The organism is Streptomyces sp. NPDC006335, assembly GCF_040612795.1.
In the GTDB taxonomy this organism is placed as follows: domain Bacteria; phylum Actinomycetota; class Actinomycetes; order Streptomycetales; family Streptomycetaceae; genus Streptomyces.
Genome location: NZ_JBEXQX010000019.1, coordinates 1 through 55,465 on the forward strand (window position 1 = coordinate 1; position 55,465 = coordinate 55,465).

The 55,465-nt window shown below is 68.7% G+C and carries 56 protein-coding genes, 1 tRNA gene and 1 pseudogene; 36 read left to right on the plus strand and 22 right to left on the minus strand.

Going from position 1 to position 55,465, the window contains the following annotated elements; all coding sequences use genetic code 11:
- The coding region (locus ABZ098_RS36380) for a hypothetical protein (protein ID WP_356598030.1) at positions 1-646 on the minus strand (646 nt) is incomplete at its 3' end.
- A 345-nt stretch (positions 647-991) separates the two neighbouring features.
- On the opposite strand from ABZ098_RS36380, the gene ABZ098_RS36385 reads away from it, so the two are divergent.
- From ABZ098_RS36385 to ABZ098_RS36395, 3 genes are all read left to right on the plus strand, one after another.
- The gene (locus ABZ098_RS36385) at positions 992-1,825 is read left to right on the plus strand and encodes a hypothetical protein (RefSeq protein WP_356598031.1); all 834 of its coding nucleotides are present in this window, start codon (positions 992-994) and stop codon (positions 1,823-1,825) included.
- Between the two features lie 124 nt (positions 1,826-1,949).
- Positions 1,950-2,723: a hypothetical protein gene (locus ABZ098_RS36390; protein ID WP_356598032.1), complete on the plus strand. Its 774-nt coding sequence runs from the start codon at positions 1,950-1,952 to the stop codon at positions 2,721-2,723.
- The gene (locus tag ABZ098_RS36395) at positions 2,720-3,517 is read left to right on the plus strand and encodes a hypothetical protein (protein ID WP_356598033.1); all 798 of its coding nucleotides are present in this window, start codon (positions 2,720-2,722) and stop codon (positions 3,515-3,517) included. The genes ABZ098_RS36390 and ABZ098_RS36395 overlap by 4 nt, the downstream gene beginning before the upstream one ends.
- 399 nt (positions 3,518-3,916) lie before the next feature.
- On the opposite strand, the gene ABZ098_RS36400 is transcribed toward ABZ098_RS36395, so the two are convergent.
- The 3 genes from ABZ098_RS36400 to ABZ098_RS36410 form a co-directional block, all read right to left on the minus strand.
- A complete protein-coding gene (locus tag ABZ098_RS36400; protein WP_356598034.1) occupies positions 3,917-4,045 on the minus strand; it encodes a hypothetical protein in 129 nt (42 codons plus the stop codon).
- Between the two features lie 620 nt (positions 4,046-4,665).
- Entirely contained in the window at positions 4,666-6,762 is a 2,097-nt protein-coding gene (locus tag ABZ098_RS36405; RefSeq protein ID WP_356598035.1) for a CHAT domain-containing protein, read from the minus strand.
- Positions 6,759-7,766, minus strand: coding sequence for a tetratricopeptide repeat protein (locus ABZ098_RS36410; protein WP_356598036.1), 1,008 nt, complete (start codon positions 7,764-7,766; stop codon positions 6,759-6,761). Before ABZ098_RS36410 ends, ABZ098_RS36405 begins: the two co-directional genes overlap by 4 nt.
- Positions 7,767-7,864: 98 nt before the next feature.
- Here ABZ098_RS36410 and ABZ098_RS36415 point away from each other — a divergent pair, with 98 nt between their 5' ends.
- On the plus strand, positions 7,865-8,149 hold the full coding sequence (locus tag ABZ098_RS36415; RefSeq protein ID WP_356598037.1) for a hypothetical protein: 285 nt from the start codon (positions 7,865-7,867) through the stop codon (positions 8,147-8,149).
- A 3-nt stretch (positions 8,150-8,152) separates the two neighbouring features.
- Complete coding sequence (locus tag ABZ098_RS36420) at positions 8,153-9,034, plus strand: hypothetical protein (RefSeq protein ID WP_356598038.1); 882 nt, start codon at positions 8,153-8,155, stop codon at positions 9,032-9,034.
- A gap of 379 nt (positions 9,035-9,413) precedes the next feature.
- On the opposite strand, the gene ABZ098_RS36425 is transcribed toward ABZ098_RS36420, so the two are convergent.
- Both ABZ098_RS36425 and ABZ098_RS36430 read right to left on the minus strand, forming a co-directional pair.
- The gene (locus ABZ098_RS36425; RefSeq protein ID WP_356598039.1) at positions 9,414-9,848 is read right to left on the minus strand and encodes a hypothetical protein; all 435 of its coding nucleotides are present in this window, start codon (positions 9,846-9,848) and stop codon (positions 9,414-9,416) included.
- A gap of 101 nt (positions 9,849-9,949) precedes the next feature.
- Complete coding sequence (locus tag ABZ098_RS36430; RefSeq protein WP_356598040.1) at positions 9,950-11,587, minus strand: integrase; 1,638 nt, start codon at positions 11,585-11,587, stop codon at positions 9,950-9,952.
- A 164-nt stretch (positions 11,588-11,751) separates the two neighbouring features.
- On the opposite strand from ABZ098_RS36430, the gene ABZ098_RS36435 reads away from it, so the two are divergent.
- Positions 11,752-12,051, plus strand: coding sequence for a hypothetical protein (locus ABZ098_RS36435; RefSeq protein WP_356598041.1), 300 nt, complete (start codon positions 11,752-11,754; stop codon positions 12,049-12,051).
- A complete protein-coding gene (locus tag ABZ098_RS36440; RefSeq protein WP_356598042.1) occupies positions 12,048-12,419 on the plus strand; it encodes a fic family toxin-antitoxin system, toxin component in 372 nt (123 codons plus the stop codon). The genes ABZ098_RS36435 and ABZ098_RS36440 overlap by 4 nt, the downstream gene beginning before the upstream one ends.
- A gap of 17 nt (positions 12,420-12,436) precedes the next feature.
- On the opposite strand, the gene ABZ098_RS36445 is transcribed toward ABZ098_RS36440, so the two are convergent.
- Positions 12,437-13,363: a PIN domain-containing protein gene (locus ABZ098_RS36445; protein WP_356598043.1), complete on the minus strand. Its 927-nt coding sequence runs from the start codon at positions 13,361-13,363 to the stop codon at positions 12,437-12,439.
- 64 nt (positions 13,364-13,427) lie between these two features.
- On the opposite strand from ABZ098_RS36445, the gene ABZ098_RS36450 reads away from it, so the two are divergent.
- The 5 genes from ABZ098_RS36450 to ABZ098_RS36470 all read left to right on the plus strand — a co-directional run bounded on the left by ABZ098_RS36450 (position 13,428) and on the right by ABZ098_RS36470 (position 16,590).
- Complete coding sequence (locus ABZ098_RS36450) at positions 13,428-14,159, plus strand: A24 family peptidase (RefSeq protein WP_356598044.1); 732 nt, start codon at positions 13,428-13,430, stop codon at positions 14,157-14,159.
- A 170-nt stretch (positions 14,160-14,329) separates the two neighbouring features.
- Positions 14,330-14,776, plus strand: coding sequence for a hypothetical protein (locus ABZ098_RS36455; protein WP_356598045.1), 447 nt, complete (start codon positions 14,330-14,332; stop codon positions 14,774-14,776).
- 82 nt (positions 14,777-14,858) lie between these two features.
- Positions 14,859-15,263 (plus strand): DUF3307 domain-containing protein, encoded by a 405-nt coding sequence (locus ABZ098_RS36460; RefSeq protein WP_356598046.1) that lies wholly within the window; start codon positions 14,859-14,861, stop codon positions 15,261-15,263.
- A 31-nt stretch (positions 15,264-15,294) separates the two neighbouring features.
- Entirely contained in the window at positions 15,295-15,849 is a 555-nt protein-coding gene (locus ABZ098_RS36465; RefSeq protein ID WP_356598047.1) for a hypothetical protein, read from the plus strand.
- A 420-nt stretch (positions 15,850-16,269) separates the two neighbouring features.
- Complete coding sequence (locus tag ABZ098_RS36470) at positions 16,270-16,590, plus strand: hypothetical protein (protein ID WP_356598048.1); 321 nt, start codon at positions 16,270-16,272, stop codon at positions 16,588-16,590.
- 140 nt (positions 16,591-16,730) lie between these two features.
- On the opposite strand, the gene ABZ098_RS36475 is transcribed toward ABZ098_RS36470, so the two are convergent.
- Complete coding sequence (locus ABZ098_RS36475; protein WP_356598049.1) at positions 16,731-17,714, minus strand: hypothetical protein; 984 nt, start codon at positions 17,712-17,714, stop codon at positions 16,731-16,733.
- A 732-nt stretch (positions 17,715-18,446) separates the two neighbouring features.
- Here ABZ098_RS36475 and ABZ098_RS36480 point away from each other — a divergent pair.
- The gene (locus ABZ098_RS36480) at positions 18,447-18,722 is read left to right on the plus strand and encodes a hypothetical protein (protein ID WP_356598050.1); all 276 of its coding nucleotides are present in this window, start codon (positions 18,447-18,449) and stop codon (positions 18,720-18,722) included.
- 74 nt (positions 18,723-18,796) lie between these two features.
- Entirely contained in the window at positions 18,797-19,207 is a 411-nt protein-coding gene (locus ABZ098_RS36485) for a DUF6221 family protein (RefSeq protein ID WP_356598051.1), read from the plus strand.
- Positions 19,208-20,496: 1,289 nt separating this feature from the next.
- Here the strand turns inward: ABZ098_RS36485 and ABZ098_RS36490 are convergent.
- Positions 20,497-21,300, minus strand: coding sequence for a hypothetical protein (locus ABZ098_RS36490; protein ID WP_356598052.1), 804 nt, complete (start codon positions 21,298-21,300; stop codon positions 20,497-20,499).
- 240 nt (positions 21,301-21,540) lie between these two features.
- Here ABZ098_RS36490 and ABZ098_RS36495 point away from each other — a divergent pair, with 240 nt between their 5' ends.
- Positions 21,541-22,650 (plus strand): pentapeptide repeat-containing protein, encoded by a 1,110-nt coding sequence (locus ABZ098_RS36495; protein ID WP_356598053.1) that lies wholly within the window; start codon positions 21,541-21,543, stop codon positions 22,648-22,650.
- A 118-nt stretch (positions 22,651-22,768) separates the two neighbouring features.
- Here the strand turns inward: ABZ098_RS36495 and ABZ098_RS36500 are convergent, their stop codons facing one another.
- Positions 22,769-24,034 carry an XRE family transcriptional regulator gene (locus ABZ098_RS36500; RefSeq protein WP_356598054.1) on the minus strand — a complete coding sequence of 422 codons (1,266 nt, stop codon included), beginning with the start codon at positions 24,032-24,034 and terminating at the stop codon, positions 22,769-22,771.
- 487 nt (positions 24,035-24,521) lie between these two features.
- Between ABZ098_RS36500 and ABZ098_RS36505 the strand changes: the two genes are divergently transcribed.
- The 11 genes from ABZ098_RS36505 to ABZ098_RS36555 all read left to right on the plus strand — a co-directional run bounded on the left by ABZ098_RS36505 (position 24,522) and on the right by ABZ098_RS36555 (position 33,911).
- Positions 24,522-25,157, plus strand: coding sequence for an rRNA adenine N-6-methyltransferase family protein (locus ABZ098_RS36505; RefSeq protein WP_356598055.1), 636 nt, complete (start codon positions 24,522-24,524; stop codon positions 25,155-25,157).
- Positions 25,154-26,341 (plus strand): metallophosphoesterase, encoded by a 1,188-nt coding sequence (locus ABZ098_RS36510; RefSeq protein WP_356598056.1) that lies wholly within the window; start codon positions 25,154-25,156, stop codon positions 26,339-26,341. The genes ABZ098_RS36505 and ABZ098_RS36510 overlap by 4 nt, the downstream gene beginning before the upstream one ends.
- Positions 26,338-27,156 carry a TauD/TfdA family dioxygenase gene (locus ABZ098_RS36515; protein WP_356598057.1) on the plus strand — a complete coding sequence of 273 codons (819 nt, stop codon included), beginning with the start codon at positions 26,338-26,340 and terminating at the stop codon, positions 27,154-27,156. The genes ABZ098_RS36510 and ABZ098_RS36515 overlap by 4 nt, the downstream gene beginning before the upstream one ends.
- Positions 27,153-27,698, plus strand: a complete 546-nt coding sequence (locus tag ABZ098_RS36520; protein WP_356598058.1) for a deoxycytidine deaminase — start codon at positions 27,153-27,155, stop codon at positions 27,696-27,698. Before ABZ098_RS36515 ends, ABZ098_RS36520 begins: the two co-directional genes overlap by 4 nt.
- A complete protein-coding gene (dcd, locus tag ABZ098_RS36525; RefSeq protein ID WP_356598059.1) occupies positions 27,695-28,222 on the plus strand; it encodes a dCTP deaminase in 528 nt (175 codons plus the stop codon). Before ABZ098_RS36520 ends, dcd begins: the two co-directional genes overlap by 4 nt.
- Positions 28,223-28,226: 4 nt before the next feature.
- On the plus strand, positions 28,227-28,943 hold the full coding sequence (locus ABZ098_RS36530) for a PIG-L family deacetylase (RefSeq protein WP_356598060.1): 717 nt from the start codon (positions 28,227-28,229) through the stop codon (positions 28,941-28,943).
- A gap of 3 nt (positions 28,944-28,946) precedes the next feature.
- Positions 28,947-29,681: a WbqC family protein gene (locus ABZ098_RS36535; RefSeq protein WP_356598061.1), complete on the plus strand. Its 735-nt coding sequence runs from the start codon at positions 28,947-28,949 to the stop codon at positions 29,679-29,681.
- Positions 29,678-30,787 (plus strand): glycosyltransferase family 4 protein, encoded by a 1,110-nt coding sequence (locus ABZ098_RS36540; protein ID WP_356598062.1) that lies wholly within the window; start codon positions 29,678-29,680, stop codon positions 30,785-30,787. Before ABZ098_RS36535 ends, ABZ098_RS36540 begins: the two co-directional genes overlap by 4 nt.
- Positions 30,780-32,432, plus strand: a complete 1,653-nt coding sequence (locus ABZ098_RS36545; protein ID WP_356598063.1) for an aminoacyl--tRNA ligase-related protein — start codon at positions 30,780-30,782, stop codon at positions 32,430-32,432. Before ABZ098_RS36540 ends, ABZ098_RS36545 begins: the two co-directional genes overlap by 8 nt.
- 193 nt (positions 32,433-32,625) lie before the next feature.
- Positions 32,626-32,700: transfer RNA gene (locus ABZ098_RS36550), tRNA-Thr, on the plus strand.
- Positions 32,701-32,813: 113 nt separating this feature from the next.
- Positions 32,814-33,911 carry a UDP-N-acetylglucosamine--N-acetylmuramyl-(pentapeptide) pyrophosphoryl-undecaprenol N-acetylglucosamine transferase gene (locus tag ABZ098_RS36555; RefSeq protein WP_356598064.1) on the plus strand — a complete coding sequence of 366 codons (1,098 nt, stop codon included), beginning with the start codon at positions 32,814-32,816 and terminating at the stop codon, positions 33,909-33,911.
- Between the two features lie 3 nt (positions 33,912-33,914).
- On the opposite strand, the gene ABZ098_RS36560 is transcribed toward ABZ098_RS36555, so the two are convergent.
- Positions 33,915-34,238, minus strand: a complete 324-nt coding sequence (locus ABZ098_RS36560; RefSeq protein ID WP_356598065.1) for an HIT domain-containing protein — start codon at positions 34,236-34,238, stop codon at positions 33,915-33,917.
- Between the two features lie 386 nt (positions 34,239-34,624).
- On the opposite strand from ABZ098_RS36560, the gene lexA reads away from it, so the two are divergent.
- Together lexA and ABZ098_RS36570 are read left to right on the plus strand one after the other, a co-directional pair.
- A complete protein-coding gene (gene lexA / locus ABZ098_RS36565; protein WP_356598066.1) occupies positions 34,625-35,296 on the plus strand; it encodes a transcriptional repressor LexA in 672 nt (223 codons plus the stop codon).
- Between the two features lie 49 nt (positions 35,297-35,345).
- A complete protein-coding gene (locus ABZ098_RS36570) occupies positions 35,346-36,089 on the plus strand; it encodes an SOS response-associated peptidase (RefSeq protein ID WP_356598067.1) in 744 nt (247 codons plus the stop codon).
- Positions 36,090-36,216: 127 nt separating this feature from the next.
- Here ABZ098_RS36570 and ABZ098_RS36575 read toward each other — a convergent pair whose 3' ends face one another.
- Positions 36,217-36,462, minus strand: a complete 246-nt coding sequence (locus ABZ098_RS36575) for a DUF6207 family protein (RefSeq protein WP_356598068.1) — start codon at positions 36,460-36,462, stop codon at positions 36,217-36,219.
- A 95-nt stretch (positions 36,463-36,557) separates the two neighbouring features.
- Here ABZ098_RS36575 and ABZ098_RS36580 point away from each other — a divergent pair, with 95 nt between their 5' ends.
- On the plus strand, positions 36,558-36,917 hold the full coding sequence (locus ABZ098_RS36580; protein WP_356598069.1) for a hypothetical protein: 360 nt from the start codon (positions 36,558-36,560) through the stop codon (positions 36,915-36,917).
- A 146-nt stretch (positions 36,918-37,063) separates the two neighbouring features.
- On the opposite strand, the gene ABZ098_RS36585 is transcribed toward ABZ098_RS36580, so the two are convergent.
- From ABZ098_RS36585 to dnaE, 3 genes are read right to left on the minus strand one after another with little or no spacing between them, the layout of a single operon-like run.
- Positions 37,064-37,933 (minus strand): hypothetical protein, encoded by an 870-nt coding sequence (locus ABZ098_RS36585; RefSeq protein WP_356598070.1) that lies wholly within the window; start codon positions 37,931-37,933, stop codon positions 37,064-37,066.
- 5 nt (positions 37,934-37,938) lie between these two features.
- Positions 37,939-38,121, minus strand: a complete 183-nt coding sequence (locus ABZ098_RS36590) for a hypothetical protein (protein WP_356598071.1) — start codon at positions 38,119-38,121, stop codon at positions 37,939-37,941.
- A 5-nt stretch (positions 38,122-38,126) separates the two neighbouring features.
- Complete coding sequence (gene dnaE, locus ABZ098_RS36595) at positions 38,127-41,579, minus strand: DNA polymerase III subunit alpha (RefSeq protein ID WP_356598072.1); 3,453 nt, start codon at positions 41,577-41,579, stop codon at positions 38,127-38,129.
- Positions 41,580-41,967: 388 nt separating this feature from the next.
- Between dnaE and ABZ098_RS36600 the strand changes: the two are divergent.
- From ABZ098_RS36600 to ABZ098_RS36615, 4 genes and pseudogenes are all read left to right on the plus strand, one after another.
- Positions 41,968-42,246, plus strand: a pseudogene (locus tag ABZ098_RS36600) (Ku protein); the annotation flags it as partial.
- 4 nt (positions 42,247-42,250) lie between these two features.
- Positions 42,251-43,453: a hypothetical protein gene (locus tag ABZ098_RS36605; RefSeq protein ID WP_356598179.1), complete on the plus strand. Its 1,203-nt coding sequence runs from the start codon at positions 42,251-42,253 to the stop codon at positions 43,451-43,453.
- Positions 43,444-45,531: a hypothetical protein gene (locus ABZ098_RS36610; RefSeq protein WP_356598073.1), complete on the plus strand. Its 2,088-nt coding sequence runs from the start codon at positions 43,444-43,446 to the stop codon at positions 45,529-45,531. Before ABZ098_RS36605 ends, ABZ098_RS36610 begins: the two co-directional genes overlap by 10 nt.
- Positions 45,528-45,938: a hypothetical protein gene (locus ABZ098_RS36615; protein ID WP_356598074.1), complete on the plus strand. Its 411-nt coding sequence runs from the start codon at positions 45,528-45,530 to the stop codon at positions 45,936-45,938. The genes ABZ098_RS36610 and ABZ098_RS36615 overlap by 4 nt, the downstream gene beginning before the upstream one ends.
- A 109-nt stretch (positions 45,939-46,047) precedes the next feature.
- Here ABZ098_RS36615 and ABZ098_RS36620 read toward each other — a convergent pair whose 3' ends face one another.
- Positions 46,048-46,857 carry a class I SAM-dependent methyltransferase gene (locus tag ABZ098_RS36620; protein ID WP_356598075.1) on the minus strand — a complete coding sequence of 270 codons (810 nt, stop codon included), beginning with the start codon at positions 46,855-46,857 and terminating at the stop codon, positions 46,048-46,050.
- Between the two features lie 193 nt (positions 46,858-47,050).
- On the opposite strand from ABZ098_RS36620, the gene ABZ098_RS36625 reads away from it, so the two are divergent.
- Positions 47,051-47,458: a hypothetical protein gene (locus tag ABZ098_RS36625; protein ID WP_356598076.1), complete on the plus strand. Its 408-nt coding sequence runs from the start codon at positions 47,051-47,053 to the stop codon at positions 47,456-47,458.
- Between the two features lie 547 nt (positions 47,459-48,005).
- Here the strand turns inward: ABZ098_RS36625 and ABZ098_RS36630 are convergent.
- Positions 48,006-48,698 (minus strand): HNH endonuclease family protein, encoded by a 693-nt coding sequence (locus ABZ098_RS36630; protein WP_356598077.1) that lies wholly within the window; start codon positions 48,696-48,698, stop codon positions 48,006-48,008.
- 428 nt (positions 48,699-49,126) lie between these two features.
- Here ABZ098_RS36630 and ABZ098_RS36635 point away from each other — a divergent pair, with 428 nt between their 5' ends.
- Positions 49,127-49,312: a hypothetical protein gene (locus ABZ098_RS36635; RefSeq protein WP_356598078.1), complete on the plus strand. Its 186-nt coding sequence runs from the start codon at positions 49,127-49,129 to the stop codon at positions 49,310-49,312.
- 405 nt (positions 49,313-49,717) lie between these two features.
- On the opposite strand, the gene ABZ098_RS36640 is transcribed toward ABZ098_RS36635, so the two are convergent.
- From ABZ098_RS36640 to ABZ098_RS36660, 5 genes are all read right to left on the minus strand, one after another.
- A complete protein-coding gene (locus ABZ098_RS36640) occupies positions 49,718-50,041 on the minus strand; it encodes a nuclear transport factor 2 family protein (RefSeq protein WP_356598079.1) in 324 nt (107 codons plus the stop codon).
- A gap of 567 nt (positions 50,042-50,608) precedes the next feature.
- Entirely contained in the window at positions 50,609-51,499 is an 891-nt protein-coding gene (locus ABZ098_RS36645) for a helix-turn-helix transcriptional regulator (RefSeq protein ID WP_356598080.1), read from the minus strand.
- A 107-nt stretch (positions 51,500-51,606) separates the two neighbouring features.
- Positions 51,607-52,665, minus strand: a complete 1,059-nt coding sequence (locus tag ABZ098_RS36650; RefSeq protein WP_356598081.1) for an alpha/beta hydrolase — start codon at positions 52,663-52,665, stop codon at positions 51,607-51,609.
- A gap of 553 nt (positions 52,666-53,218) precedes the next feature.
- Complete coding sequence (locus tag ABZ098_RS36655; RefSeq protein ID WP_356598082.1) at positions 53,219-53,452, minus strand: hypothetical protein; 234 nt, start codon at positions 53,450-53,452, stop codon at positions 53,219-53,221.
- A gap of 105 nt (positions 53,453-53,557) precedes the next feature.
- Positions 53,558-54,319, minus strand: coding sequence for an alpha/beta hydrolase (locus ABZ098_RS36660; RefSeq protein ID WP_356598083.1), 762 nt, complete (start codon positions 54,317-54,319; stop codon positions 53,558-53,560).
- A gap of 132 nt (positions 54,320-54,451) precedes the next feature.
- Here ABZ098_RS36660 and ABZ098_RS36665 point away from each other — a divergent pair, with 132 nt between their 5' ends.
- The gene (locus ABZ098_RS36665; RefSeq protein ID WP_356598084.1) at positions 54,452-54,856 is read left to right on the plus strand and encodes a helix-turn-helix domain-containing protein; all 405 of its coding nucleotides are present in this window, start codon (positions 54,452-54,454) and stop codon (positions 54,854-54,856) included.
- Positions 54,857-55,465: the final 609 nt, after the last annotated feature.

Sequence of the window (55,465 nt, forward strand, 5' to 3'; positions counted from 1 at the left end):
CGAAGAGGGAATCGAGCAGAGCCTTGCTGACGCGCTCATAGGTGCCGTTTGCGGTGGCAGCCTTGATGAGGAGGTCTGCTTCCGCGCTGCCTTCGAGACGGTCCACGTCACGGCCAGTGTCTGTTTTGAAGCTGTACGCCCAATCCTCGGTCATGGAGACCAGGGCGTCGCCGCTGCAGTCCGGGAGGTGGCTGGAACAGTGGAGGAAGGCCCAGCCGGGCTGGTCGTTCCGGCAGGCGGGTGTCTGGCACAGCTCCCTGGCCATGTCTTGCGTGAGGATGAGCTGGAAGCGGCGGTTGCCGCAGACGACGACTGCCTCTTCCAGAGGACTCATGGACTCCAGCGTGAGGCGTGCGGAGCGTCCCTCTTGTGCTAGTGAGCCGGCGAGTTCCAGAACGGTGCCGTAAGGGACGGCACCGCCGAGCAGACGGGAGTGGAACACTTCTGGCGCGAGTTCGGAGTCGTAGCCCCAGTCGATGGCCGCCGGGGCAACGGTGGCGCACTCGGTCAGCAGCTGGGAGAGCAGGAAGCCGTTTGGCTCCCGCTCGGTCGCGGCAGGCATCTCGCGGGCGGCCTGGGTGTAGCGGCGGCCGGTTTGAATCTGCGTCTCGCGGATCGCGGCCTTGCGCTTCTTGTCCCTCGTCATGACAGTCCTTCCGCAGCATGCCCACGCCCATGCCGCAGCAGGAGTCATCAGGTTCAAGGAGAGATGCCGCGCGAGTCGGAGACCCTTGTCCGCTTGCCGGGCGCGTGGGTGCGGTTCCGGCCGGGAATCTGACATGGCCTGGCATGCGCGTGATGCCGCACCATCGGCGGCAGCGTAGCGCATACGAGGCGCGAAGGAGCGGCCAACGCCCGGGTGCGTCGGTCTCGGAGGCGTCGGTCGGGAAAGGGGGCTTGCACCCTCCCCTCGAAGGTGTATTATTGATTTTAAGTATCAAGCGGCAACCTGATACCTCGCCAACCTACTCGCCTCCCTCAAGGGGATCGCATGAGCATCGGAACGGTCAGCATCCAACAGTCCAACCCGGTCGCACCCCCTGCCGTCGGAGACCTGATCTTCGTCTACGGCGGTCCTGGCCTGGTCACCCGCCTCGAAGGATGGGCCCTCAGCCGCCTGGAGATGTGGTTCGGTGACGGCCCCGAGGCCACCCGCCAGCGCATGGTCGCCGTCTACCGCAACGCTGATGGGGCGCTCGACATCGCCCGCTACGTCTCGCCGCTGACGGCGGTGGAGCAGGCCTGGCATCTCGTCAACCCTGCCGGCGACATCGTCAACGGAGGCCCCCGCCGCGGTGCGGACGGCGAGTTGCTGCCGTCCCAGAGCCGCGAGGAACTGGAAGCGGTCCGCGACTCCGGCAAGTACACGTCGCACGTCGGCTCCGTCGCCGTCTACGGCGTCCCCAGCACCGCGCAGCGCTCGCCGTCCGCCGATGCCGACTGGGTGCACGAGGTCCCCACGGAGGCAGCGTTCCGCGCGGCCCGGGGTGGAATGTACTGCTGGTACGAGCCGGACGCCGCCCCCGCCGACCAGCCCGCCACCAGCGAGCCCGCCGCGAAGAAGTCCAAGTCCGCCCGCCGCGCGGGCGACAGCGTGTACGAGCAGACCCTCGCGGCCGGCAGGAAGGCCAGCGCCCGGCACGCCGACGACCCGCAGCTGATGGCGCTCTTCTGCGCGGACACCCTGCAGCACGTCGCCGGTGCCGTCTCGCCTCAGCTGGTCTGGGAGGGCGCGCAGCGCAGCGGCCTGTCCACCCGCGACCTCGTGCGCCTGTGCGACACGGACGCCCTGGCGGTCTCGGACCTTCAGTGGACGACCGGCTGACGCGTCACGCGGCCGCCAGGTCACCCCGGGCAAAGCCCAGCTCAGCAGCGCACTTCCAGGCACGAGACGAATCGCCCCGGCCGTCCGGCCGGGGCGTCCCCCACGCTTCTGCGAGGCGATTGCGATGACCACCCAGACCACCCCTTCGACCACGCCCGTCCGGTCCAGCCGCGCGGACCGTCCCACGCCCCTGATCCTCGGGCGGACGCGGCGCACCGGCAGCTCGGAGTACTGCCTGCCGTCCTGGTACGACGAGCACCACACCCGCCAGTTCGCGACCGAGTTCCTGAGCCGCTCCGAGATCGAGACGACGATCCGCCGCTACCTGGAGGTCAAGCGGGACAGCGAGCCCTTGCGGCACGTCCCGGGCACCGAGCTGACCCGCGAGCAGTGGCAGTCCATGTGGGACGCGGACGACGAACTGAACATCCTCCACCGGCGGCTCGACCGTGCCTGCGCTCTCCTCTACCTCCCGGACGGCTACCGGCCCGAGCACCTGGACCACCTGGCCGAGGCCTACCGGGCGGGCAAGATCCTTCCCGGTCCGCGCCAGCCCGTCCCTATGCCCGGCGCGCTGCCCGTCGAGCACCACAACAGCCTGGGCGCCTCCCTCAAGCCCCTGAAGCGGATCCGGGAAGGCGAGCGCGTCGAGGCCACGGTGACGATCGCGGCGGTGCGTCGGTTCGCCGGACACGTACGTCTGCTGCTGGAGAGCCACGACGGCGAGACAGCACACGCCCGGGTGTCCGCCAGCCGCTTCACCGCGGCCGAGGAGGCACTCGGACGCTCGCTCAAGGTCGGCGACCAGGTCCTGGTGCGCGGATACGTCGAGCAGGAGCCCGCCCTGCTCGACGGCATCAAGAGCGTCGACGTCGGTTCGATCCGGGCCGAAGCATGAACCGGACCCTCTCCCTGCTGTCCTCCGCCATGGCGGACCCCACGCGCACGGCGGAGGACGGCCGGGCCACCCGCGTCCTCAGGATGGTGGGGGAGGGGATGGCGCCGCTGCGCCGGTGGCGGGATGCCGACCGCAGGCGCCGTGCCGAGATCCGGACCTGGAAGCAGGCGCGCGCGTTCGAGGAGCTCGCGGTCCTGACGGCCCGCTGGCTGCGCGGACATCTCTCCTGGCACCCCAACGGGCATCGCGGCGGCCCGGATTCGGAGACCGTGCCCTTGGTGGAGGCCCTCGCGGCCGCCAATGAGGCGGGGTTCCTCACCGATGGCTCTCAGCCGGGCGAACTTGCCACGTTCCATGAACTGCCGTGGCGACAGAGGGCGTTCGTCTCCGGATTCGTCGCGGACCCGGCGCTGGCCCGGGCCCTGTGCGCGCGGGCCGCCGAGGCCGGTCTGGTCGTACGGGCGTACCGGCCGGGAAGCCGGGTCGACGAGAACGGGGAACGCAACGCGGTCGACGTCACGACGTGGGGTGCCCGGGTCAACACCGGGATGGGGAACTGGGTGCCGCCGCGTGCGGTGCGCCGGATCCTGCCCGGTTGCGACCGCCGGGCCGTGCGCGAGGTCGCCCGGGCCTGGCAGGTCACGCTCATCGACCCCGTTTGGGGGCGCAACACGGTTCTGTGGCCCGCCCTCGGCGAGGTCCTCGGCTCCCGGCACACGGATGCGCCAAGTCGGCGCCCGAATCGGCCAGCCTCAAGAAGAGCGACGGAGCCTCAGACAACCACCAACGGATGAAGTCAGGGCACGGAACGCCATCAGCGAGACGATTCCCGAGCGCTGTGAGCAGATCCAGAGACTCGGAGCCGTGGTTGGCTCACGGACTCAGAGCGCAGTCAGAAGGTAGCGAGAGCGTACGGAGAACGTAGCGAGAACGTAGTCCGGCGACGATCGCGGATGTTGGCAATGAATCAGAGGTCGTGAGAGATTAGATTGCCGTCGAGTCAGCGTGAAGTCGAGGTAACTCAGCTCGATGAGTTTCTTGTTCTCGGCTCGGATGAGGCGAGATGCACGAAGGGCCTAGCTCCGGCTGGCACCAGAACTAGGCCTTCACGCAGTTGACGAGCCCGGTCGAGTAGATGCCGACCGGGCTCGCTGCATGCAGCCGCCGGTCCGACCGGGTCCTCGGGCGGGCACTCAGAAGTACTGAGAGAACTGTCCCACCAGGGCGATGGCCGCCACCCCGAAGCTCAGCCCCGACAGGATGACCTGCCACTTCTCTGGGCCGGTCCACTTCTTCCTGCCGTGCTTGTCCAGGCCGGACACCGCACCACCTCACCTTTCTCTCCCTCCGGGACCCGCGGTTCGGACCCCGGTGGTCCTGTGAACTCGCGTCCCCCAACGCGGAGTTCAAGGGAGTGTCTGGTGAAGCGCCATTCATACTACTGGGGCACTTGGCAGTAGACGTGCATCCAAGTGCACGTGCACCGTAGTTGACGTCGGCCTGCGGCAGATTTGCCCTCTATCACACCGAGTTCGCCTAGCGCGCAGGAGGGCAGAGTCCGAAAGCTCCGTCCTGCGATATGCGTTGCAATTCCCCAGGCCCGCGTACGCACACCGGTCCGAAGCCGGCACGACGGCAGCCCAGCCCACGGCCCAGTCCCCAGACTTTTGGGCGAACAAGCGGTGCGCGGGCAGCCTGGTGGCGTCGAACGCATCCCAGGCGGGGTGGTGGTCTCGAAGGCGGCGTCGCCGTGTCTCTGCCGAGCTGATAGATGGCCAGCACCTGATCGGCGTGCCCGGGGAGCATCACGGCGATCCGCTCAGCGGCCCGCCGAGCATCTCCAGCATGAGGCCGTGCGCGGTGAGGTGGCCGACTTCCGAGCTCCAGCCTCAGCTCCCGCAGTCCGGGCCGTCCCCACGGTTCCTCCCGGTCTCCTGGACACTCAGTCCATGGTTGGGGTGACCTCGTTCATCGGCGTGCGGGAGGCGACGAAGGTGGTGGTCCAGTCTCCGTACTGGCAGAAGGGTGCCCAATGGTGGGGATGAGGGGTAGCGGTACGGGCGGCTAGCGTGGCTGCGCGGAGGGCGGCGGCGAGCGGGAGGCCATCGGAGAGCGCGGTGTAGAGGGAGGTCATCAGGTCGGAGGTGGACCGGTCGTCGACCGTCCAGAGGGAGGCGATCACGCTGGGGACGCCGGCGGTCATGAAGGCGCGGACCAATCCGTCCAGCTCGCCACCAGGGGCGAGGTCGGCCAGTCCGGTCTGGCAGCCGCTCAGGGTGATCAGGCGCGCCCGGGCACGCTGGCCGGTGAGTTCGGCAACCGTGACGCGGCCCGGACGGCGGGGATCGCCCGGGTCGGCGAGCACCAGCGCCGATTCGCGCGGCCGTTGCGGGTCGAACCAGGCGTGGCAGGCCAGATGGACGACGTCGTGGGTGGCGAGCGAGTCCCGGAACGCCGTGGTCGTCGCGGCGGGCCCCACCGCGAGGTCGGCGCCCAGGAGGGCGGCGATCCGCTGGGCCTCACGCTCGCCGTACGGGAGCGCGAGCTCGTCGTCGTCCGGATGCGGATCACCGATGATCATCGAGGTGCCCAGTGCCGCGGCGGGGGCGTCGAGCAGCCGGTTCAGGATCGCTGTGCTGGGGGCGTAGGAGATCCCGACCCGCTCCAGTAGCGGACGTTCGCGGCCCAGCATCGCGAACGGCAGATGGCTCAGCACCCCGTAGGGGACGATCACCAGATGGTCGAGGCCGTCGAGCTCGGCATCGAAGGGCTCGATCAGCCAGTGGTGCAGCTGGCGGGAGAGCAGGTCGACGGCGGATCCCAGCGTCTCCAGACGGTCGCGGAGCTGGACGACCTTCCTTCTCAGGACGGCCGCGCCGACCGGCAGGCAGGCCATCTTCAGCGAGCCGCCCGCCTCCAGCGTGCAGTAGAGGCGCGTCCGGCTGACGAAGTACTGCAGGACCCCCGTCCGATCGTCCCGGCGGCCAGGCGCGGCGAGCTCGGACGCCGGGCCGAGCACGATCTGTTCCTTCTCTTCCAGGGCCGCGAGCACGCGTGCGTTCCGGCGGGCGCCGCCCAGGTAGCTCCGCTTGTACACGGCGTCGGTGACGGCGCGTGAGGCGCGGGCGCGGCTGCCGGGCGGAGCTACCGGGGGGTCGGGCCGCACACCCATGCGCGACAGGAAGACCCGGGCGCGGGCGCGTTCACTCAGCCGCCACGCCATCCCCACCGACCCGACGTCGAAGGCCTGGTCGATGGCGTCCTGGAAGAGCTCCTCCTGGTCGGCGCGCACCGCCGCGCGCAGCTCGTCGTCGCGGAACTCGGTCTGCGGGGACTCGTGCCACCACAGCGCCTCGAGCAGATGGTTCAACGCCACGGCCGGGCTCTCGCCGAGCCGGGCGAACTCTACGTGGGACAGCATCATCGCCTCGGCGTCACCCAGGGACCGCGCCCGGGCGAGCGCCTCGCCGAGTTCGGCCTCGGCGAGGGACCGCTCGCCCAGCTTGCGGGCCACCCGGCCGCGGTGAAGGTGCACGAGGTGCTCAACGCCGCCGAAGAACTCCTGCGCCACGAGGGCGTCTGGGGAGGGGGACGCCGTCGGGACTGTTGCCTGACGCCCGGCGCTGAGGGTCGCGTTCAGCAGGTATTCGGCGCGCAGGAGCTCGCCGCGCCGTTCGGCCAGGCGCGCCGTGGCGACGTTGCGGTGGACCAGGGTCCTGAACCTCGCGAGCGAGGACAGGCCGACGATGGATGCCGAGACCTGAAGGCAGAGTGCCTCTGCCCTGTTGAACTCCCCGAGACGCTCGTAGGCGTCCGCGAGGATCATCCGCAGTTCCGCCTCGTGGGCGCCGGTGTCCCTGCGCAGGCCCTCCTCCGCGGCGGCCACTGCCGACGGGAACCGGCCCGTGCGGATCCTGGCACGGGCCAGATCACGCAGCGCCGCCGGCGCCTCGGGGCCGCCCCCGGCGACTGCGGCTTCGGCAAGGCGCAGGGCGTCCTCGAGGCGTCCCGCCCGGAGCGCCTCCTCGAAGCCGCTCATGGCGCGTGGAACGCCGCGTAGGCGCCGGAGTAGTCGTACAACCGGTACCGGTCGCCGCCCGGGGCGACGACGTCGGCCATGTTGCCGACGGGGGTGATCTCGTAGAAGCCGTCGTCCCCGCTGGAAACGGAGTAGGTCGCCGAACCGGAGCCCCGCGCGGCGTTGGTCTGCATCTTCATCACCGGGCCCCGGGGCACGTGCTGCGGATCGATCTCCGCCACCAGGAGGTGGCAGAGCCTGTCGACGTCCCGCATCCTGCCCGCCTCCGCCACGTCAATGGCCAGAACGGGCATGAACGCCTGCGCGCACGGCACGATCTCGCGCCGCTGGCCGAGCCCAGCCAGGTAGTCGGAGTGCCGGTCGAGATGGAAGGCGACCGTCGCGGCGTACTCCTCGCAGACCGCGCGGCTCGCCGTGCCCGGCTCCAGGCCGGAGGCGAGGACGGCCAGCAGTTCGCGGGCCTCCTCCAGCGCGCCCTCCCCGACGGCTTCCAGAGCGGCCTTCAGCGTCCTCGGCTCGTCCAGGTCGGGGGAGCGCAGCCAGTGGCCGACGGTGGCGCCGAGTCCTTCGACGTTCTGGGGGAGCGGCTGGTCGCCGTAGAGGTCCAGGACGCGGTTGGCCGCCGCGAACGCCGCGAGAGGCTCGTCGATGTCCAGGTAGGCGACGGCGAGATTCACCAGAGCGTCCGTGTAGTAGGGCAGGAGCGCGATGGCCTGCTCCAGGGAGCGGCGGGCCTCGGCGGGCCGGCCGCGGCGCAGCAGCGCAACTCCGAGGTCGTAGTGGTGCAGCGGGTTGTCCGGCTCTAAGTCGAGGGCCGTCTCGAAGTACTCGGCCGCCAGCTCAGACTCGCCGTTGTCGCTGGCGTAGGCACCGATGTCGGAGTAGAGGCCTGCGTCCTGGTCGAGCTCCTCCAGGAGGGCCCGCGCGTCGGCGAGGACGGTGGCCGGATCCGCTCCTGACTCGATGAGGCTCACCAGATGTCGTCGGGCGAACTGCAGATCCATTTACTACTCCACAAGGTTGGCCTTACTGTACGAAAGTGCCTGACCCGAGGTCCAGCATTCGCCGTCTTTGCCAGCTTTTCGAGGACTTGCACGCCCGCGTGCACACGGCGTCCGACCGGGCGGCGCTGGACGCGCTCGTCGCGTCGGCGGCGAGCGGCGCCGACGTGGACGCGGGCCTGACGACGCTGATCGAGTCGGTCGGGTTGCCGGAGCCGCGCCGTCGCCGGGTGATCACCGGGGTCTTCGGGATCGACGGCGGCCACACCGACGCCGACCTTTACGTGTGCCCGGCCGGCCTGTGCTCGCGGACGTGGCTGAACGTCCCTGGCAAGGACGGCCCGCCCCGATGCGCGATCGCCGGCACTCCGCTCATCGAGGCGTGACCGGTGGAGTCCTTCCTCTCTGGGTTCGGCAGCAAGATCGCGGAGAAGTGGCTGACGGTGCTGGTCCTTCCCGGGCTGCTGTTCGCCGGCGCGACGCTGATCGCGTGGGCGCTGCCGCAGGACCACGCCCTGGACCTCGGCGTCCTGGCCGACAGAACCACCGCCGCGAACGCCTGGCTCGACAAGGGCGGCGCGAGTGTGGTGCTCCTGGCGGTCGCGCTGACGATGCTGTGGGCGTCGGCCGCGGCGCTGGCCGCCCGCGGCGGCGGCTTCCTGGTCCACCGGATGTGGCTGCGCCGATGGACGGGTCCGGTCTCCCGCCACCTCGTCCAGCGCCGCCAAGACGACTGGACCGCCGCCGACGACGCCCTCGCCGACCTGTTCGCCGACGACGAGACCGACCTGCCCGCCCGGAGGAACGAGCTCGCCGCCGTCCGCAACGGCATCGCCCTGGCCTTTCCGGCCAGGCCCACCTGGACGGCCGATCGCGCCCGGAGTGTGGACGTGCGCATCTGGCACGCCTACGGTCTCGATCTCGCGTCCGTCTGGCCCCGCCTGTGGCTGGTCGTCCCCGAGGAGACGCGCGCCGAGATCCGTGCCGCCCGCGATTCTTTCGGCCAGGCTGGCGACCTCCTGGGCTGGAGCCTGCTCTACCTCGCCGTGACGCCCTTCTGGTGGCCCTCGGCCGTAGTCGGCATGGCGACGGCCCTGACCGGCTGGTACCGAACCCGGGCTTCCCTGGCGACCTACGCAGACCTCGTCGAGGCCACCGTCGACCTCAGGGCCAGGGCGCTGGCCGTCGAGCTGGCACTCCTACCGCCCGACGACCCGTTCACCCGCGAGACAGGCCTGCGCATCACCCGGCTCCTGCGCAAGGGGACCTGACCGGGCCCTGAAGAAGGGTCTGCGGCAGATGGACCCTTAATCACACCGAGTTCGTCTGGTGCCCAGGAGGGCAGAGTCCGAAAGCTCCGTCCCGCGATATGCGTTGCGCTTCCCCCAGGAGTCGCGCAGCTGTAGGCCGTTCCCCCGCCCGCCGTGCCCAGCCTCCGAGATAGGCGGTCAGGACGCGGCGTTGCTGTTCCTCGCGGGCGAGCTGTTCGGCAGGGTTCTCGCGGTCGACGTACAGGTCGACGGCGGCGAGGACCAGGCGCTCCACTTCACGGGCGGTCAGTGTCGAAGCCGTAGCGGCGGGCGAAGGCCGGCCAACGCGGATCGTGCCGCTTGCCCTCGGTCGCGGGCAAGGCTTGCGGGCCGTATCGGATCAGGGGGTCGCTGCGGCGACAGCCGCGCGGAACTCCTGCGTCATCAGGGCGACTGACCCCCGCTGGACAGGCGTCTCGCCCGGCTCGCTCCACACCTTCGCCAGCGCGGCGCTCATGCGCTCGTTCATCGCCGCGTCGACCACCGCCCGAAACTCCTCGGGGACCTCACGAGTGTCCTGAATGGCGACCATGGTGCCGAAGCGGGTGCCGATCCACCCGATGGTGGTGACCTTCCAGTCGAGCTGACGGGCTGCCTTGCGCATCGCAGCCCTGATCAGCTCGACTCCGCCGAGCCCGATGGCTTCCTCGTCGTCCAGGTTCACCTGGTAGGAGCCGCCGTAGCCGCCGGCGCCGTCGGGACAGGCGCGGCGCAGCAGCGGGACCAGTGCCTCAGCCATGGCGAGGCAGCGCGGGTCCTTCGCGTAGGAAGCCATCCGTGCATCGTAGAGCCGCCCAGGCAACACGGGCCGCCGTTTCGGGGGCGCTCACTCGAAGCGGGCCGCGGCGAACGCGTGGCACCTCGCGTGCCCGGTGGTCAGACTGGTTCCAGGAGGTCGACCACGGAGAGCCCGGTCTCGCCGTTGACGAGCTTGAGCGCGACTTCGGCACGGGCCGCAAGGTCGAGCGGGTCGAGGCCTTCGGCGTACGCGGCGTGCACGATGCGGTCCAGGCCCGCGCCGACCAGTGGGGCGGCGGTGCGCAGCGACGCCTCCAGCGCCACGCCCTGGGTGGCACCGCCGTGCAGGACGATGTTCCGCGTGCGGTACAGGCGGCGCAGCGCGATCCGGAATGCGCCTGCGACGTCGCACAACACCGGGCGGGGGTTCTGCACCAGGTCGGCCATGCGCTGGGCTGCGGGCCGGTCACTGTATTTGGTGGAGGCCCCGGTGAAGTCCAGAGCTGAGGCACCGCCCGAGTGCAGTGCACCGGCTGCCAGGCGGGCGCGCTCTTGGTTCGTGGTGCAGGCGGCGATGTTCCGGGCGAGATCATCCTTAATACGGGGTTTGTGGTGGTGTGCGAGGGCGGTGAGCTCGGCGCGGGGCCACGAGCAGGCGATGATGGCGGCCATCCGGTCGGCCGCCACGGCTTTACCGGACCGCTCGTTCTCCCCCTTGGGGTCGTCCGGATGCGTCAGCAGCGACTCGACGGCGGCCCAGGCGCCGGCGACGGCCGGAGCCATGGGGCCGCGGTTGACCGCGGCCGCGAGCTCCAGGGCGTCGTCGATCCGGCTGCGGGTACCGGCGACCTGGTAGAGGTGCCCCTCGTTGACCAGGGTCAGGACGTCGGCGCCCCGCGCCGGGGGATCGAGCGGGATGGGCTGCGGGTGTCCGGCGACCCAGATGTGGGGGAGGGGCTCCACGCCTCCGCGGTCCCGGCGCAGGAACTGGGAGCGGGCGGTCATCCGCTCGACCATCTGCCGTGCCTGCTCGGCGGCGCTGAACGGGTCCAGCGCCGTGAACCGGTAGACGAACCCGCCGCCGGGCCGGACACCGGAAGTGGCGTGGCCGTGTTCGCGCAACCAGGCGATGACCTTGCCCTTGTCGTACCAGTGCTCCAGCGGCTCGGCGAGCTCTCGCCGGGGCACCCTCTCCAGCGCCACCAGAACCTCGTACGGCTGGGCCGGGGTCCGAGCGAGGCCGGCGGCACTGTCCGCTATATCCGCCGTGGTGGCACGCGCGTCGTAGAGGCCTTTCGCCCAGGCCTTGAGGTGGCTGGCGCTGTAGCCCAGGTCAAGGAGGTGGGAGGCCACCGTGCGGGAGAACCGCTCCGGCTTGACCCGCTCGTCGACGGGAACGTTGACCGCTACCGCCCACCGCTCCAGATAGCCGACCCGGACGTGTCCGATGATCTCCTTGAGGCGGCGGCGCTCAGGGCTGGGATCCGGCAGCGGGTTCTTCAGCAGGCTGGTGAGTTCCCGGCGCAGGTCCCGGTCGCCGAGCCCCCGGTCGGGGCCGATCAGCGCGTTCAGCTCGTTGCGCTGCCAGTCGCACGCGGCCGGCGTCAGCACGCCGTGGGTCTGCCAGTAGCCGGCCTCCCACAGTTCCTCGAGGGCCAGCACCGAACCTATGTCCCACAGGCGGCGCGCCCACGGTGTGCCCTCGTCGGTGAAGAGGTCGGACATCCGGGCCAGCACATGCCGGGCGTACGGATCGGATGAAGGAGGTGTAGCCACCGCAGAACCCTAGCCGAGCGGATCGCGCACGCCGCGTGAGTCGACGATCACGTGGTACGCTCCTTGCAGACTTAAAGGGGCACCCGCCGTCCAACGGCCGCTGCCCCTTTCTTCTTGCCCGAACACCCTCGGAGAGGCCCGGGCCCGCTGGTACCGTCGCTCGTATGGACCAGCACGGACCCCAGGTTCCGCCCTTCGCGCCGGAGGAGTACGCGCGCGTCGAGGCGGCCGCCCACCTCGCCGGCAAGTCCCCCGAGGACTTCGTCCGCGACGCGGCGCTCAAGGCCGCCGACGACCCGTTCCTCAAGGCCCTCGGCAAGACCCGCGACCGCGTTCCGCAGCTCGCCGAGGCCTTCGCCGCGCAGGACACCCAGGCCGCCGACACCGGCGATGCCTGGCCTGACCCCGCCCCCATGGGCAGCCGCGACCTGCGCGAGATTCAGCAGCACGGTCACGCCGCGTGACGCGATTCCTCACGGCACAAGAGCTTCTGCAGATCGCACAGACCCTCCCGGGCGACCCGGCCTGTCTCGACCTGGGGGTGCTGGACGCCGTCTGCGCCCGGGTCCAGGCCCACTACATGGGCCGCGACGTGTACGCCAGCGACTGGCTCAAGGCCGCGGCCATGCTGGAGACCATCGCGCTGCACGAACCACTGGAGGCGAAGAACGAGTTCTTCGCCTGGCTCGTCGCCGAGACGTTCCTCAACACCAACGGCGTCACACTGGACTACGAACCGGAGGAAGCCCTCGCGCTCGTCATGCGCACCAAGCACAAGGGCGCACGCGTGCAGGAGATCGCCGCGCAGCTGCGCGCCTGGTCCACCGGTTAAGGCCGGCCGAGCCCGGACTACCCGTTCTCGTCGTCGGGCACGTCGAACGTGATGGTCTGTTCGTTGGCCGTCTTCTCTGCCGCACTCAGCCGCTCGATCTTGTACTTCTCGTCCAGGACGCGGGCCTTCAGCCCCCAGGACAGAGCGCGAGCCCGCATCCCGTTGTCCCCGGTGACTACCGTGACCGGGGCGGGGCCGATGGCCTGCTGCAGGTAGCAGGCACGCGCGACGATCTCATCGTCGTTGTTCGGCAGGCGCACGTGCCCGGGCTCGTCCAGCAGGACGTCGACGACGGTGTCCTCGCTCACCACCGCGTGGCCGTCGGACTCGATCTGGGCCAGGGTCTGCTCCAGGAGCGCGAAGACGCCGCGTGCCCGCTTCCGGACACCGGTGTCGTGGGTTTCGTAGGACTTCTTGTCGATCTCGTCGAGTACGACGTGGGGGATCATCACGGACGTGCCGCGGCCGAAGAGCCGCTGCCACGGGATCTTGTCGAAGCGCATGTAATGCAACAGATCGTTGGTGTCCAGCACCACCGTCCGCACCCGGTGGCGGGTGAACCGGTCCTGCATCCGACGCAGCTCGTTGGCCAGATCCATGAAGTACGTGCGCACTTCCTGCAGTTCGGTGTTGAGCAGGAGCGTCCATCGGTCCGGAGTGAACTGGCCGTGCACGATCGCGTTGTAGCGCTCGCCGCGCAGCCGAGCCGCCACCGACCGGTCGGTGAACGTCTCCAACAGGTCGGTGGCGGCCTGAAGCGTCCAGCGGTCGTACTGGGCCACCACACGGTTGGCGGCCTGCTCCCAGTTCTCGGTCACCCCGTCAGTGGTGCGGGCGATGAAGTGGTGGGGTGCGGCGTTCTGGAGGTCGGTAAGCCCCTGGTTGGTCAGGCGGTCCAGCAGCGCGATCGCCTCAGCGCAGGTCGTTCCGGGCCTCAACAGCATGCACGTGCTCCTCAGGGTACGGGCCGTCCGCAACACCGGACGGGCTGAGCATAGGCTCCGTTCGGTGGAGACGTTCTGGATCACCGCGGCGGCGGTCCTGTGGGGTGCCGGCACAGGTCTGCTCATACCGCGCGCCGCCTACCGGTTGTCCGTGCCGCACGATGAGCCGTGGCGGACAGCGTGTCCCGCCGGGCACCCCCTCGCCGGCACCCGGGGCGGATGGCTGGGGCGGGCCCGCTGCGCCGACGGAGACGTGTTCGGCCCAAGTACGCCTGCCATCACGGTCGTTGTGGCCGTGGTCTGTGCCGTGCTGGCGGCCGCCACGGGAGCGCGCCCCGAACTGGCGGTCTGGCTGGTGCTCGCTCCGGTCGGCGTGCTGCTCGCCGTCGTTGACTTCGCGGCGCACCGGCTGCCCGACGTGCTCACCCTGCCGCTCGCCGCGGCCGCCCTCATACTGCTCGGCGGTGCCGCGGTAGTGCCCGGCGCCGCCGGCAGCTGGACCTCCGCGCTGCTCGGCTCCCTCATTCTGGGCGCCTGCTACTTCGTGCTCTTCCTCATCAGCCACGGCTTCGGGTTCGGCGATGTGAAGCTCGCCCTCACCCTGGGCGCTGTCCTGGGCTGGTACGGCTGGGCCATCGTCCTCATCGGGACCTTCGCGGGCTACCTGCTCGGGGCGGTGTACGGCATCAGCCTCATGGTCGCGGGCCGGGCAGGCCGGGAGTCCAGGATCCCGTTCGGCCCGTTCCTGCTGACCGGGGCGTTCGTCGGGGTGCTGCTGGGTTCCTGCGCTCGGTGAATGGGGGAGCGGGAAGTATGACCTCCCGGAAAGGCACCGGGACGGGGTGTCTGCCGTAGTCGAAAGCGGATGCAACCACCCCTTGTGCGTGTACGTGATTACGTACATGATGGTGTACGTAATCACGTACACCCCTGGCGGGGTGTCCCGAGCCTGCCCTGGAGCAGCCAGTGCTGATCACCGAGCAGAACAACTCCCGTAGCCACACCACCACATGGACGAAGAACGACGACCCGCGCAACTACGTCTACCAGGCCTTCACCGACGGCATCATCGAGGACGCACTGCGCGCGCTCGGCGACCCCATGCAGTTCGCCAACATCGCCGCCGATGACCGGCACGCCAAGGAGCAGCTGCGTTCGGTCTCCTGGCTCCTGGACCACCTCCAGAAGCGCCGCGACGCACTCATCGTGGCCCTCAGGGACAGGCGCGACGCCGACCCCGAGGGCATGGCCGGGGCCTCGTGGACGGACCTCGTGAAGCTCATCGACCCGGAGGAGCCCAACCCGGTGAGCAAGCGGTCCAAGATCCAGCAGATGTACAAGTCGGGCCGTGAGCGGACGGGTCTGCCGTCCCCGGTCCCCAGTTCGGATGCCGTCAGCGGCTCCGAGGACTGACCAGGCGGGGCGACCGTCCACGGCCAAGCGACCGGCCGCCCCGCATCCACCCGAATCCGTCACCAGACTGGAGGACTTCTCCATGCTCGCAGATGTCTTCATCCTGCTGCTCGCCGCGCACTGGGCAGCCGACTACCCCGGCCACACCGATGACCAAGCCCGCCACAAGGCCGAGCACTCCGCGCTCGGCTGGCGGGCCAACCTCAGCCACGCGGCCACCCACATCGTCCTGTCCGCAGTACTGCTCGGCATAGGCGCCGTGCTGACCGGCGAGGTGACGCTCACGCCCGGTGCCACGGTGCTCGCCCTCGGATGGGTCGGCATCAGCCACGGCTTCATCGACCGCCGCTGGCCCGTCGACCGCTGGATGTCCCTCTCCCGGCAGAGCGGCTTCAAAGCACACGGCGGGGCCGCCCATGTCGACCAGGCCGCGCACGTCGTCCTCGGCCTCCTGCCCGCTGCCCTGCTGCTCGCAACGGTCGGCTGACCCGGGCCACGAGACCAGAGAGGAGACCGCCATGCCCTGGTATCTGTGGATGCTGCTCGGTGCCGTCGTCTACGTCGGCGTCAGCTACTACCTCATCGAGTCGGCGACCGCGATCAGGCCCAAGTCCCCTGAGACGTGCTCATGGTGCTCCAGCGCTTCCGGGCACACCGTCACCGGCCACTCGTACGCCACCTGCCGCGGCCCCGTCGACGCCCGCGTCGCCGAAGAACGCCGCCGCGCCGACCAGCAGTTCAAGAGGGAACACCGTGATGAAGACGCCAGGAAGGCCGCGCAGGCTAAGGCCGCCGAACTCGCCCGGCACGCCGGCAAGATGCGGATGCTTCAGATCGGCACCATCACCACCCGCACCGGCCCGCGCGGAAACGAGATCCACGTGAGCGGGTGGGCCTTCGACACTCTCCCCGGCCCGCACACCGGCCCCAGCAAAGGCACCTCCCAGCCGTACAGCGGCACAGGCGCTCCCGAGGAGGTCCACGGCTGGACGCTCCGGGAACTGCACGCGATCGCCCACGGCGGAGCCTGCCGGTGCGACGTCGTACGCCTCACACGAAACGCCCGACGGTGAGGGAAGCTCGGGCCCTGGTCATCGTTGTGGTGCCGCCGACCGGTCTCCTGACCTTCGGCGGCACCGCCGTGTCACGCACTTTGAGAGCGTGCGGTGGGGGTGACTAGGTGTTTTTCAACCACGGTCGTGACGATCACGGGCCCCTTGCCGGAGTCGGGGAACCGACGAAATGCGGCTCCTGAGGTGACGGAATCGGCGGAGAGTGTCAGCGGGCGGTCCGGCCGCCGCGCGTTCGTCGGCGCTCGCGTCGTGCTGGGTTCCCAGACTGGGAACGCGGGACCTGCTCGGGGATCTTGGGACGCTCTTGGAAGGACGGCATGCGGGAAATGGGGACGGAGAAGCCGCCGCGGGTCATCCGGTCGAGGGAGGCCCGGGTGAACTCCCGTACTTGGGTGGCCGAGGCGGCGTAGCGTGCCGAGCATGGCAGAGATCGAACCGAAGCCCCAGCTCGTCGACTACGACGGCATCGGCCAGGGCTGCCTGGTCTGCTCCGACCAGCATGTGACTTCCACCGATGCCGAGGCCGTCGCACTCATGGCCAATCACCGTCCGGACGAACTCGCCTGGGCACTGTTGCTGTGGGCGAGCCAGACACAGGCTCTGACCACGTGGTGCGCCGAGAACAAGGGCATCCCCGACGAAGACAGGGCCGACAAGCTGATCAGGGCCGTAACGACGACTTTCGATCGATCCCTTCCGCCAGATATCCAGGCCCGCATCGAGCAACACACGGCCAACTGAACCCCTCGCATGGCGGGTGGACTGCAAGCACCGACTCAGCCTTCGCAGGGGCGGAGCCCGCTAGGATCGACAGCGAACAAGCCCGCGCCTACGGTCGCTGAGGCGGCCCTCGTCGACCTTTTTGCTGCGCTCCGTTCGCGTCAGACATCCCCGACGAGGGGCCATTGCGGGGTGTACATCAAGAGCGGCGGCTGGCCGTCCCAGTCGAAGACGATCCAACTTCCGGCTCCCTTGAGCTGCATATGGAAGTCCAGTTTGAGACGTGCCCAGATACTCTGATCGGGGTACGGCAATTCTTCCTCTCTAATTGTGAGTCCTGGGAATGGTTGGTACGGGATCAGGTGGTCGTCGATCGTGTTGCTTGTGGCCTCAACGTTCAGAATCTCGGCGACTTCGTGGGCATGGCCGCGAGGGATGAGTTTCTCTCCACCGAAGATGAACTGAACGAGTGTCTGGTCGGTATGCCTCCAGCACTTGGCGAATTCGTCAACCCCGAACTGGTTCCCTGCGTGCCCCCGGACGACTCCCCTAGCGTCCGCGAACGGCGCGGATTGCCAACGTCCAGTGGTCGTTGCTGGCCTCCGTTCAGGCTGAAGTTCGAAGATTGCAGTGAACCCACAGCCGAAGTTCCACACATCTCCGTTACTCACCCTGGGGCCACCAGAGAACGTGAGACCCCTGTCTGTGAGATTTATCGATACGCCAGCGGCAGCGCCGTACCATTTCGTTTCAGCCCACCAGAACTTGTTGTCCTGGGGAAGAAGTGCAGACCAGTCGACTTTCAAGGGATCCACGAGGAGCCCACCACTCGTCGGCCTGCCGCCAGTTCCAGGGCCGTGAGACACGTACCATTGATCTGCCCTGGCCCTTCTTCTTCCGTGCAGATCGTGGAACCGCTGTATCGTCTTGGAGCTGACTCCCATTTCCTCGGCTGCTGTCTCCCAGATCTGGATCAGGTCCTGCTGATCTTCATCAGTAGGGTCCAGCATCCTCGACGCATCGAACTGTTGGGCCTGTTGTTCCCGCTCTGAAATGTCTAGTTGACGGAAAAAAGCTTGGACGTGGTCCGGAACTGGATGGTTCGGATTTGTGATGCCCACTGATGGGACGTCATGGCTGTCCATGCCCCACTCCTACTCGTACCCTGGCATCCGATTTGGGGATTCCCTCGACGCCCCACTTCGGGCAGAAGCTCAATTCCAGGATGCGCCGATCGGGTTACCTTCGCCACTGGAAGCGTGCTTGCTCGCCGCAGCAACAGCGGCTTTCTTGCAGATTCCGCACCAGGGTGACCAGACCCCAATCCCGGCGGGTCGGGTTGTCAAGTCGCGAAGGGTGGCTGTACACCTGCGTTCATCGGCCGCGTGGGCGGAGGTCTCACCTTCCTTAGCGGCAGCCCTCTGTCCGGCGGCGTCCTTGCCGGGCTTATGGGCGCGGGCGCCAGCGTCCCTGTGTTGCGCTCGTTGATCAGCTAGCAGTAACGCGCCGCAGAGAAATGCCACTTGGTCATCGGGGTCCGGCTACAGCCAGACCCCGATCGCCTAGCACGAGAGCGTCGAGGCCGACCCCAGTTCGGGTACGTATTTGTAGAACGTCGTTCGCGAGACCCCAAGCAGCTTCGTGTCGAGGTGCTCGCGTTCTCCGGGTCAGTGAGCAGGGTTGCGACCTCGGGGAACATCGGTACAGCGGTTAACGCTAAGCCGGTGATCATGGCGTCTAGCACAGCGGTCGTGATCCGTCATGCGAGTCTCATGACGCTCCCAAGACACCGTGCCGCCAGGGCAACGTGCCGCCTGGCTCCGGTTAATGTTCCTCCTGGCAGAGAAGGCCCGAGTGGCCCGCTACCGTTCCTGCCCATGAGTGACACGAACGCACAGGCGGCCGCGCAGTGGATGCTGACGCAGATCACGGACAACGGCGAGCTGTGGCAGATGGACGCCGCCGACCACATCGCCTCGGATTTCGACGAGGGCCTCACCTACACGAACGACAACGGGAACCTGGCGATCAGCAAGGAAGTCCTGGCCGCCTTCCGGAAGATCAGCGAAGGGACAGTCGTCTGGGAGCGCGGCCAGAGGTACTGGCGCCGGCGCACCGAGCACGACCCCGAGGGCAGACGGCAGGCCGACTGACGACCCGACGGCAGGATCGCCCTGGGAGTCACGCATAACCAGGACCTAAGAGAGCCGATCTAGAATCGGGCCTCATGAGTGCCGCTGGAGCGCCGATCCGCTTGGACGAGGTCTGGGACTTCTGCCACGCCCGACTCGACGAGACCGCAACTGCCCTCGTGGAGTACCGAGATGGACACAAGGGTCCCTGCATCAACCGCCCTGGGCAGAACCCCGCCGACTACGACGACCACGACTCCTGCTGCCTCCACCTGGCCGCCGCCGAAGCCAGCCCTTACCGGGATGTCCAGTACGGCCTCGCGGACATCGCCTTCAAGCGGCTCATGCTGGAGGAACACGAGCCAGACCTCCAAGCCGCGGTGAAGGACAGCACGGTGACCCCGATGATCGTGTGCCGGACCGACGGAGACGACTGCCCATTCACCCAGGGGATCGCCGCGCTGTACAACACGCACCCGGACTACAAGGAGAGCTGGCGGCCCTGACCGTAGAATCGTTCTGAGCGAAGAGCCCCGGGGAGCGCTGTGATCCCGGCCCAGCGCAAGGCCCGCCGCGAGTACGCGAACCGCGTCACCACTCTCGGAGCCCCCCGCCTGACCATGATCACCGGCTTAGCGTTAACCGCTGTACCGATGTTCCCCGAGGTCGGAGCTCGCCCGTGGCCGGGTCGCTCCACGTTGCTGACCTGGCCAGCCACAGGTGCGTGCGCCACCGCTCCAACTGGTACTTAGAGATGGCGAATCCGCGTTCGGCGACTGCTTCGATCAGCGCGGCGTCGAGCAGGGACGGAGGAGTGCGGGTCATGGTCAGCTCCTGCGGTCATGGTTGCCGGTGACGATGACGGTGTAGACGGCGGCTGACGTTCCAAGGGGGGCGCGGGTCGACGGTCATGCGCGAGTTCCCCTCACGAGCGGCGCCCTGCCGGAGGCTCCGGCAGGATCAGGTCCGGGCCGACGGAAGTAGGAAGGCCGGGCCTGCACGCCTATCTCGCCACACCCCTTCTGACGATCTGGGGGAAACCTCGCGGGGAAGGTATCCGCCGCCGGCGCTGTAGCTCAGGCAGCGGACGTACATCGCCCGTCGGTAGAGCCGAGCGGAGGGGCACTCTTTCCACCCCTCGCGCGCCGCGCTACGTTGAGATTGATGCGGCACACGCATCGGTTTGCACCTTCTAGCGGTGGAAAAAAAATCCGCCGTAGATGTCATGTTCATCGCCCCTCTCCGGCGGGTCAAAAAAACCGCAGTTAAGTTGGCTGAGAGCCAGTGGATCAAGGGTGCGTATGACTGACATGTGGGATTCTCTCCTGCGTGACGTGGGCGGCAACGTCATAGCCGCAGCGCTCATCGCATGCATCGGAGTAGGGATCGAGCACCTCCGGAACCGAGCCACCCGGGGGGAGACGCCTCCAGCCGGTACTGAACCACCGTGCCAGGGTGGGCAGTCGGATATAACTCAGGAAGAGCCGCCGAGCTGATTGCGAGGAAGGGCCCCGGACCGATCTCCGGGGCTCTTCCGTATTGGAAGCTCGGCACGAGACCCGGTGATCTCCGTCTACAGGGGATCGCTTGGCTCCGTGATGACCTCCCGGTCGACGGCCCACTTGCGGATGATGGGGAACCGACGAAATGCGGCTCCTGAGGTGACGGAATCGGCGGAGAGGGTCAGCGGGCGGTCCGGCCGCCGCGCGTTCGTCGGCGCCCCCGTCGTGCTGGGTTCCCAGGCTGGGAACGCGGGACCTGCTCGGGGATCTTGGGACGCTCCTGGAAAGTGAACTCAGTGGCCAGCGCCAGAGCCCCGGCGGGCCTCCTCGGTTGTGGTGGAGGGCTGATTGCACTGCCGAGCATGACCGTGGACGGCCCGGACGAAGCTCTCCACCCACCCGGTGAACCGCGCTCGCTTGGCCGGGTCGTCGCGGTCGTCGATGGTCTCGGAGATCTCGCCGAGCCAGTACGCCGCCCAGCTGTCCAGGACGATGCCGTCGCGGTGCTCCAGGAGCAGCCGGCCGATCTGCCGGGCGACGGGGAAGCGTCGCTCCTGCACGAGCAGCAGGGCCCGCTCGGCCCGCTCTTCAGCGGCTGCGCGCTCCTGGTGGTCACGAGCGACCTCGGGTGTCCGGCGCTCGCCGGGCTCGCGAACCTGCTCGGCCTTAAGCCGCCGCGCTTTCTGGTACGCGCCCTGCTTGGAGGTCACGCACAGCGCTTCGCTGAAGTGGTTCCAGGGCACGCCAGCAGCCCGCCCGTCCTCGATCGCCTTCAGCTGCCCGGCGTCGGCCTGCTCGCGCAGGTACTGCCACAACGTCGCGCGCAACACCGCGGCCTCGCCCACCACGTTGACCAGGCTGTCCTTCGGCTGTTTCAACTTGCCAGCCCACGTCTGCGCGTGGTCCAGCACGAGGTAGAGCTCTTCCGAGGCCGGGAACCGCTCGAACGCCGGATCCCCGCCCAACTCGTGCAACTCCCGCAGCCGGTTCACGAGCCGACCGGCCTTGATCTCCCCCAGACGGATCGGCGGGCGCTTCGGACGGGGTCTCGCGACAGTCTTCGACGTCTTCCTCACCACGTTCGAAGTCTTCGCCACCAGCCGGTTCCCAATCTGGGAACCGGCCGTGACCACCCGTACCGGCGACACTGGGGTACCGCGGTTCACCGGGAGATTCCGCACTCCTTCACGGGACGCTCAACTTGCTGTGCGGGGAGCTGGACTGGTTCCTGACCTGTTGGATTCGCGTCCAGTGGGCAAGGCGGCGGGGCGTCCGACGGTGCGGCGACGGCGGCTGTGCGCCGCAACCGCAGGCCTGCGGGGCTTGTCTTCCTCGTCATGACAGCCAATCGACGGCCGCGATCGGCCTTGGATGCCCGGGAGTTGCGGCTCTGGAAGGTCGGCCGGGCCCTGTCCGTCACCTTCGTCGCGGCCATCCTGGTCGCCGGGGCTGTCTTCTACGGCTTGGTGTACCTGCTGGACTTCCGCGAGATCGACCGCACCGCGCAGCTCAACGCCAGCACCCTCTTCGACCTGGTGAAACTCTCCTTCGGCGTGGTTGCCGGGGCTGGCGCGCTCGTGGCCCTGGTCGTCGCCTACCGCCGCCAGCGCGTGGATGAGGCTGGTGCCCACCGCGACGCAACCCGACTGCACGCCGAACGCTTCTCCCAGGCCGTCGACAAGCTCGGCTCCGACTCACCCGCTGTCCGCCTCGGCGGCGTTCACGCCCTGGCGGGCCTTGCCGACGACGCCCCCGACGGCAACCTTCGCCAGACCTGCGTCGACGTCCTGTGCGCCTACCTCCGTCTGCCCTTCCCCGCTGACCCTGGCGGGCTGTCTGACGGTGCAACGTGCAACCAAGAGCAGCGTGAGGCACATCAGGACCAGAGAAGCCGGTATCGCGAACTGCGCGAGGTCCGCCATACGATTCTGCGTCTCATTGGCGACCACTACCGACGTCCCTTGGGAACTCAACGTTCCTGGCAGGGCTGCGATCTCGACCTCACTGGCATCACCATCGACTGTGACTTGAGTTTTGAAGGCGCGACGTTCTCCAGCGGCACGCTGAACTTCGCTCAGGTCGTATTCGTTGGCGGCTCAGTGTTCTCTCGCGGCACGGTGTCCTTCAGCGGTGCGGTGTTCTCCGGCAGCGACGTGTGGTTCGGCGACGCAACATTCTCCGGCGGCACGGTGTCCTTCGAGGGCGCGACATTCTCCGGCGGCCTGGTGTACTTCGCCCGCTCTGCGTTCACCGGCGCCCATGTGTCCTTCGACCGAGCCAGGTTCTCCAGCGGCGGGGTGTCCTTCGCCGACGCAGTGTTCTCCGGCGGCCAGGTGTCGTTCAACCATGTGACGGGGGCGGCTCCCAGCGGGCTCCTCGCAGCCGTTAGCGCGTCCGTCCCTGCGACGGTCACCCTGCCTTCCGATTGGTTGCCCTCGAGTGCATAGGTTGAGGGAGACCCGAGAAGGGTGATGCCCTTCGCCGTTAAGAGGACATGGTCGCGATGCGTAGACGTCGGCCGCGTACTGCAGATGGCGCGCGTGCTCGGGGGTGCTCTGCTTCGCGCTATGCAGCAGCAAGCTGGAGGAGCTCCGGAACGCCTGGTGCGTCCTCGTAGGGCTGGAAGCGGGGGAGCAGGTCGTCGACCAACTGCACGCAGCGGGGTGCTCCGATGCGGCGGGCCAGGAGCAGGGACTGGGTGGCGACTTCAGCTGCGGGCTCGGGTTCCTTCAGATCGAGGTAGCTTGCGGCGCGGTAGGCGAGGAACACGCCTCGGGTCTTGTCCCGGGCCGCGGGCAGTAGCCGTTCGCCCTCGGTGATGAGCCGGTGAGCGCGGCCGATGTCGCCGAGGTCCAGTAGAGCCTGGCCGGAGTCCACGGCGAGATCGGCTTCGGATACCCAGGCGCACCAGGCGGGCCGGTCGACGCCGGCATCGTTGAGGTGTTTCTCCGCCGCGGAGAGGGCCCGCAGCACGGCGCGTCGTTCGCTCCGCTCGCCTCGTGCGGCGAGGGTGCGGGCAAGGCGAAGCTGGAGCAGGCAGCGTGCGGCAGGGTTCTGGGCACGGGTGAGGGCGTAGTTGAGGATGCTTGCCGCAGTGGTGTGGTCGCGACGCCAGGCGGCCTGGTAGGCGAGGTCGCCGAGGAGGCCGGCACCCATGTCGTGGTCCCCGGCTGCGTGCGCATTGTGTAGGCCGGCGATCCAGTACTGGCTGGCGTGCGTGTGGCGCCCCAGGTCGAAGCGGTGCCACGCGACGGTCTGGGACAGGGAGGCTGCCAGGGCGTGCAGGCGCAGTTCGAGAGTGGGCGTGCAGCGGCCGTGTTCGAGGAGTTCGGTCACCGTGGACAGGTGGGCATCCAGCAGGATGGCGGTGTGCTGTCGCTCCTCGGTGACCAGCCCGGCGAGGTGTTGGGTGGTGTTCTCCAGGAAGGCGACGAGTTCGTCGCTGATCGGTTTTCCGGCGCGGGCCTGTGCGAGTGCGGTGGCGGGGCCGCCGGCCCAGTCGGCGGCCAGCGCGGACATGGCGGCGCCGGAGATGGTCATAAAGGTGCGGCGTTGCATCGCTGTTCGCAGGGCCTCTCTCAGGGCGGGCACAGAGCTGCGGGGTCCAAGAGGGACGACGCCGCTGGCGGTGAGCGGCAGCCAGTTCGGCCAATCGTCGCTGCGGACGATGTCTGCGGGCAGGCCGAGCGCCTCGGCGATGTAGCCCTGTGATTCCTCGCTAGGGGCCACACCTCGCTCCCACTTGCGTACCCGCGTTCGGTCGGTGCCCGAGCGCAGCCCGTGCCGGTGGGCCGCCGCCTGAATCCCGGCCGCCAGTGCGTCCTGCGACATGCCTCGCGCCTTCCGCGCGACGGCCAGGGGGTGACGGGCAGTTTCTTCCACACAGCAATCCAATCACCCACCGTCCGCGAGTGGTGACGGATTGCCAGATGCGGGACTCCCCGGGGACTCCCTACCAACCATCGCCCACTTTCTACCAGTTGGGCCGAATGTTGCGCGCCGATCCATCCAGGTGGGGTGATCAAGGCCGTGCGGTTCTCAGCTGGCGCAACGCTGCCTTGGGGCCTTCTGGGCCGTCGCATCTCGCACCGCACGAAGGAGGGGGGCATGCCGACGGTGATTCGGCCCGCACTCGCCAGGAAGGCACCTTCGCACTCCGGCCGGTCTCCATCGCGTGCGAGTGGACCGCTCCGGGAGCTCAGGGGACTCCCGCGGGACTCCCTCCAAGCCATCGACGCAATCGAACAGTTGAGCCGATTCTCGTGGAGCCGCAGCACACGATGCGGCACGTGAGCCATTTCGAAAGGGGGGTGCCCTGATGCCCTACGACCAGGTGGCACGCCACGATGAAGATGCGCCGCCACTCTTACGCACGGGCACGGCCAGCACTGCCGAGGTACTTGCGCAGAGCGGTTTCACTGCGCGAGCCGAGTTCGGTCAGCACTTCTTGCGCTCCGCGGACACGGCTCGGCGGCTTCTGGACTGCGCCGAGCTCACGACCGCGACACAAGTCCTCGAAGTGGGGGCAGGCCTGGGCACGTTGTCCGCGGCCGTCGCGGCGTCCGGCTGCCACATCTGGGCCGTGGAGCGCGACGTGCGGCTCGGCGGACTCCTGCAGGAACGCCTGCGGCCCTTCGGCCGGCGGGCCCGCATCACGATCAACGACGTGCGCTGCATCGACCTGGACGCCGGGTTGGATCAGGACAGCGTGCTGGTGTCGATCCTTCCCTTCGACTGGGAACTGTCGGCAGCACTGGCCTCCCACGTGTTCACCGCCACCCGCAAGGTGTCACGCGCAGTGGTGGTGGTGCCGCGCCGAACCCTGGAGGACCGCAGCGCCGCCCGCGTCGATGACGGCCTGCTCTGGGAGGAGATCGACGGCATCTCCCGAGGCGAGTTCTGGCCGAAGGCTCCCGGAACGCTGCGCGTGGCCGCGATCCGGAGGCGTCGATGACACCCTCCCTGTGCGTCACCAACGACTTTCACTCCGCTGTTCCAGAGGGACGCGGTTTGCTGGCGGCGCTGCGCCAGCGACGTGCCGACGGCGGCTTCGTCGTGGACGCCGGCGACTTCTTCGGCGGCAACGCCTTCCACGAGTTCTCCCAAGGGCGCATCGAACAAGAACTCCTGACAGAGCTGTATGACGCGCTCGTGCCGGGCAACCACGATCTCGCCGACCTCATGCGGCTCGCGAGCCCGACATCGTTCCCGCCGGTGGTATGTGCCAACGTCCGCCCGCCCGAGGCCTTCGCCGGCCGCTGGGAAAGCGGCATCGTGCTGGAACAGCAGGGACAGCGGGTGGGGATTGTCGGCTACCTCGGCCGGCAGGCCTTCGACGCGATCCCGCCTCGGGAGCGAGCCGGGTTCACCTTCCACGAACCGTCCGCCACGCTCCTGGCCGTCGAACGGGACCGGCTGAAATCCGCGGGTGCTGACGTCGTCATCGGCATCAGCCACAGCGGGATGGCCCACGACATCGCTGACCAGGAGCAGGGCTGGCCCCTCCCGATCGTCGTTGCCGGGCACTGCCACAGCGCCTGGTACCACTGGTCGTCCGGGGACCGTCATGTGATCAAGGCGCCGGAAAACGGTTCGGGACTCGTCCAGATCGACGTGCCCGAACCCGGCCGGACGCGGATCACCGTCGAGACCTTCCCCGGCGGACCGACGGCAGTGCCGGACGGCCTGGACCCGGTGGTGTCCGCGTATCACGCCTGGGGAGCTGAGACGATCGGGCGCCTTCCAGCTGTCCTGGCTTCCCGCAAGGACGTGGCGCGCGCGGTGACCGAACAGGCCCGTAGGAGCGTCGGTGCCGAGGCCTTCGTCCTCAACCTCGCCAGCCTGCGGAGCGGGCTGCCGATCCAAGTCACGCGCCGGGCTCTGGCCGACTGTGCGCCCTTCGACACGGACCTCGTCCTCCTGGACGGCACGCACACCCTGAAGTTGGTCTGTGAGCAGGCCCGTCACCTGGACGAGGAGCCCGTCACCGCCCGGGCTTCGCACCTGACGCCGGACGACGCGTGTGCCGTTGCGACCACCCGCTACCTCGCCGACCGGCTGAATCTGCCGGCCCGGCCAGTCAGCCCGCCGTGCACCCTTCGCGGCGTCCTTGCTGCCCTCCTGCAGGAGCTGTCATGAACGACCTGCTGACCCTCGATGCCCCCTCCGTCACCCACGGCCCGACGGCGCCCCGGGAATTCGCCGCCGAGCTCACCGATACGGGGAACGGCCGTGCTCTGGTCCGCTTCACGAACCCGAGCGATCACCAGCGCAACGTGGAGCTCGCCCTCGGTCTGCTCTCCTCGCTCGGCCCCGTCATCAGCGTCTACCCGGACGACGGCTGCTGGAGCGATCTGAGCGTGCGCACCGACGCCGACCCGGGCCGGACCCACGGCACGGGCGAGAACCGGCTCCACGTGGACCTCGTCGATCGCACCCAAAGCCCGCGCTACATCGCCCTGTACTGCGTCCGCGCCGACCCCGCCGGGGGCGGGGCGTCCGCGCTGTCGGACCTGTGGGCGGCCGCCGAAGCCCTCACGGCCACCGACCGGGACCTGCTGCGCCAGAGCGTGTTCGGCTACTTCGCCGATAAAGGGGTGCACGGCGTCGGCGAGAGCCTGCCCCGCTTCGCGGTGCTGCCCCGGCCGCTCGACGGCCGTGCCCCGATCCGGTTCACCAGCAAGATGCTGCCGCACCTACAGCGCGGCGAACTCCTCGAGCCCGACGGCCACCCGGCGTCGTGCGTCGCCGCGGCCTTCGGCCGCCTGGTCGACGCCGCCTACCAGTACCGAGCCACGGTGCGCTTGGCGCCGGGGGAACTGCTCGTGTTCGACCAGTGGCGCTACGCCCACGGGCGGATGCCGCTCGGGCAGGGCCAGGCCGCCCTCGCACCGCAGGAGCGGCGCCTGCTGAAGCAGACCTACGTTGCGGCAGCGGCAGGGGGTGCTCGGTGATTCTGACGGGTTCCGCCATCAAGGAGGCCGTAGCGCGCGGCGAGATCACCTTCGACCCGTTCGACGCCGACATGCTCAACCCCAACAGCGTCAACTACCGGCTCGGACACCAGCTCAAGGTACAGACGGGCGCCGTGGCAGACCCGCGCAGGCCGGCGCAGCTGGAGACGATCGACCTGCCCGCCGACGGCTACCTACTGCAGCCGGGCATCACCTACCTCGGTGCCACGATCGAGCGGATCGGCAGCCACCGCTACGTGCCGAGCCTGATCGGCCGCTCCTCCCTCGGCCGCCTCGGCTGCTTTCTGCAAGTCTCCGCGGATCTCGGCCAGCTCGGCTCCGTGCACCAGTGGACGCTGGAGATCGTGGTCGTCCAGCCGCTGCGGGTGTATCCGGGCATGCGGGTGGGCCAGGTCTCCTTCTGGGAGCCGACCGGCCAGGCCATGCCCTACCTCGGCACCTACGGATACCTCAGTGTCCCCTCCGCCTGGTCCCCGCACGCGGTCGCCGGGGACGTGCGCACGCCGGAGGTGGTCGCGTGATCCTCACCGGCCCCGAGATCCACCACCGGGTCAAGACCCACGAGATCGACATTGATCCCTTCGACCCCGCACAGCTGAGCCCCAACTCCTACGACCTGCACCTCGGGTGCGGGATCGGTTGGTACACCCAGCAGTTGCTCGACTGCGCCCGCGACAATCCGTTCGAGCACCACACCATCCCCGCCGACGGCCTGGTGCTCTCCCCGGGGCGCATCTACCTGGCCTCCACCGCGGAGCGAGTCGGCAGCGACACGTTCGTGCCGATCATCCGGGCCCGCTCCTCGATGGCCCGCCTGGGCCTGTTCGTGCACGTGACAGCCGACCTGATCGACATCGGGTCGCACGGCCATCTCACCCTGCAACTCCACGCGGTACAGCCCGTACGCATCTACCCGCGCCTCCGCGTCGCCCAAGTGACGTTCTGGCAGGTCCAAGGCGACATCGAGCTGTACTCCGGCAAGTACCAGGCCACCGGCGAACGGGCCATGCCCTCCCAGCTCTACCTTGACTTCCAGGGGCGGTGACCCGGTGCCCCCCACGCCCGAGGCCGAGCGCGTCGTCGCGGTGGTCGCCCACCCCGACGACGCCGAGCTGATGGCGTATGGAACGCTGCGCCGCTACCGCCAACTCGGCGCCACGGTCACCGTGGTGATGGCCAGCCACGGCGTCAACGGAGTCTCCATCGCAGACGCGGCCCGCGGCCTGCGCCTCGCCTCTCACGCCCGCTGGGAGGAGGTCCGCCAGGCCTGGGACGGCACGGGCGCCGAAGTCGCAAGTCTCGACCTGATGGACGGAGCCCTGCGCGCCGACCGCGACCTGATCTCGCGCGTGGAAGGCGAACTGGTCCGGCTCGGCTGCACCACATTGATCACCCACAGCCCGACAGTGGCCAACGACCACCAGGACCACCTCGCGCTGGGCAAGGCCGCCTCCAACGCTGCCACCCGCGTGGCCTCGTGCCACACCGTGCTCTACGGCCAGCCGCACGCGCCCCGCAGCGGCTTCCAACCCACCGTCCTCGTCGACATCAAGCTCTTCCTCGACGCGAAGATCCGCGCCCTGTCCCAACACGCAACCCAAGGCGGCCGCTGGTACCTCAGCGAGGACTACACCCGGCACCGCGCGGCCGAGGTCGGCTGGCGGCTGCGTCCGGCCGCGGCCGCGCTGGGCCATGCCTTCGAGGCTTTCGAGACCCCTCTGCTCACCCTGCTGCACCCGCCCTCGCTCCGGGCGGAAAAGGAGTAGCACGTGATCTACATCGAACAGCCGCCGTTCCTGCCCTGGCTCGGGTTCTGCGAGGCACTGATCGGCTGCACCACCGTCGCCCTGTACGACACGGTGCAGTACACCGAGCGCGGCTGGCAGAACCGCAACCGCATCAAGACCTCGCACGGCGAGACCTGGGTCACCGTGCCCGTCACCCGCCGCCACGGGCAGCTCCTGCGCGAGACGCGGATCGCGGAGCACTTCAACCCCGCCAGCATGCTCAAGACCCTGCGCCTGGCGTACGCCCGCACCCCGCACCTGGAAGAAGCACTCCAGGTGCTCGCCCCGCCTCTGTCGGCCGGCCACCGCTGGCTGGTCGACCTCAACCTCGACCTGGTCACGCACCTCGCTGTCGCCCTCGGCGCGCAGACCACGCTGCGCCTGACCTCCGAGATGCCGCACCCCGGCACGGCCGACAAGAGCGAGCGCCTGGTCCAGATCTGCGCCCATGCCCAGGAAGCGCAACTGTGGGCCGGCGAGGGCACCCGCCAGTACCTCGACCCCGCCGCACTCGCCGAGCACGGCATCACCGTCGTGTGGAACGAGTTCGCCGCCCGCCACCCCCGATACGCCCAGGCCTGGCCGCAGCAGGGCTTCATGCCGGGCCTGTCCGTCGTCGACGCCGCGTGCGCGGTGGGCTGGGCCGGCCTTGCGGTCATGCTGCGCGCCTCCTTCACCGCATACCGGACCACCGCACCCCAGGGGGAGCCCCGATGACCCGCCCCCACATCCTCACCGGCATCGATCTGCCCCTGGAGCCCTCCTGCGGCTCCACCATCTGGGCCAGCGACGTCTACCAGCGGCTGTCACCGAACTTCCGGACCACCTTCCTGGCGCTGCCCGGATCCGGCACCTGGAAGCACCACTTCGAACAGACCGTCACCCTCGCCGCGGTGAAGGCTCCGTACGGGCCGCAGTTCGACACGTACGCGGCCGAGCTGACCGGCGAAGTCCAGGAGATCCTGCGCACCCACCGACCCGACGTGATCCACGCCCAGCATCTGGGCTTCGGCCTGTCCCTCGCGTTCACCCGTGCCGCCGGCAGCACGCCGATGGTCTCCATCGCCCACGGAACCGACGTCATCGCCGCCGCACACAGTGAGCAGGCCCGGACGGTGCTGGCCGAGATCGTCACTGCGAGCACAACCGTTGCCGTGCCCAACGCGGCCATGGCCCACCAGGTCGACGTCCTCACCGGCTGCCGGTTCGGCGACCGCCTGGCGGTCATCCCTTGGGGCATCCCGCTGCCTGCCGCGCCCACAGCCCGGCCCACCAGCGGGCGGAGGCTGCGGCTGCTGCACGCCGGCCGTCTGGACCCCAACAAGTCCACCATCACCGCGATCGAGGCACTGAGGCTGACCCGCCACGACCATCACCTGACCGTCATCGGCAGCGGCAGCGAACTGCCGGCCCTGACCGCGCGGGTCGGCGAACTCGGTCTCACCGGCCGAGTCCAGTTCATCCCCTTTCTGCCGCGTGAGGACCTGTGGGCGCGTTTCGCCGACTTCGACGCCTTGGTGTTCACCACCGCTCAGCTTGAGGCGTTCGGGCTGGTCGCCGTCGAGGCCCAGGCCCACGGCCTGCCCGTTGTGTTCGGTGATCTGCCCGGACTGCGCGACACCCTCGGATCCGGCGCCCTGCCGTACACCCCCGGCGACCCGCACGCCCTGGCCGCCGTCGTCGACCAGATCGCCGACGCGCCCCACACGCGCCGGGCTCTGTGCGCAGCCGCGGCCGCCAATGCCCTGCGCCACGACATCGCCACGACCGCCAAGCAACTGGACGCACTCACCACCACGGTGATGGGAGACGCACATGCCTGACACTCCGCTGTACGCCAGCCAGTTGTGGCCCCCCGTACGCCCCCGGGCGGTGAACCCCACGGTCACGACGATGAACCTGCTCGAGGCCCTCGGCTTTGTCGGCAAGACCGCCGCCACCGGAGTTCACACGCTCCTGCCGCTCGGCCTGCGCGTCCATGACCGGCTCTCTCGCATCGCGCGCGACGCGTTCGAGGACCGGGGCGCGAACACCGTCGCCTTCCCCACGCTGCAAAGCCGCACCCTGTGGGACGAGTCGGGCCGCTGGGAGGTCTACCAGGCTGAGGGCACGCTGATGACGACCCGCAGCCGCAGCGGCGAGGACATGTGCCTGGCCCCGACGTCCGAGGAGATCGCGGTCGCGACCGTGCGCGAAAGCCTGCGATCTCGCCGCGATCTGCCCGTACGCCTCTACCTCAGCACCGCCAAGTTCCGCGATGAGCGCGGCCCGCGCGGCGGCCTCATGCGAGGCCGTGAGTTCGTCATGGGTGACGCCTATACCTTCGATGCCGACGCCGAAGGGATGCGCGCCTCGGTCGACTTCCTCAACGACGCCTGCCGCGCCGCTCTGCTGGGCATGGGCCTGACCGGCGTGTTCCAGGCCACCGCCGACGGCGGCTCCATCGCCGCCGGACCGTCCACCGAACACCTCGTGCTGGGCGACATCGGGCAGAGCAGCATCCTCGCCTGCGACCACTGCGGGCACCGCGGCGACGGCGCCGTGATCGCCGGTCGGCCCGCGGCCTGCGACGACCCCGTGGTCAACGTCATCGCCTTCGCTCTCACCCGCCCGGACGGCTCCACGGCTCCTGCCGCCGTGGCCATCCGCTCAGACCTGCACGTCAGTCCGCGCAAACTCGCCGCCGCCTCCGGCGCAGCCCGCGTCGACCTCCTTCAAGCCGACACCCTGCCCGGCCTGTTCGGAAAGCAGGCGGGGACCCTGACGCCCTGGGACTGCTCCCGCACCGAGCTCTACTTCGACACCTCCGTCGCCCACCTGAACGACTTCTCCATCTCCGACGGATCAGACGGCCTGCGCACTCACCTGTCCTGGGCCGGCGCACCGGGCCTGCCCCCGCTCAAGCCGGAAGGCACCGCCCTGCACCGTGCTACCGAAGGCATGGGATGCGGCCGCTGCGACAACGGCCGTTACAACACGATCCGCGCCATCGAGGTCGCCCATGTCTTCGAACTCGGCACGCAGTACTCGGCCCCGATGGGCCTGTCCGTCCCCGATCCCGAGGGCAACCGCGGCCCCGGCCACATGGCCTGCTCTGGCATCGGCATCAGCCGCTGCCTGCAGACCCTGGCCGACCTCCACCGCGACCAGCACGGACTGCGCTGGACACCAGGGTGCGGCCCCGCCGATCTCCACCTGGTCGTGCTGCGGGCCGACCTGCCCCAGATGCGCGAGCGCAGCGACCGGGTCGTCCGACAGCTGCGGCAGCACGGCATCCGCCTGCTCGTCGACGACCGGCCCGAAGCAGCCGGTGAGAAGTTCGCCTACGCCCGCCTGCTCGGCGTACCCCACGTCCTGGTCCTCTCCGAGCAGCAGACCGACACCACCGTCGAGATCATCGACCGCTGGTCCAGCCGACACGAGTCGATGCCTCTCAGCCACATCCCCAGCCTCGCCAGGCCCCGCTAACTGAGACACCAGACAAAAAAGACTCCCGCGTGATGCCGTCACGAACTACTTCGACGGCATCCAAACTCGCATGTCAAAAAACAATTCAATGTCGCATCAGAAACTTACAGAAGAAGTGGCCGAAATTTGCAGCCAATTACCCTCGCGGCGTTGACTGCCCGACCCCTTCAACCGTAATCTCGTGTGGCAACAACGGGTCGTAGCTTAAGTGGTTGAGCACGGCAAAAGTATTGCCGAGGAGCCGGTTCGAGTCCGGCCGACCCGACCAACCGCCGCAGCACAGCAGCACGATGGGCCGGCCTGCATCGCGAACCGGCACCATGCCCGCCGGGACGGACAGCCCTTCAGAAGACCACCAGCAACTGAACCGGACACAGTGTAATGAAAATTGGGATCACCGGCGGAGGCAGTGCCGGACACGTCGTCCCCGCTCTCGCGGTAGCAGCACAGCTGAATCGAGACGGCACACACGAACTCATCTTCTTCGGCCGCTCAGACAGCATCGAGCAGGAATACGCGAAGAACGCGAATATTCCCTTCCGACCGGTCCCCTCAGCAGGTCTGAAACGCTACGGATCGTGGAGCAACGCGCGCATGCCGTTCACTGTGCTGCGCGGCATCGGCGCTGCCTGGAAGGCCATCCGGCGCGAGCGTCCGGACGTCGTCTTCAGCAAAGGCGGATACGTGACCGTCCCTGTCGGCGTCGCCGCCCGGCTATGCCGGGTACCCCTGGTCATTCACGAATCGGATCACTCGCTCGGCCTCGCGAACACGATCCTCGCCCGCATGGCCACCCGGGTCTGCCTGTCCGTCCCGCCTTCCTCCGCCCCCCGCCGGCTCAACCGGAAAACAGTCGTCACCGGACTTCCCCTGCGCCACGACCTCGCCGACGGCAACCCGGAGCGGCTGCGCCGGCACCTGGGCCTCAAGCCCCACATGCCCGTTCTCCTGATCTTCTGCGGCAGCCAGGGCTCTACCCGCATCAACGACGCGCTGCGCCGCCAACTCCACCAGCTCTGCCCCCGGTTCTCGGTCGTCCACGTCTGCGGCACGGGCAACCTCGACCCCGCCCTTGCCGATGTCGAGAACTACCGGCAACTGGAGTACCTGCACGAGGAGATGACCGACGCGCTCTGGCTCGCCGACCTGGTCATCGGCCGCGCCGGAGCAACAACCCTCGCCGAGATCGAAGCCCTCGCCAAGCCGGCCGTCCTCATCCCCCTGCCTGCCTCCGTCAGCCGCGGCGACCAGCTCGACAACGCCCACGCCTATGCCAGCCGCCATCCCGGCCGGTGCCTTGTCATCCCCGACGACGAAAAACTGACGGACGGAACCAAACTGGCAGAAGCGTGCCTGCGGCTCGCGGCCACCTCCGGCGACCCCCAGGAGCCCAACCGCACAGAAATCCACCGTGCCGCGGGTCTGGTCGCCGCCGAGGCACTGGCCGTGGCCAGGCCCCGGCGCACACGCAACCAGTAGCGCTCAGCCGTCGTGGTGCCCGTACATCGCCAGGATCTCCTTCTCCGTCTCACCCCGGTGATAGACGTGCCAGTGCATGTGCTTCGACTCCTGGTACAGGCCCTCATTCGTGGTAATCGAAGCAGCGCCGTGCTCAGCCCTCACCTTCCCCGCGACTTCCCGCACGACCTCCATGACCTCCAGGAGGAGATCCGCGTTGTCGTCCCCGAGGTCCACCAACGACGGAACGTGCACCTTCGGCACCACCACGATGTGCACCGAATGGGATGGCCTGGTGTGGTGAAACGCCAGCACCCTGTCCGTCTCCGTCACGACCTCGATGTCCACCAGCCCTGGGATGGCCTGGTGGCAGTAGAAGTCTGAGATCGCGGTGGGAACGGCAGCAGCAGAGGTCACAGTCAGTCACTTTCCGTTTCAGGCCGTAATGGGGCCGCCAGATTACCGTTCGCCCCTGCAGTCTCAGTACTGACCAAGAAAACCAAGCCCCCCCCCAGAACCGTTGGCGCCGGGAGAGACGGCTGTCCAGCCGAACATGAATCCGGCGTGCGGAATCAAGCTGCCGGTAGGCAACCGCGCCCTGAGCGGACCGTGCGACTCCTGGCACTCGACCTCGTCGAAGAAGCCTGCACTCCGGAGTCGAAAGAGTGTTCCATTTGCGCCGGATGGCGGGTTAAGGTCACGTTCCGCGAAGATCTTGTACGGAGGTGCCTGGTATGGAGAGCAGCGCGTTCGCCCGCCGGGGCCGCCCACCGGGGCCTCGGACCGCCGAGGGTGAGCTGACGAGCCGCCAGTCGGCCATCGTCCGCTACATCACGCAGACGGTCGCCCGGCAGGGCTACCCGCCGTCGATGCGGGAGATAGGCCAGGCCGTGCAACTCGCCAGCACATCCTCGGTCGCCCACCAGCTGATCGCCCTCGAACGCAAGGGCGTCCTCTACCGCGACCCGCACCGTCCGCGTGCGTACCAGGTGCGTCCCTCGTGGGCGCCCGATCTGGGAGGCCGGAGTGAAGTGCCGGTCGAGGTACCGCTCGTCGGACGGATCGCCGCCGGCGCACCGCTGCTCGCCGAGGAGATGGTCGAGGACGTCTACTCGATGCCCCGCCAAGTCGTCGGCGAGGGCGACCTGTTCGCGCTAACCGTTTCCGGCAATTCCATGATCGACGCGGCGATCTGTGACGGCGATGTCGTGACTGTACGGCGGCAAGACAGTGCCGACCACGGCGACATCGTCGCCGCGCTCCTGGACGACTCGGCCACGGTGAAGGTGTTGAGGCGGCAGGACGGGCGGGTGTGGCTGATGCCGCGTAACCCGTCCTTCGAGCCCATCCCTGGCGACGACGTACGCATCCTCGGCAAAGTCGTCGGCGTCCTGCGGGTGCTGTAGATCCGGGCCACACGGTTGCCCAGCACTGCGGGAGTGCGAGAGTGGCGGTATGTGTGGTCGATACGCATCCACTCGCAGCCCGCAGGAACTGGCGCCGCTCTTCCAGGTGCCCGACGTCCCGGCGAAGGAGACGCTCGCGCCGAACTGGAACGTCGCCCCGACCAACGACGTGTGGGCGGTCCTCGAGCGCGCACCCCGCGGCGAAGACGACACCGGCATGGTGCAGCGGGAGTTGCGGCCGCTGCGGTGGGGGCTGGTGCCGTCGTGGGCGAAGGACGTGAAGGTCGGCGCACGGATGATCAACGCACGGGTGGAGACGGTGCACGAGAAGCCCGCCTACCGCCGCGCCTTCACCCGGCGCCGCTGCCTGCTGCCCGCCGACGGCTTCTACGAGTGGGAACAGATTAAGGACCCGGCCACCGGAAAGGCCCGCAAACAGCCGTACTTCATCCACCCCGAGGACGAGCAGGTGATGGCGCTCGCGGGGCTGTACGAGTACTGGCGCGACCCGGCCGTCAAGCAGGACGACGACCCGGCCGCCTGGCTGATGACCTGCACCATCCTCACCACCGAAGCCACCGACGCGGCCGGCCGCGTCCATCCACGCATGCCGCTCGCCCTCACCCCCGACCACTACGATGCCTGGCTCGACCCCGGCCACCAAGATCCCGACGAGCTGCGGGCCCTGCTCGGCCAGCCGGCCGAAGGCCACCTTCACGCCCGGCCCGTCTCCACCGCCGTCAACAACGTCCGCAACAACGGTCCCCAACTCCTCGACGAACTCGCCACGTGACGCCTGCCTGTTCTTGCGTTGCGCGGTGCAGGCGAGTTCGCGTCGATAACGAGCGCGTTGGGGCCGGGTGTGGCACGGTGGACGCAGGCTGGCTCCGTCGCTTTCCCCCGTAGCGACGGAGCCAGACTCACTCTGTGCTCCCGCGCGCCCGCTCCGTTGCGAAGCGTTCGTCGGATACCTGGCGCAGGTCGGCATACATCCGCAGCCGCACACCTGGCTGCCCTGCGTCCCGGGTGGTGGGCTCGGCGGGCGTCGTTGCCCAGAGGCGGGCGATCGCCGCATGGAATGCGAGCACGGTGTCATCGTCGAGGCCCGCCACGTCGATGACGAGCAGGCCCGGTTCGGACAGGTGAGATTCTTGGATCGGGTCCACGTCTGTCAGTACGTGCTCAGCACGTCGCAGGTTCTGCGCCAACCGCGGATTCACCCGACCGGGGCACTGTCAGTGGCGGCATCTACCGTCAGTGCATGACCAGTCCGCCGAACTCCCCTGACCACGGTTGGGTGTTGAAGGCCACCATCTGTGCGGCGCCAGCCGCCGCCCCTCAATGGAAAGAGCAGCTGAACCGGCTCCGCCCGATCGCATCATTCGACGACACCACAAAGACGTGGCAGGCCCGCCTTGGCGCCCTCGATCTGGAGGGACTGAACGTGCTGCAGATTCTCCTCGACGCCGCCAGCGCCCATGGCACCCGGGTGCGTCTGGAACCTGCGCCTGTTCCGGAATTCTGGGACGGTCCCGTCTTCACGAGGGAGCCGGACGTGGCCGCTGTGCTCGAGTCACAGGCCGACCAGGGGCGCCCGCTCGGTCAGTTGCCTCTGGACTGAGGAGACCGCGCCGGGGCGCCGCGCGGGTGCGGCACGCCTCCGCGATCGCGTCGAAGACGTAGATCAGCAGGGCGACGTCCTCGCGCACCAGGGTCCGCTGTCGTCTGGGACACGCAGACCCCGGTCCCCGTCTTCGACTGTCGCGCCTATGTCGCACCACCTCCCGACGCGCCGTCGGGGCGGCCCCCTCGGTCCCCGCGGTGGGCTGACGAGGATCGGGAGCTGATGGCGAGGGCGGCGGGATAGATCACCTGGCGTCCGTAGCGGGCCCGGGCGCGATCGGCGACGGCTTCGATCGCCAGGGGTTTGTCGTCGCCGGTGTCGAGGGTGAGCTGCCGGGTGGCCCGGTCGTCGGGCCGAAGGCCATCGGCACGTACCGCGATGGCGCGGACCCGGGCGCGCTGGAGGCCGAGGGAGTCGTACACGGCGTACGCCGCGCGGGCCAGGAGGAGGGTGTGCTGGGTGGCTTCGGGCAGGGTCCTGCTGCGCCGGGTGGCAGTGAGATCGGCGTAGCGGACCGTCAGGGTCACGCCCGTTGCGATCTGGCCAGAGGTGCGCAGGCGGGCCCCGAGGTCGTCGGCGAGGGCGAGCAGGACGCGCCGGTGGGCGGCCGGGTCCAGTTCATCGCGGGCAAAGCGGTGCTCCGCGCTGAGACTCGCCGGGGCCGGCGTGGGGTCGACGATGGTGGTGTCGCGGCCGTGGGCGTGCTCATGGAGGGCGCGTCCGGCCCGCGCGCCGAGCAGGCGCTGCAGGGTGCCCTGGGGGACGTCGGCGACGTCGCCGACGGTGTGCAGGCCGTACTCGGCGAGCGTGGCCGCCGTCTTCGCGCCCACGCCGGGAAGCTCCCGTACCGGCCAGGGCCGCAGGAAGGCGGCGATGGCCTCGGGATGGTCGTCGATGACGGTGCGCCGGTCCGGTGGGGTGAGGGCGCAGGCCATGGCGGCGAGCATCCGGTTGCCCGCACAGCCCGCGGAACTGGGCAGGCCGAAGTGGGCGAGGACACGCAGTTGGACCACTTCGGTCAGGCCCGGGCGTCGCGCTTCCAGTAGGGGAGTGCGCCGGTGAGGTCGAGGACGGCCATGTCCGGCTCGATCATCTGCACGCGGGGCGTGATGCCTTCGAGCAGGCGGCGCAGCCGCTCGGCAAGTTCGGCGTCCGGTTCGGCCAGGAGATCGAAACGCAGGTGGAGGATGTGACGGCCCATAGTGATCACCCCGCGCTTCCCTGGCTCCGGTGGCCGAGCCGGCGCAGGTCTGCTGAGCGGGTGCCGGCGGGCTGGAGGTCCGCGTACGGGTGCAGGTGGGCCCCGGCGGTGCCGTCGGCGAGGGTGCGTTGCGGGGTGGGCGAGCCTGCGGGGGTGGGGGAGGGGGTGGTGCGGCCGAGGAGGTCGAGGGCGGCCTGGGGGCCGTGGTCGCGGCGGGCCGCGGCCACCTCGTCCAGGTCCCAGGCCATCTCGCCGACCACGGTGCGGCGCGGGCCGCGGGCCTCCACCGTGCCGCGGACCAGCAGCAGCCCGGAGTGGAAGACGGTGTGCGCGCAGGCTTCGTGGGAGTCCTCGAAGAAGGCGATGTCCACCAGGCCGGAGCCGTCCTCCAGGGTGCAGAAGATGACCCGCTTGCCGGACGGGATGGGCGGCGTCTGCGTGGAGGCCCGCACGCCGGCGACCAGGACCTTCTGGCCGGGCACCAGGCCCCGCAGGTGGGCGGCGTCGGTCGCGCCGACCTCGCGCAGCAGCCGGTGGTGGTGCTCCATCAGGTGCCGGCTCACATCGATGGAGAGGACCTCGAGTTCGGCGCCGAGCCGGTCGCGGCTGGTCATCTCCGGCAGGCTGCTCGGGGCCACGGCCGCGAGCTCGCCGCCCAGCGGCAGCTGGCCGTCGGTGGCAGTGCGGTTGCGGGACTGCCGGTGCAGTTCGGTGGCCTGCAGCAGCAGATCGCGCCGGGTCAGGCCGGGAGAGAGGGCATCGAGGGCACCGATACGGATCAGGCGCTGGGCCAGCGGCAGGGACGGGCGGGCACGCAGCCACAGATCCTGCAGCCCCGTGTAGGGCTGGCCGGCCACCAGGCGGTCGGTCTCCGCCTCGCTGATGCCTTTGACCGTGGAGAACGCCAGGCGCACCCCGAAGCCCTGTCCGGTCTGTTCCACACTGTGAGTCCCGCGGGAGTGGTTGACGTCGACGGGCAGCACGGGGATGCCGTGGCGGCGGGCGTCGGCGACGATCACCCGGCGCGGCCACATCCCCGGATCGTGCTCCAGCAGGCCGGCGTACAAATACGCCGGGAAGTGCGCCTTCAGATAGGCGGACTGCAGGGCGGGCACGGCGAAGGCCACCGCGTGAGCACGGCAAAAACCGTAGGCGCCGAAGGAGGAGACCGTCTCCCACACCTCGTCCAGCACGTCCTTGGTGTAGCCGAGCTCGCCCGCGGTCCGGCGGAACCACTGCTCGACCCGGGGGAGACGGTCGGGGTCGGCCAGCGCGCGGCGGGCGACATCGCCGGCGGCCCGGTCGCACCCGGTCATCCGGGACAGGATGGCGATGATCTGCTCATGCCAGATCACCACGCCGTACGTATCGGACAAGATCGGCTCAAGGTCCCGGTGCGCATACACCGGTTCAGCGCCATGGCGGGCAGCGATGAAGAGAGCAGGCATGCCCCCACTGACAGGTCCGGGCCGAAACAGGCTGATGTCCGCGATGACGTCCTGCATATGGCGCGGCTGCAATCGGCCCACCAAATCCTGCTGCCCAGGACTTTCGAGCTGGAACAAGCCCACCGTGTCCGAGGCCCGGATCATCTCGAAGGCCTTCTCGTCGTTCAGGCTGACGTGGTCGGGGTTATCGAGATCAAGCAGACGTCCGGTCGTGCGGCGGATCTCGCACACCGCGTACGCCATCGCGGACTGCATGCGCACGCCCAGCACGTCGAGCTTCAAGAGCCCGAGATCTTCCACGTCCTCCTTGTCCGCTTGCACCATCGGGTAGCCGGCCGGGGTCGGCTGCACAGGAAGCCTCTCCAGCAGCGACGCATTCGACAAGATCACTCCGCACGGGTGCATCGCGTAGCCGCGCGGCAGCGCGTCCAGGCCTTCGGCGAGCTCCCACAGCGGCCCGAACTTCCCCGCCTCAGAGGCCAGTTGGCGTAGCTCCGGCAGTTCGGCCAGGGCGCCGCGGATGTCCCGGGCCCGGATGTGCGGAAAACTCTTGGCGATCTCGCCGACGACCTGGGGCGGAATCCCGAGGGCGAGGCCAGTGTCCCGCAGAGCGTGACGGGCCCGGTAGGTCTCGGGCATGCCGGTGACCGCGGTCCGCTCCTTCCCGAACCGCTTGATGATCGCGTCGTACACCTCCAGACGCCGCTCGGACTCCACGTCGAGGTCGATGTCCGGCAACGACGTACGCCGCTCGCTGAGGAACCGCTCGAACAGCAGCCGATGCTCCAGAGGATTGGCGGTGGCGACGAACAGCGCGTGATTGACCATGGAGCCGGCGCCGGAGCCGCGCGCCGCGACCCGGATCCCCAGCGCCCTGGTGTCCGCGACGACCTGGGCCACGGCCAGGAAATACCCCTCAAAACCCAACCGGCCGATGACGTCCAGCTCGTACCGAAGCTGCCGTACGGCGCGCTCGTCGCGGTCCAGGCCACGGGCGACCATTCCGGCCTCGCAGCGCTGCCGCAGCAGCCGCATCGCCGAACCCGGCTCCGGGCCCGCTCCCACCACGGCCGGTTCGGGGAAGTGGGGACGTCCGAGCCCGAGATCAGCCGGGGTAAGGGTGCAGGACCGGCCGGTGGCTTCGGTCTCGGCCAGCAGACGGACAGTGCGCGCGGGGTCGTCGCCGACGGCCTGGGCGATCCGCTCGGCGGCCGCCGCCATGACCTCGGGACCCTTCAGCCACCGTTCACCACCGTCCAGGCGCCGGCGATCGACGGGCCGCAACAGCCGGGCCGCATCAAGCACGTCCGCCAGCCGGTGCTGGCCGGGATCGGCGTAGCGGACCGCATTCGACAGGACGGCGCGGACGCCGACCTGGTCGGCCAGACCCACCGTGCGCGCGGCCAGCCGCAGCGAGCCCGCTCCCGTGCCCTGCCGGCCCAAGTACACGGCCTCCAGCCGCAGCCGCTCTCCGGCCAGCTCCCGCCACGGCACCAGCAGCTGCTCAGCAACATCCGGGCGGCCGGCGGACAGGGCCCGCACCGGCTCGGAGGCAGGGCCGAGAAGCACCACCAGATCGTCATCGGCGTAGGCGCGCAAGGTCGCCCACGACACCACCGGCGACGTTCCGTCGGCCACGGCGTGCGCGGCGGACACCAGACGGCACAACCGGGCCCACCCGGCCGCGTTCTGCGCCAGCAGCGTGATCCGCAGCGGCGGCTCGATCACGTGCGCCCCGCCGCGCACCGGCGTACGCGGCCGTGCGGCGGCCGGGGTGGGCGAGGTGAGAGGAGCGACAGCGACGTCCACGCCGAAGACGGGGCGGATACCGGCGGCCGCCGCGGCGTTGGCGAAGCGGACCGTGCCCGCGACGGTGTCCCGGTCCGTCAGGGCGAGCGTCGTCATCCCGCGCTCGGCAGCACGTTGCACGAGAGCATCGGGGAGGGATGCGCCGAACCGGGCCGAATAGCCGGAGGCAACGTGCAGATGAGTAAATCCACCGCTACGCACCTCCTGACTCTCGTTCGCCCCTCCCCTGCCCCGTGTCCCTCCAGGTCTTCACCATAACCGGAAACCGAAAACTTGTTCGAAGGTGGCGCGTCGCATTGTCCACGCGGTCACCCGGGTAGCTCCAGAGGCTTCGTCCATGTCGCGCCTCGTGCCGCTCAGCGTGCGGACGGCCGGAAAACGTGCAGGCGGCGGCGCGACACTGCCAAACCCGCCCCGCGCTGCTGCACTCCTTGCGGTGGTGGCGATGATGAGCGTGGCCAACGTATGGGGCCGACCACGGCCGGTCACTGGTGCCTCTGACGCTGGTAGATGAGGGGGCGCGGTTCAGGTGCCTGGCGCGGGTGGTGCTTTTAGGCTGGGAGGGCTCGGGGCGTACTGGAGGTCTGCCATGCCCCGAACTATTTGGAGCGGTGCCATCTCATTTGGCCTGGTCACCATCCCTATCCGCGTCGCATCCGCGACCGAGAATCACTCCATCCAGTTCCACCAGTACCACCTGGAGGACATGGGTCGGGTACGGGTGCGGAAGATCTGCGATCTGGAGGACCGCGAGATCCCCCAGTCCGAGATCGGCAAGGGCTACGAGTACGCCAAGGACCAGATCGTCGCCATCTCCGATGCGGAGCTGCAGGATCTGCCGCTGCCCACCGCGAAGGCGATCGAGATCCCTCATGCACCCGGAAACGCTGCCGGAGGCCGACCGCGAGCTCGGAGCCTCGCTGACGGCCATGGCGGAGTCCGGAAGGGTGCCCATCTCGCGGGGTCGGGTTTGCGAGCTGCCGGGGACCAGGCTCCGCTACCAGCTCGCCCGGCATCTGTTCCTGACGAACGACGACCTCGCCCCGCTGATCGTGCTCGGCGTCCTGGCCACGGGCTGGAACGGAGAGGCGATCAAGGAACTGCCAGCTAAGCACCGTGTTCTGGAAGGCCGGGCCGTGGTCTTGGAGGCGGTCAAGCGCCGCCGCGGCCCGACGCGGTGGTTCGAGGAAATGACCGTAGAGATCGGCAAGGACAGCGAACGGTTCACCACCGCCGGGGGCTACTACCTGTTCATCGAGCGCCTGACCCGTCGCGGCCGCCAGTTCAGTAGATCCAACCGCCTGTGGTCGATCTGGGTCGGCGACAGCCCTCGATACGGCAACGACGCCACTTTCGGGCACATCGATCCCTTCGCCCGCCGGCTGGGACGTTCGCTCAAGTTCGGGGCCTGGGCCCGTCAGCATGCGGAACTCGCGGCAATCGAGGGGTTCGAACTGAGCCTGAACCGGCTCAAGACCACCGAGGAGCGACGTTACACCCGCGCGACGGGCGGTCATCTGCCGTCCGCGGCCCGCACCAACTCCCAGGACGTGCTGTTCTCGAACTACCTCAGCGGTGATCCCGTGGTCCAAGAGTGGGCTGCCGACGTCGTCAGTATGTCGCTGGCCGACGCCGAGGCCGCGGCACGCGCGGAACACCGGCGGCTGGTCGAGGCCAACGGCAAAGCGATCACTGTCCTGCGCCGGGCCGGCGAGGAAGCAGGCCTGGACGGGCGGCAGGAGGCAGCCTTCACGGCCTGCACCGCCTACCACAACAGCCCTTTCAACTCCGGGCCTTGCGCCGCCTCGTTCCTGCAGTGCTTCGCCTGCCGCAATGCGCTGTCCACCGCCGACCACCTGCCGGCCCAGCTCGTCCTGCTGGACGAACTCGCTGCCCGCTGGGAGGCGATGGACCGTGAGATGTGGTGGCGGCGCTTCGGTCAGGTTTGGCTGGCGATCACCGAGGACATCCTCCCCCGCTTCACCGCGGCTGAATTGGAGGCCGCGGGCCGCCTCAAACCGGACGGCACGGTGCTGGAGTTGCTGGAAGACCCGGAGGAGGATGCATGGATCTGATCGCCACCTCGCCTCCCACTGTCGGCAGCCGGGTCCGACCGGACGCGCTGGTCCTGGGCAAACGCCCGCTGCGGCGGGATACGGCACCGCGGACGACCTCCCGCTTCGTCGATGACGTCTGGGACCTGACCCCAGCCGTCCTGCAGGACACCGCGAACTGCCTGAGGATCCGGTTCTCGACCCTGCCAGCCGTCTTCCGCCCGGTCGCCAAGGACCTCTTCTTCGCCTTGCTGGCCCACAAGCCGCCGCCCGGCCTCAACGAACTGACCGTCACCACCATTCACGGCCTGTTCGGCGCAACGAGAGCGTTCCTGACCTGGGCGCAGACCATGGGGGCCGACTCCATCAGCGGTGTCACCCCCGACCTGCTGCGCCGCTATAACCACGACCTGATTGCGCGGGGCGGCAGCATCGAGCGGCGGGACCACAAACGCCGGGCCGTCCGGCTGTTCTGGCTCTACCGCGACGCCCTGACGGAGGGCGACCGGCTGGCGCTGGATCCACTGCTGGTCGACGACTGGATCGAGGGCGGAGCTGGACGGCGTGGTCGGGAGAACACCACGCCCCGCATCCCCGAAGCGGTCATGGGTCCGCTGCTGGTCTGGGCTCTGCGGTTCGTCCACGACTTCTCCGACAATATCCTCGCCGGGCTGGCCGAATGGACCGCCCTGCACACCCGCCGACACTGCCAAATCAGCGCGGACGGTCGGGGCGCCCGTGAGCGGCTCGCGGTGTTGCTGGACCGCTACCGGGCGGCCGACAGGCCGCTGCCCGGGGGCACGAACGGCCCCCGCGGCCTGAGCATGCGGCATCTGGCCCGAGAGATCGGCTGCAGCCAGCGCAGCGTCCTTGAGCCCGGCGCCCGCCGGCTTGTCGACGCGACCGCCGACATCGTCGGCGTCGCAGATGACGTCTACCTGTGGACCGCGTTCGACGCGCCTCTCGACGGCCGTCCCTGGCAGGACAGCGTGGCGGCCACCGAAGTGCAGAACCTGGTCAGGCTGCTGCACGCGGCCGCATACATCGTCATCGCCTATCTGTCCGGCATGCGCGACAGCGAGGTCAAACACCTACGACGCGGGTGCTTGAGCCGGGAGACCGACTCCACCGGACGCATCAGCCGTTGCCGCGTGACCAGCCAGGCGTTCAAAGGCGAGGGCAGCCCGTGGGGCGTTGAGGCGACCTGGATCGTCGGGCCTCCGGTGGCCAAGGCCATCGAGGTCCTGGAACGGCTCCAAGGGCCCCGGCAGAAGCGGCTGTTCGCCATCCCGCCCACCTCCCGGCACTTCCACCGCACAAATCGGCGGGCCAAGACGGTCACCAGCACCAACACCGATCTGCGGTACTTCATCCAGTGGATCAACACCTACTGCGCGGCCCGCGGCCGCATCGACGGCATCCCGCTGGTCAGTGGACGCCAGTGGATTCTGCGCACCAGCCAGTTCCGCCGCACGCTGGCCTGGTTCATCGCACGCCGCCCCGGCGGCACGATCGCCGGCGCGATCCAATACCGCCACCTGTCGATCCAGATGTTCGAGGGCTACGCCGGCACCTCCCGTTCCGGATTCCGAGCCGAAGCCCAACAGGAACAGGTTCTCGCCCGGGGCGAACGACTCGCCGTCATGGTCGACGGCCACGAACACCAGCGGCTGCATGGTCCCGCCGCTGCCGAGACCGCCGCACGCCTGGAGAAGTTCGGCGACCGGATCCGGTTCCTGGGCAAGACACCCGACGAAGCACAGCTGCGCAAACTCATGCAACGCAGCGATCCGCGGATCTACCCGGGCACGTTCGTCACCTGCACCGACAACCCCGACCGCCGTCTTTGCAGGCCACCGGCCGACAGCGCCCAGGCTCCTGCACTGAACAGCTGCCAGCCCCTGGCCTGCAACAACGCCGCCTTCACCGACGACAACTGGGCGGCCTGGCACCATCGACTCGCCCAGATGGAAGCCCAGTTAGCGCGCGGCCACATCCTCGCTCCACTCGTCCGCGACCGGCTGGCCAGGCGCCGCGACGAGATCGCCTCCATTCTCGGCCATCCCACCCCGGCACCAGATCAGCAGGTGCGGACATGAGACGGCACGAACTGACCCCTCAGGCCGTCGATGCCGCCGTCGAGGCCCTGCTGGAAGGCATCGCAGACGGGCCCCGGGCCACCGTCTCCGCTCTTGCCCGTCGCCTCAGCGTCGCCCGCCAGACCCTTTACCGGGACTTCCCCGATCAGATCACCCGACTCCAGACGGAAGCAGCCCGCCCGGAGACCCAGCCCCGCGCCCGCAACACCGACAAGGACCAGCAGATCATCGCCCGCCTGCGCGCAGAGAAGGAGAACCTCACCCGCCACCTGCACATCTACGAAGACCACATCCGGCGCCTGGCCCTGGAGAACGAGGCCCTGCGAGTCGCCCTGCAGGCCCACAGTGGCGTCACCCTGATCAGCCCGAGACTGGAGACACCGCCCCCGGCCGACCCTGACCCCTGACGGCTCGGGACATTGGTCCGTACACAGATGAAGAGCGGCCGAAGTTCAGATGTGCGCCCCGCCGGCTCGGATTCCTGCCTGACCGCTACATGACAGCATCCGACCTGGATCAGCGACGCGCACGCGCGAGCAGGGCCGCATGCGGCAACCTCAGGAGACCGTCCTCGCCAGCAAACTCGGCGCTGAATAGATCGAAGTGACGCTTGATCTCGGCCCGGACCCGAGGCGTCTGGCTCTGCACCAGCTGTCCGCCGAAGGCCACTCCACTCGCAGGTCCGCTCCACCACTCGTCGGCGCTCGCGCGGTGATCCCAGCGCAAGGTCTCGCACACCGCCTCCCGCAGCCCTGCCGCATCCATCAGCCCCCTCAGGCCGCTCTCGTCGCGGGGAAAATCATCATCGGGGGCCAGCCCTGCGGGCAGGTGTGGTGGACGCACCGCACCCGCGGCTTGGATCGCGCGGCCGATCAAAGTCTGTCCCGCGGCCGGCGGCACCGCCCATATCGTCAACGCGATCCAACCGTTGGGCCTCACGACACGGCGCAGTTCGGCCAAGGCCACCTTGGGCTGGCCCACGTGGTTCAGCACGAAGTTGGCCACGACGGCGTCGAACTCTCCGTCGGTGAAGGGCAGCCGAGGAAGAGTGGCCACGCGCACGTCAGCCGTGGGTGCGGCCTGCTTGGCCAACTCGACCATGGTCGGCTCCGCATCCACGGCCGTCACCGTCGCGCCCCGGGCACACCCGGCAGCAGCGACCGTCCCCGGCCCAGTCCCTACATCCAGCATCCGCGAGCTCGGCCCGACCTCGGCGGCATCGAGCAACTGCGACACCGGATAGGCGCACAGCTTGGCGAAGCTTCCGGCATAAGCGGCACCCTGACCCGCCCAGATGAGCCGCTCACTCTTGTCGAACACCGTCATCGACACCGGCACCCTCCCCGACTTCAGTCAAGATCGGCATGTTGTTACGACCCTAACTCACCGTCTGACCAGCGCGGACAGCTCAGAAATAAGTGCTCATTCGAAGCCACTCACGCTCTTCGACCCCCGCTGATGACGCAACCCAGGAAGTGGACAACGGACACCTTCAAACACTGCCCATAAGCTGCACGCGATGCGCTGGCCGGACGAGATTCGCGATCCGGCCGCCGTCGACCCGCCGCACGAGAAGGTCTCCGAGGAGGAGATCAAGGGTGCGCTCGCCCTGATGGAGTCGATGGCGCGCGACGACCTCGACGGGCCGGAGTTCGAGGACGCCTACACCGACGCCCTGGCGAAGATCATCGAGTCGAAGCGGGAAGACAAACCCCTGCCCGAAGCCCCGGAGCCGGAGCAGCCGGGCAAGGTCCTCGATCTCATGGCCGCCCTGACCGAGTCCGTCCAGCAGGCCAAGGCCTCCCGCGGTGAAGACGCCGACGTCCACGAAATGCCGAAGAAGACCGCGAAGAAGCAGCCTGCCAGGAAGACGGCAGCGAAGAAGACCACGAAGAAGACGCCAGCACGCCGATCACGCAGCGCCTGACCGCATGTGTCCTGCCATGCACAGGAGAAGCCGGTGCAGAGGGAATGCCGGCCCAGGGAGGCGTGCCGACGCCGCTTCCGCGGCTCACCGAGACTCTGGGGCATCACCGGCACCAATGTCGCGCGCGCCATGCCCCGGCTACGCACACTGCAACTTGCCCGGCCAGGAGGGGGCGTGCCGCCTCCCCAGTACGGGTCGGCATCGTCGCCGTTCATAGCCGCAAGCTGCTTGGGGCGGAACAGATCCGCCCCAAGCAAGGCGAAGTGGCCTCTACTGCCTACACCCCGACAAAGTCGGCTGCTGATCTTGGTTACGCATGATCATCCGGAGGATCCCCCCTGATCCATACCGGACTCACCGACCGGACTCACCGAGTTCCGGCCGGTGCCGAGGCGTACGTCACGCCTCGGCGCCGGTGTCCTTCTTCGGCAGCTCCGGGTGGCGCGCCTTCTTCTTTACATCCATCTCGACCGTGGCCCTGTCGAGGTTCTTGGCCTCCGCGTAGGCCGTGACGCCGGCCTGGAAGCGCTAAAACCTACCCGCCCTCTTACGGCGCCGGGATGTAGTGGACGACGGTCATCTGGCACGGTCCGCCGGCGTAGACGTTGATGGTGTCGATCTCGCTCTGGTCGGCACTCAGGCCCCAGCGGAGCTTGGTCGCGGTCCATTCGGCGAGGTAGCGGCAGGTGGCGGCTGGGGCTGGCGGCATCCAGGAGCTCGGGTCCTGGTCGGCCTTTTGACGGTTCGTGCGCGCGGTGACCGCGACCAGACTGGCGGCGGCGTCCTGGTCGTTGGCGTACGCCTCGCGCCGTTCAGCGCTCCAGGCGGAAGCGCCGGAGTCCCAGGCCTCGGCGAGGGGGACCATGTGGTCGATGTCGAGCTTGGCGGGGTCGCTGACTTCCTGCTCGTCGTAGTACGACAGCCACTCGCCGTCGCTCAGCTTGCAGCCGGCCGACACGGTCGGCGCTTCGGACGCTTCGGCCAGGAGGACCTCGGCGCGGGTGTTGCAGCCGTCGGCCGGATCCAGGCCGGAGTTCCAGTGCTTGAACTTGTCGCGGGTGTAGCCGGCGCGGGACTCCTCGGCAACCGGCATCTGGCCGATCGCGTAGGAGAGCGGGAAGGTCTGCGCCGCCGCGGCGGCCGGGACGGCGTTCGCTGAGGCAGGCACGGCGAGCGGGGTGAGGGAGAGGGAGAGCGCGGCGAGCACGCGCAGCATGTTCTTGATCACGACGGCAGTCATAGCGGTGAACGACCAGGCCGGTCAGCGATCAGGTCTTCGTGTCGACCGGTCGGCTGAACGGTTTCACCGCCGAACCGTTCCGCCCCGTCACCCATTTGGCATCGTTGCCCGCCGGTTCCACGCCAGAGAGCAGCACGGGCGAGTTGGGCCGCGCAACGCGGCCGTACATCGGGCTCACCGCTGCTGCGCGCGGGGGGCCTCCGCGCTGCACCGCCCTCAGGGCGGCGGTGACGCCGGGCCGGGGACGTCGGCGGGGGAGAGGTCGGGGCGTGCGCGGTGCCAGCGTGCGGGGTGGCGCCACCGGCCGGAGGCGTCGCGGGCGACGTCGACGCCGACTTCCTGCGGCCTGGCCCGCGGTGAGGCGCCGAAGGCCGGCTGATCCCGGGCGGCGTCGTGTCCTATCCACGCTGCCTGCTGTTGATCGGTACGTGGAGACTGCTGAGCCGGTGACCGGCGATTACCCGAACGAGCCCCGGGTTCCTGTCCTGACCGCCACCGAGGCCCGCGAGGCGGTCGGGTACATGCGGCTGCTGGAAACGCTGGACCTCACGCCCCGCGGCCGCGCGGCCGGACAGCTCGCCGCGGACCTGGCTCAGCGGATCCCCGCCGAGTAGCGGGCGGCCTGCCTACGGGAACCCGGCGTCGGCCGGGCGCCCCACGCCCTGGACGGGCGGCATCGGGATGCCGAATCTCCGTGCCCGGGAACTGCTCGAACAACGCTTTCACGTCGAGCAGGCCGCCACCGCGCTCGTACTGGCAGCCGCAACTCCCCCGGTGCAGCATCGGCTGCCCCTCGACCGCGCGCGTCGGCTGGACCTTCCACTAGAGCGCGGTGCTCAAGCCGTCCAGCTTCGATGTCAGAGGATACCTGGGCCCTCCCCGAGGGCCACTGATCAGAGAGCCCGCCGGTCTCACACTGACGGAGCGTGAGCACAACACCGGCTGTCACGCGCCCCCGAAAGGCGACACGCCAACTCGAATGGTCATCAAGCGCGCTGACCGAAGTAGCAGCGACGCGGCTAAGCCTGACCGGTTTCGAAGCGGCTCACCTTCTCACCGTCGATCACAAACTGCCACCGGGTGCGCATGGCGCCCCAGATGTCGTTGCGGTAGTCCGCTACCAGAGACAGGCCGTCGTCCGATTCGGACTCGACATCCATGTGGCCGTTGGCGGAGAAGATTTCCTTCTCCGCCCACTGGCGCAGATCGCGGTCCGAGCCATCATCGGACATGGTGGCGCCTGGCGTAAGGGCGTCGGCGAACGCCTGCCGGTCGTGGGCATTGATGGCAGTCACGAGGGCGCGCACCGCGGGGTCAGACAGCTGGTCGGCGGGGATGGACATGGCGTGCCTCCGGGGATGTGGAGTTGCATCGAGGTGGTCCAGTGTCCCGGACCACAGGCTGATGTACGTGCATTTCAGACCATTGCGGACTGGCCGATTGCGTGAAACGACTTCTCCGGCCACGGCGAACGGGTGTTTCGGCCCCACTTGGTGATCTATCGCGAGCCGCATGGACCGGCATTTCTGGCCCAGCTCAGGGCCTTGCAGGCAGACCGCCGGGTGGGACCACTTCTCCGGGACGTCGGCTTTCGGATCAAGGGCCTGTGGCTGGCGGAGTCGTTCCGTTGGGGCAGAAGATCCGATCCTGGCCGTGCCGGAGATCTCCCGCTGTCTCGGTGGTGGCTCCGAACCCGCCAACGGCCTTTGTGCTTAGGCAGTCGCGGCGTCAGCGATCGCCTGCTTGGACGTTGCCACCGACGCCTGGACGAGCGACGACGGGACGACCCCGCTGTCCCGCTCGTGGAACAGGTCATGGGCACGCTGAGCGAACTGAATGGCCCCTTCTGATCCGGCGAAACCGCCTGTCGGCGGCTCGTCAGACACCGCAACCACCGTGTGGCAGTCCTGTCATGATCCGTTTCGTCTGGTGGTGATGTTTTCGGTGGTGGCGGATGGTTCGATCCATGAGCTGAGGATCCGGAGTTTCTCCTCGCTGGGGGAGCCGGGGGCGGGTGACCAGACGGTGAGGTGCTGGTCGGGGTCTCCGCTCCAGTAGAAGCTGTCCCAGTCGAAGGTGAACTCGCCGAGGTCGGGGTGGTGGATGGTCTTGCTGCCGAAGTTCTGGCTGGCGACGTGGCGGCTTGCCCACCACTGCCGGAAGAGGGGATAGCCGACCGAGAGTTCGCCGACGAGGTTCACGAGCCGTGGGTCCTTGGGGTTGTCGACGGCCTGCATGCGCAGGAGGGCGACACCGGTGCGGGCCATGCCCTCCCAGTCGTCGTAGAAGTCCTTCATGCGCGGGTCGGCGAACAGCATCCGGACGTAGTTGCGCTCGTGTGGGGCCATCTTGTCGATGTCGATGAGCAGCGCCGCGGCGAGGGGGTTCCAGGCGAGGTAGTCGAGGTATTTCCCCACCACGAACGCGGGCGTGAGGGTCAGCTGGTCCAGGAGGCGCTGGATCTGCGGTCGTACCGGCGTCGGCCGGCGTCTGGGTGAGGTGCGTCGGTCGGCCTGTCGGGCGAGCCCTTCGACGTAGGTGCGCTCGACCGGTGTGAGGCGCAGCGTGTGCGCGAGGGCGTCGAGTACCGGTGGGGAGGGGGCGAGGCGGCCCTGTTCGATGCGGCTGTAGTAGTCCTGGCTGATCGAGGCGTGCGCGGCGACTTCTTCCCGGCGCAGGCCGCTCACGCGACGCGTTCCGGGGTCTCCCGGGGGCAGACCGAGCGCGGCCGGGCTGAGTTCGCTGCGGCGGGCCTTGAGGAACTGGCCCAGCTCCTCCAGGTGCGGGTTCTTCGCGCTCACGCTCACATCTCTCATTGTCGCCGCTGTGCAGAACCGCGCCCGGGTCAAGGAGGGGGGCGGGCGCGACTCTGCCGGAGCGAAGTACGGGTGGGGCCGGCGGCGAGCGCCTAGACCAGGTGGGTGCGGAAGAACCGCGTCACGTTCGCGACGGCGTTGTCGATCTGCGCGGGCGAGTCGTAGTAGTCGTAGTGGGTTCCGTCGGCCCACACGAGTTCCTTCTCGCCCTGGACGCTCTCGTAGAGTGCCTTCGCCTTGGCCGGGAACGCTGAGCCGTCGGAGTGCACCACCATCGTCGGTGTCGTGACCTTCGGGGCCTGGCTGAGCGGGTCGAGGGAGAACCACGTGTCCCAGGACGAGACATCGAACTCGTTCTTGTACTGGGGGACACCTCCGCGTGCCGGGTTGGTGTAGTAGTCGTAATTGCCGGGCCTCGGGCTGTAGTTGGCGGCCTTCCGGTCGGTTTCGCTGTACACCGGGATGATCGTCGCCTTGCCCGTGCGCTCGAACTTGTGACGGGCGGCGTCGGCGTCCGCGAGACGCCGGGCAATCCCGTCCTCGCCGTAGGTGCCCTTGAACGTGTCTTCGTCGGCCAGGAAGGCCGCGACCGTCGCGAAGCCCTTCACGCGCGGGTCCTCTGCGGCAAGGTAGGTGCCGTTGCTGGCCGAGGTGCACACGCCGACCATGCCGACGGCATCCACGTACGGCTGCTCGCTCAGGTACGTGACGGCGGCCTGGAGATCGCTCAGCTTCTCGGCTGGAGACTCGAACTGACGCGGCGCGCCAGCGCTCTCGCCGTAGTGGGCGTAGTCGAAGGCCAGCGCGACAAAGCCCTGCTCAGCAAACTTCCGCGCATAGGTGCTGGACATCATCTCCTTCACCGAGCTGAGCGAGCCCTGAACGATGACCGCTTGGTAGTGACCGTTGTTGTTGAAGCCGTCGGGAGTGAACAGGTCACCCACCAGGGTCAGACCATCACGATCAAAATTGATTTTGCGCTGCACGGTTGTGTCTGCCTTCGAGGTGTCGGCGTTGATGGGGTTTGGCTTGGTGGCCGCCGTCGCGGCGGGGGTGAACGCGGCGCCTGCCGCTAATGCGCCTGCGGCTCCGATCAGGCCGCGTCGCGTGACGCGGGGCCTGGGGCGACGGGACGTGGGGGGAACGGTCATGGGGCGTCCTTACCTGCCTTACGTCTTCCTTGGAGATGCGCATTCTCCGGTCGTTCCTGATGCCTGCAAGGCATCCGTTCCCGCGCGCCAGCCCTACGTGAAGTCACAATGGAGATCACGGTTCCAGAGAACGTTGTCGACCTTGTGCTTCCCGGTCGGGTGTCGCCTCCGGCGAACGATGCCGCGGCGCGCAGCGACACCCCAAGGGTCTGCCTTGCCGCCGAAACCGACAATGGGAAAGAATTTTCCTAGGCAGCAATACGCAGGTCAGCGACCCATCACACTGCCGCGCGCCCCGCCTCGCCATACCTCCAGGACGTTCCGATCAAAGCCCGCGACTGGAGCCCACAACAGAACCCCGCCACTTCTGCCGCGCGGCTGCGGGACGAACGGGTTCCGGGGGGCGACGGCGAGGCCGACACCGAGATGCGCCGCCAGCCGGCCAACCGCTACACCACCGTGCGTCCGTTCCTGCCCTGCCGCGGGCGACGCGGTTGGACGATGCCAGTCCGGGGAGTGTGAAAACACCAACCAGCTGAGACACGTCTACAGGTCACATAACCTGGTCCAGCGCGGTCGCGTCCGGCAGCTGCACGGCCCCGGCCACGACCTCCGGAAACGTCGGAAGCATCTCGGTGCCGCGCCTGGAGCGCAGCACCACCTGGCCCGCATCGACGGAAAGCAGTGCCCGGAATCCGTCCCACTTGGGTTCCCCGGCCGACAGCGGCGGCAGGACAGGGCTGTACACCGTCTTGGTGAGCATCGGTTCCGGCAAAGTCCATATCACGGTGCATTCCTTTTGTCAATACCGGCGGCAGCAGCGGCTTGAGTCGTTCCCACTGAGCATCCGTCAGGTCACCTCGGCCAGTTTGATGGCCGTTACCCGCACGGGTCACCATTTCTCAGCCGTCAGGAAGGGCAGAACCTGGGACAGGACGTCGGCAGCGCGGGCCCAGCCGCCATGGTGGTCGGCCCTGGGCACGGAGAAGAAGCCGCTGCCTGTGCGTTCGGCAACCTTGCGCATCGGTTCGTGCCAGGGGTCGGATGTGCCGCAATACATCAGCATGGGGACATCGGTGGATGCCAGACCGATGTCGAGGGCGCGGTCACGGGAGAACGCCTCGTAGTTGGCGCGCAGGGCCGCGGGATCGGCTGCGTCGATGACGGCGGCCTGCGCGGGGTCGGCGTAGGCGCCCTGCCGCAGGATGTCGAACGCGTCGGTGTCAGGGGGCAGTCCGAGCTGCCGGAAGACGTAGTCGCGGGCGGAGGCGAAGCCGTCCACGGGGTCCCAGGAACCGGCGATGACCCGTGCACACCGTTCCGGCGCCTGTAGGGCCATGCCCAGCGCGGTCAAGGCACCCATCGAATAGCCCCAAATGCCAGCCCGGTCGGTACCGATGTCGTCGAGGACAGCGGTGACAGACTCGACGCGGCGCTCCAGAGCGTAGGCGGAGGGATTGTGCGGGTCGTCGCTTGCGCCCAGGCCCAGCGGGTCGACAGCCACCACCGTGTAATCGGCCTGCAGCCTCGAGGTGTATCCGGTATCCCTCCAGCTCGCGCCTGTTTGGAACATTCCCGGATGCAGAACCAGAACCGGTCCGTCCCCGGAGACTTCGTAGCAGATCTTTAACCGGTTGCTGCGCGCCGTCGGCACCCGCTGCTCCTTGTCCGCTGCCTCAGATCGTCCCCCGTGACACAGCCAAGTAGCCCTGCCACCAGGAACGTTACGACTTGTAACAGCAATCATCCTGAAGCATGCTCAGGCCCTGCGGAAGGAGGCACTTTCATGTCGCAACGGAACACCGAGGTAACAGACCAGCTCACACCGCCGCCCCCGGACGGCACACCGGAGATCCCCGACTGCCCGCTGAGAGAAGTCCTCGCCCTGATCGGGGACAAGTGGAGTGCTCAAGTGCTGGTTGTACTCGGCGAGGGTCCACACCGGTTCACCGAACTGGAGCGCGCCATCGACGGCATCAGCCGACGCATGCTGACTCTCAGCCTGCGCAACCTGGAACGGAATGGGCTGATCACCCGGACCGTCCACCCCGATGCACCGCCGCGCGTGGAGTACGCCACCACCCCCTTGATCGATGAGATCCGTGAACCACTGGAGACCCTGGCAGCGTGGGCTAACCGGAACCGATCGGCCATCGCCGCCGCACGGCACACATACGACAGCCGCAACTGAGGAACGGAAAGACAGGGAAACGCATCGGATCCTGCATGCGCAGGCAGCGCGACGCCTCAATTTCAAACACGGCCTAGGGAGCCTGCGAGGAGTTGGTTCGGCAGTCGCTCGCCAGCCTGTAGGGCGACGAACCGGCACGACGACGGTGTATTCGGGGGTAAGTCGCTTCGGTCGCTTGAGTCGCTTCCGAGGACTGGGCAGCGAGCGACTGAACGGCCAGCGACCGGGGGGATTCGTCGGTCGCTGAAACGCAGGTGGGGGATCTGCGCAGGTCAAGGAGCTGGCTTTGATGTTGAAGCGACTGAAGCGACTCGGGCTAGCTATATGCCAGCTCTCCAGTAGTGCTCGTGTGCGTGACAAATAGTGGGCCTCAGTCGCTTCAGTCGCTATCTGGGTTCTCTTGCCCATCTGACCTGCACGTTTCTTGGGTGGCTCCAGGAAGCGACTGAAGCCCGTCCGGTCGCTGGGCTGCTGCTCCGGTCGCTGACGGGCAATTTTGTCGGTCGCATCATCGACACGACGTCACCGTTGTTGCGCATGTACTCCACGACCACACCAGCCCCGTTCGCTAGGGTGTGTTCGTCGTTGAGTCGCTTCGGTCGCTGAAAG

Bases quoted from the DNA above. Each gene is read 5' to 3' on its own strand.
- ABZ098_RS36515 (WP_356598057.1), top strand. From the start codon at position 26,338: ATGAACGACCTGCTGACCCTCGATGCCCCCTCCGTCACCCACGGCCCG.
- ABZ098_RS36540 (WP_356598062.1), top strand. From the start codon at position 29,678: ATGACCCGCCCCCACATCCTCACCGGCATCGATCTGCCCCTGGAGCCC.
- ABZ098_RS36615 (WP_356598074.1), top strand. From the start codon at position 45,528: ATGAGACGGCACGAACTGACCCCTCAGGCCGTCGATGCCGCCGTCGAG.
- ABZ098_RS36445 (WP_356598043.1), bottom strand. From the start codon at position 13,363: ATGCTGTTGAGGCCCGGAACGACCTGCGCTGAGGCGATCGCGCTGCTG.
- ABZ098_RS36470 (WP_356598048.1), top strand. From the start codon at position 16,270: ATGGCAGAGATCGAACCGAAGCCCCAGCTCGTCGACTACGACGGCATC.
- ABZ098_RS36385 (WP_356598031.1), top strand. From the start codon at position 992: ATGAGCATCGGAACGGTCAGCATCCAACAGTCCAACCCGGTCGCACCC.
- ABZ098_RS36405 (WP_356598035.1), bottom strand. From the start codon at position 6,762: ATGAGCGGCTTCGAGGAGGCGCTCCGGGCGGGACGCCTCGAGGACGCC.
- lexA (WP_356598066.1), top strand. From the start codon at position 34,625: ATGGAGAGCAGCGCGTTCGCCCGCCGGGGCCGCCCACCGGGGCCTCGG.
- ABZ098_RS36435 (WP_356598041.1), top strand. From the start codon at position 11,752: ATGGACCAGCACGGACCCCAGGTTCCGCCCTTCGCGCCGGAGGAGTAC.
- ABZ098_RS36480 (WP_356598050.1), top strand. From the start codon at position 18,447: ATGAGTGACACGAACGCACAGGCGGCCGCGCAGTGGATGCTGACGCAG.
- ABZ098_RS36505 (WP_356598055.1), top strand. From the start codon at position 24,522: ATGCCCTACGACCAGGTGGCACGCCACGATGAAGATGCGCCGCCACTC.
- ABZ098_RS36630 (WP_356598077.1), bottom strand. From the start codon at position 48,698: ATGACTGCCGTCGTGATCAAGAACATGCTGCGCGTGCTCGCCGCGCTC.
- ABZ098_RS36665 (WP_356598084.1), top strand. From the start codon at position 54,452: ATGTCGCAACGGAACACCGAGGTAACAGACCAGCTCACACCGCCGCCC.
- ABZ098_RS36555 (WP_356598064.1), top strand. From the start codon at position 32,814: ATGAAAATTGGGATCACCGGCGGAGGCAGTGCCGGACACGTCGTCCCC.
- ABZ098_RS36475 (WP_356598049.1), bottom strand. From the start codon at position 17,714: ATGGACAGCCATGACGTCCCATCAGTGGGCATCACAAATCCGAACCAT.
- ABZ098_RS36590 (WP_356598071.1), bottom strand. From the start codon at position 38,121: ATGGGCCGTCACATCCTCCACCTGCGTTTCGATCTCCTGGCCGAACCG.
- ABZ098_RS36510 (WP_356598056.1), top strand. From the start codon at position 25,154: ATGACACCCTCCCTGTGCGTCACCAACGACTTTCACTCCGCTGTTCCA.
- ABZ098_RS36605 (WP_356598179.1), top strand. From the start codon at position 42,251: ATGCACCCGGAAACGCTGCCGGAGGCCGACCGCGAGCTCGGAGCCTCG.
- ABZ098_RS36495 (WP_356598053.1), top strand. From the start codon at position 21,541: ATGACAGCCAATCGACGGCCGCGATCGGCCTTGGATGCCCGGGAGTTG.
- ABZ098_RS36410 (WP_356598036.1), bottom strand. From the start codon at position 7,766: ATGGATCTGCAGTTCGCCCGACGACATCTGGTGAGCCTCATCGAGTCA.
- ABZ098_RS36570 (WP_356598067.1), top strand. From the start codon at position 35,346: ATGTGTGGTCGATACGCATCCACTCGCAGCCCGCAGGAACTGGCGCCG.
- ABZ098_RS36390 (WP_356598032.1), top strand. From the start codon at position 1,950: ATGACCACCCAGACCACCCCTTCGACCACGCCCGTCCGGTCCAGCCGC.
- ABZ098_RS36465 (WP_356598047.1), top strand. From the start codon at position 15,295: ATGCCCTGGTATCTGTGGATGCTGCTCGGTGCCGTCGTCTACGTCGGC.
- ABZ098_RS36545 (WP_356598063.1), top strand. From the start codon at position 30,780: ATGCCTGACACTCCGCTGTACGCCAGCCAGTTGTGGCCCCCCGTACGC.
- ABZ098_RS36650 (WP_356598081.1), bottom strand. From the start codon at position 52,665: ATGACCGTTCCCCCCACGTCCCGTCGCCCCAGGCCCCGCGTCACGCGA.
- ABZ098_RS36620 (WP_356598075.1), bottom strand. From the start codon at position 46,857: ATGACGGTGTTCGACAAGAGTGAGCGGCTCATCTGGGCGGGTCAGGGT.
- ABZ098_RS36640 (WP_356598079.1), bottom strand. From the start codon at position 50,041: ATGTCCATCCCCGCCGACCAGCTGTCTGACCCCGCGGTGCGCGCCCTC.
- ABZ098_RS36610 (WP_356598073.1), top strand. From the start codon at position 43,444: ATGGATCTGATCGCCACCTCGCCTCCCACTGTCGGCAGCCGGGTCCGA.
- ABZ098_RS36580 (WP_356598069.1), top strand. From the start codon at position 36,558: ATGACCAGTCCGCCGAACTCCCCTGACCACGGTTGGGTGTTGAAGGCC.
- ABZ098_RS36485 (WP_356598051.1), top strand. From the start codon at position 18,797: ATGAGTGCCGCTGGAGCGCCGATCCGCTTGGACGAGGTCTGGGACTTC.
- ABZ098_RS36625 (WP_356598076.1), top strand. From the start codon at position 47,051: ATGCGCTGGCCGGACGAGATTCGCGATCCGGCCGCCGTCGACCCGCCG.
- ABZ098_RS36395 (WP_356598033.1), top strand. From the start codon at position 2,720: ATGAACCGGACCCTCTCCCTGCTGTCCTCCGCCATGGCGGACCCCACG.
- ABZ098_RS36425 (WP_356598039.1), bottom strand. From the start codon at position 9,848: ATGGCTTCCTACGCGAAGGACCCGCGCTGCCTCGCCATGGCTGAGGCA.
- ABZ098_RS36500 (WP_356598054.1), bottom strand. From the start codon at position 24,034: ATGTCGCAGGACGCACTGGCGGCCGGGATTCAGGCGGCGGCCCACCGG.
- ABZ098_RS36460 (WP_356598046.1), top strand. From the start codon at position 14,859: ATGCTCGCAGATGTCTTCATCCTGCTGCTCGCCGCGCACTGGGCAGCC.